This is a genomic window from Methylocystis sp. (genome assembly GCF_051061225.1).
Taxonomy (GTDB): domain Bacteria; phylum Pseudomonadota; class Alphaproteobacteria; order Rhizobiales; family Beijerinckiaceae; genus Methylocystis.
On sequence record NZ_JBPFEB010000067.1, the window covers coordinates 1 to 53,440 of the forward strand.

General features: G+C 67.3%; 60 protein-coding genes and 1 pseudogene. 36 read left to right on the plus strand and 25 right to left on the minus strand.

All coding sequences use genetic code 11. From position 1 onward, the window contains the following. From ACR652_RS11860 to ACR652_RS11870, 3 genes and pseudogenes are all read left to right on the plus strand, one after another. Positions 1-166, plus strand: a pseudogene (locus ACR652_RS11860) (c-type cytochrome, methanol metabolism-related); the annotation flags it as partial. 265 nt (positions 167-431) lie between these two features. Then, complete coding sequence (locus ACR652_RS11865) at positions 432-1,292, plus strand: substrate-binding domain-containing protein (RefSeq protein WP_434506810.1); 861 nt, start codon at positions 432-434, stop codon at positions 1,290-1,292. Continuing rightward, a complete protein-coding gene (locus tag ACR652_RS11870) occupies positions 1,289-1,849 on the plus strand; it encodes a PQQ-dependent catabolism-associated CXXCW motif protein (RefSeq protein WP_434506693.1) in 561 nt (186 codons plus the stop codon). Before ACR652_RS11865 ends, ACR652_RS11870 begins: the two co-directional genes overlap by 4 nt. Before the next feature lie 19 nt (positions 1,850-1,868). Here ACR652_RS11870 and ACR652_RS11875 read toward each other — a convergent pair whose 3' ends face one another. Both ACR652_RS11875 and ACR652_RS11880 read right to left on the minus strand, forming a co-directional pair. Beyond that, positions 1,869-3,020: a M48 family metallopeptidase gene (locus tag ACR652_RS11875; RefSeq protein WP_434506694.1), complete on the minus strand. Its 1,152-nt coding sequence runs from the start codon at positions 3,018-3,020 to the stop codon at positions 1,869-1,871. 51 nt (positions 3,021-3,071) lie between these two features. Continuing rightward, complete coding sequence (locus ACR652_RS11880) at positions 3,072-3,632, minus strand: LemA family protein (protein ID WP_434506695.1); 561 nt, start codon at positions 3,630-3,632, stop codon at positions 3,072-3,074. 253 nt (positions 3,633-3,885) lie between these two features. Between ACR652_RS11880 and def the strand changes: the two genes are divergently transcribed. From def to truA, 3 genes are read left to right on the plus strand one after another with little or no spacing between them, the layout of a single operon-like run. Then, positions 3,886-4,455, plus strand: coding sequence for a peptide deformylase (def, locus tag ACR652_RS11885; RefSeq protein ID WP_434506696.1), 570 nt, complete (start codon positions 3,886-3,888; stop codon positions 4,453-4,455). A 3-nt stretch (positions 4,456-4,458) separates the two neighbouring features. After that, the gene (gene fmt / locus ACR652_RS11890) at positions 4,459-5,385 is read left to right on the plus strand and encodes a methionyl-tRNA formyltransferase (RefSeq protein ID WP_434506697.1); all 927 of its coding nucleotides are present in this window, start codon (positions 4,459-4,461) and stop codon (positions 5,383-5,385) included. A gap of 35 nt (positions 5,386-5,420) precedes the next feature. After that, positions 5,421-6,158, plus strand: coding sequence for a tRNA pseudouridine(38-40) synthase TruA (gene truA / locus ACR652_RS11895; RefSeq protein WP_434506698.1), 738 nt, complete (start codon positions 5,421-5,423; stop codon positions 6,156-6,158). Here the strand turns inward: truA and ACR652_RS11900 are convergent. Then, on the minus strand, positions 6,152-6,364 hold the full coding sequence (locus tag ACR652_RS11900) for a hypothetical protein (RefSeq protein WP_434506699.1): 213 nt from the start codon (positions 6,362-6,364) through the stop codon (positions 6,152-6,154). The genes truA and ACR652_RS11900 overlap by 7 nt on opposite strands. 207 nt (positions 6,365-6,571) lie before the next feature. Beyond that, on the minus strand, positions 6,572-7,171 hold the full coding sequence (locus tag ACR652_RS11905) for a cytochrome b/b6 domain-containing protein (protein WP_434506700.1): 600 nt from the start codon (positions 7,169-7,171) through the stop codon (positions 6,572-6,574). A gap of 94 nt (positions 7,172-7,265) precedes the next feature. On the opposite strand from ACR652_RS11905, the gene ACR652_RS11910 reads away from it, so the two are divergent. Beyond that, complete coding sequence (locus ACR652_RS11910; RefSeq protein WP_434506701.1) at positions 7,266-8,276, plus strand: NAD-dependent epimerase/dehydratase family protein; 1,011 nt, start codon at positions 7,266-7,268, stop codon at positions 8,274-8,276. 16 nt (positions 8,277-8,292) lie between these two features. Here the strand turns inward: ACR652_RS11910 and lysA are convergent, their stop codons facing one another. Both lysA and lptM read right to left on the minus strand, forming a co-directional pair. Then, entirely contained in the window at positions 8,293-9,558 is a 1,266-nt protein-coding gene (lysA, locus tag ACR652_RS11915; RefSeq protein WP_434506702.1) for a diaminopimelate decarboxylase, read from the minus strand. Positions 9,559-9,564: 6 nt separating this feature from the next. Next, positions 9,565-9,858, minus strand: coding sequence for an LPS translocon maturation chaperone LptM (gene lptM, locus ACR652_RS11920; RefSeq protein ID WP_434506703.1), 294 nt, complete (start codon positions 9,856-9,858; stop codon positions 9,565-9,567). A gap of 246 nt (positions 9,859-10,104) precedes the next feature. On the opposite strand from lptM, the gene ACR652_RS11925 reads away from it, so the two are divergent. Together ACR652_RS11925 and ACR652_RS11930 are read left to right on the plus strand one after the other, a co-directional pair. Further along, on the plus strand, positions 10,105-10,584 hold the full coding sequence (locus tag ACR652_RS11925; protein ID WP_434506704.1) for a CesT family type III secretion system chaperone: 480 nt from the start codon (positions 10,105-10,107) through the stop codon (positions 10,582-10,584). A gap of 65 nt (positions 10,585-10,649) precedes the next feature. Next, positions 10,650-11,999, plus strand: a complete 1,350-nt coding sequence (locus tag ACR652_RS11930) for a hypothetical protein (protein ID WP_434506705.1) — start codon at positions 10,650-10,652, stop codon at positions 11,997-11,999. A 147-nt stretch (positions 12,000-12,146) separates the two neighbouring features. Here the strand turns inward: ACR652_RS11930 and ACR652_RS11935 are convergent, their stop codons facing one another. Next, positions 12,147-13,289, minus strand: a complete 1,143-nt coding sequence (locus ACR652_RS11935; protein ID WP_434506706.1) for a GNAT family N-acetyltransferase — start codon at positions 13,287-13,289, stop codon at positions 12,147-12,149. 278 nt (positions 13,290-13,567) lie between these two features. Here ACR652_RS11935 and ACR652_RS11940 point away from each other — a divergent pair, with 278 nt between their 5' ends. Continuing rightward, positions 13,568-14,071, plus strand: a complete 504-nt coding sequence (locus ACR652_RS11940; protein WP_434506707.1) for a L,D-transpeptidase — start codon at positions 13,568-13,570, stop codon at positions 14,069-14,071. Between the two features lie 143 nt (positions 14,072-14,214). Next, a complete protein-coding gene (gene dxs / locus ACR652_RS11945; protein WP_434506708.1) occupies positions 14,215-16,143 on the plus strand; it encodes a 1-deoxy-D-xylulose-5-phosphate synthase in 1,929 nt (642 codons plus the stop codon). Positions 16,144-16,253: 110 nt separating this feature from the next. Here dxs and ACR652_RS11950 read toward each other — a convergent pair whose 3' ends face one another. The 3 genes from ACR652_RS11950 to ACR652_RS11960 form a co-directional block, all read right to left on the minus strand. Then, positions 16,254-17,549, minus strand: coding sequence for a TIGR03808 family TAT-translocated repetitive protein (locus tag ACR652_RS11950; protein ID WP_434506709.1), 1,296 nt, complete (start codon positions 17,547-17,549; stop codon positions 16,254-16,256). A gap of 105 nt (positions 17,550-17,654) precedes the next feature. Continuing rightward, the gene (locus ACR652_RS11955) at positions 17,655-18,998 is read right to left on the minus strand and encodes a glycosyltransferase family 61 protein (RefSeq protein WP_434506710.1); all 1,344 of its coding nucleotides are present in this window, start codon (positions 18,996-18,998) and stop codon (positions 17,655-17,657) included. Further along, complete coding sequence (locus tag ACR652_RS11960; RefSeq protein WP_434506711.1) at positions 18,985-19,728, minus strand: class I SAM-dependent methyltransferase; 744 nt, start codon at positions 19,726-19,728, stop codon at positions 18,985-18,987. Before ACR652_RS11960 ends, ACR652_RS11955 begins: the two co-directional genes overlap by 14 nt. A gap of 202 nt (positions 19,729-19,930) precedes the next feature. On the opposite strand from ACR652_RS11960, the gene hisS reads away from it, so the two are divergent. After that, on the plus strand, positions 19,931-21,433 hold the full coding sequence (hisS, locus tag ACR652_RS11965; RefSeq protein ID WP_434506712.1) for a histidine--tRNA ligase: 1,503 nt from the start codon (positions 19,931-19,933) through the stop codon (positions 21,431-21,433). 144 nt (positions 21,434-21,577) lie between these two features. After that, positions 21,578-22,399: a universal stress protein gene (locus ACR652_RS11970; RefSeq protein ID WP_434506713.1), complete on the plus strand. Its 822-nt coding sequence runs from the start codon at positions 21,578-21,580 to the stop codon at positions 22,397-22,399. 111 nt (positions 22,400-22,510) lie between these two features. Here the strand turns inward: ACR652_RS11970 and ACR652_RS11975 are convergent, their stop codons facing one another. Continuing rightward, positions 22,511-24,013, minus strand: a complete 1,503-nt coding sequence (locus ACR652_RS11975; protein WP_434506714.1) for a pyridoxal phosphate-dependent decarboxylase family protein — start codon at positions 24,011-24,013, stop codon at positions 22,511-22,513. 125 nt (positions 24,014-24,138) lie between these two features. Further along, positions 24,139-24,834 (minus strand): fumarylacetoacetate hydrolase family protein, encoded by a 696-nt coding sequence (locus ACR652_RS11980; protein WP_434506715.1) that lies wholly within the window; start codon positions 24,832-24,834, stop codon positions 24,139-24,141. Between the two features lie 168 nt (positions 24,835-25,002). Here ACR652_RS11980 and ACR652_RS11985 point away from each other — a divergent pair, with 168 nt between their 5' ends. Both ACR652_RS11985 and ACR652_RS11990 read left to right on the plus strand, forming a co-directional pair. Beyond that, positions 25,003-25,338, plus strand: a complete 336-nt coding sequence (locus ACR652_RS11985) for a hypothetical protein (RefSeq protein WP_434506716.1) — start codon at positions 25,003-25,005, stop codon at positions 25,336-25,338. A gap of 186 nt (positions 25,339-25,524) precedes the next feature. After that, a complete protein-coding gene (locus tag ACR652_RS11990) occupies positions 25,525-25,719 on the plus strand; it encodes a DUF1289 domain-containing protein (RefSeq protein ID WP_434506717.1) in 195 nt (64 codons plus the stop codon). A gap of 57 nt (positions 25,720-25,776) precedes the next feature. Here the strand turns inward: ACR652_RS11990 and ACR652_RS11995 are convergent, their stop codons facing one another. The 3 genes from ACR652_RS11995 to ACR652_RS12005 all read right to left on the minus strand — a co-directional run bounded on the left by ACR652_RS11995 (position 25,777) and on the right by ACR652_RS12005 (position 27,810). Continuing rightward, positions 25,777-26,007: an FmdB family zinc ribbon protein gene (locus tag ACR652_RS11995; RefSeq protein ID WP_434506718.1), complete on the minus strand. Its 231-nt coding sequence runs from the start codon at positions 26,005-26,007 to the stop codon at positions 25,777-25,779. Positions 26,008-26,150: 143 nt separating this feature from the next. Further along, entirely contained in the window at positions 26,151-26,657 is a 507-nt protein-coding gene (locus ACR652_RS12000; protein ID WP_434506719.1) for an META domain-containing protein, read from the minus strand. A gap of 157 nt (positions 26,658-26,814) precedes the next feature. Further along, the gene (locus ACR652_RS12005) at positions 26,815-27,810 is read right to left on the minus strand and encodes a 2-hydroxyacid dehydrogenase (RefSeq protein WP_434506720.1); all 996 of its coding nucleotides are present in this window, start codon (positions 27,808-27,810) and stop codon (positions 26,815-26,817) included. A gap of 181 nt (positions 27,811-27,991) precedes the next feature. On the opposite strand from ACR652_RS12005, the gene ACR652_RS12010 reads away from it, so the two are divergent. Next, positions 27,992-28,558: an SH3 domain-containing protein gene (locus ACR652_RS12010; RefSeq protein ID WP_434506721.1), complete on the plus strand. Its 567-nt coding sequence runs from the start codon at positions 27,992-27,994 to the stop codon at positions 28,556-28,558. Between the two features lie 60 nt (positions 28,559-28,618). Here ACR652_RS12010 and irrA read toward each other — a convergent pair whose 3' ends face one another. Continuing rightward, positions 28,619-29,068, minus strand: a complete 450-nt coding sequence (gene irrA, locus ACR652_RS12015; RefSeq protein WP_434506722.1) for an iron response transcriptional regulator IrrA — start codon at positions 29,066-29,068, stop codon at positions 28,619-28,621. A gap of 281 nt (positions 29,069-29,349) precedes the next feature. Here irrA and fabA point away from each other — a divergent pair, with 281 nt between their 5' ends. The 4 genes from fabA to ACR652_RS12035 all read left to right on the plus strand — a co-directional run bounded on the left by fabA (position 29,350) and on the right by ACR652_RS12035 (position 32,536). Next, complete coding sequence (gene fabA, locus ACR652_RS12020) at positions 29,350-29,871, plus strand: 3-hydroxyacyl-[acyl-carrier-protein] dehydratase FabA (protein WP_434506723.1); 522 nt, start codon at positions 29,350-29,352, stop codon at positions 29,869-29,871. 159 nt (positions 29,872-30,030) lie between these two features. Further along, entirely contained in the window at positions 30,031-31,254 is a 1,224-nt protein-coding gene (fabB, locus tag ACR652_RS12025; protein WP_434506724.1) for a beta-ketoacyl-ACP synthase I, read from the plus strand. A gap of 121 nt (positions 31,255-31,375) precedes the next feature. After that, the gene (gene fabI, locus ACR652_RS12030; protein ID WP_434506725.1) at positions 31,376-32,185 is read left to right on the plus strand and encodes an enoyl-ACP reductase FabI; all 810 of its coding nucleotides are present in this window, start codon (positions 31,376-31,378) and stop codon (positions 32,183-32,185) included. 15 nt (positions 32,186-32,200) lie between these two features. Next, positions 32,201-32,536 (plus strand): c-type cytochrome, encoded by a 336-nt coding sequence (locus ACR652_RS12035; protein WP_434506726.1) that lies wholly within the window; start codon positions 32,201-32,203, stop codon positions 32,534-32,536. 73 nt (positions 32,537-32,609) lie between these two features. On the opposite strand, the gene ACR652_RS12040 is transcribed toward ACR652_RS12035, so the two are convergent. Both ACR652_RS12040 and ACR652_RS12045 read right to left on the minus strand, forming a co-directional pair. Beyond that, positions 32,610-33,965 carry an FAD-dependent oxidoreductase gene (locus ACR652_RS12040; RefSeq protein WP_434506727.1) on the minus strand — a complete coding sequence of 452 codons (1,356 nt, stop codon included), beginning with the start codon at positions 33,963-33,965 and terminating at the stop codon, positions 32,610-32,612. A gap of 123 nt (positions 33,966-34,088) precedes the next feature. After that, a complete protein-coding gene (locus ACR652_RS12045) occupies positions 34,089-34,421 on the minus strand; it encodes a c-type cytochrome (protein ID WP_434506728.1) in 333 nt (110 codons plus the stop codon). A 226-nt stretch (positions 34,422-34,647) separates the two neighbouring features. Between ACR652_RS12045 and ACR652_RS12050 the strand changes: the two genes are divergently transcribed. The 5 genes from ACR652_RS12050 (at position 34,648) to ACR652_RS12070 (ending at position 39,056) form a co-directional block, all read left to right on the plus strand. Further along, entirely contained in the window at positions 34,648-35,478 is an 831-nt protein-coding gene (locus tag ACR652_RS12050) for a hypothetical protein (protein ID WP_434506729.1), read from the plus strand. After that, the gene (locus ACR652_RS12055; protein ID WP_434506730.1) at positions 35,402-36,931 is read left to right on the plus strand and encodes a Y-family DNA polymerase; all 1,530 of its coding nucleotides are present in this window, start codon (positions 35,402-35,404) and stop codon (positions 36,929-36,931) included. The genes ACR652_RS12050 and ACR652_RS12055 overlap by 77 nt, the downstream gene beginning before the upstream one ends. Further along, the gene (locus tag ACR652_RS12060) at positions 36,928-37,419 is read left to right on the plus strand and encodes a hypothetical protein (RefSeq protein WP_434506731.1); all 492 of its coding nucleotides are present in this window, start codon (positions 36,928-36,930) and stop codon (positions 37,417-37,419) included. The genes ACR652_RS12055 and ACR652_RS12060 overlap by 4 nt, the downstream gene beginning before the upstream one ends. Positions 37,420-37,615: 196 nt before the next feature. Beyond that, a complete protein-coding gene (locus ACR652_RS12065) occupies positions 37,616-38,050 on the plus strand; it encodes a DUF2852 domain-containing protein (RefSeq protein ID WP_434506811.1) in 435 nt (144 codons plus the stop codon). A 136-nt stretch (positions 38,051-38,186) separates the two neighbouring features. Further along, complete coding sequence (locus ACR652_RS12070; RefSeq protein WP_434506732.1) at positions 38,187-39,056, plus strand: extensin-like domain-containing protein; 870 nt, start codon at positions 38,187-38,189, stop codon at positions 39,054-39,056. A 1-nt stretch (position 39,057) separates the two neighbouring features. On the opposite strand, the gene ACR652_RS12075 is transcribed toward ACR652_RS12070, so the two are convergent. From ACR652_RS12075 to ACR652_RS12085, 3 genes are read right to left on the minus strand one after another with little or no spacing between them, the layout of a single operon-like run. After that, complete coding sequence (locus ACR652_RS12075; RefSeq protein ID WP_434506733.1) at positions 39,058-39,342, minus strand: hypothetical protein; 285 nt, start codon at positions 39,340-39,342, stop codon at positions 39,058-39,060. Continuing rightward, positions 39,339-39,740: a DUF6460 domain-containing protein gene (locus ACR652_RS12080; RefSeq protein WP_434506734.1), complete on the minus strand. Its 402-nt coding sequence runs from the start codon at positions 39,738-39,740 to the stop codon at positions 39,339-39,341. Before ACR652_RS12080 ends, ACR652_RS12075 begins: the two co-directional genes overlap by 4 nt. A gap of 22 nt (positions 39,741-39,762) precedes the next feature. Next, entirely contained in the window at positions 39,763-40,173 is a 411-nt protein-coding gene (locus tag ACR652_RS12085; protein ID WP_434506735.1) for a hypothetical protein, read from the minus strand. A gap of 179 nt (positions 40,174-40,352) precedes the next feature. Here ACR652_RS12085 and ACR652_RS12090 point away from each other — a divergent pair, with 179 nt between their 5' ends. Together ACR652_RS12090 and ACR652_RS12095 are read left to right on the plus strand one after the other, a co-directional pair. Beyond that, complete coding sequence (locus ACR652_RS12090; protein ID WP_434506736.1) at positions 40,353-40,778, plus strand: Hsp20 family protein; 426 nt, start codon at positions 40,353-40,355, stop codon at positions 40,776-40,778. Positions 40,779-40,853: 75 nt separating this feature from the next. Then, a complete protein-coding gene (locus ACR652_RS12095; RefSeq protein ID WP_434506737.1) occupies positions 40,854-41,786 on the plus strand; it encodes a DUF1259 domain-containing protein in 933 nt (310 codons plus the stop codon). On the opposite strand, the gene ACR652_RS12100 is transcribed toward ACR652_RS12095, so the two are convergent. The 3 genes from ACR652_RS12100 to ACR652_RS12110 all read right to left on the minus strand — a co-directional run bounded on the left by ACR652_RS12100 (position 41,740) and on the right by ACR652_RS12110 (position 43,451). Further along, a complete protein-coding gene (locus tag ACR652_RS12100; protein ID WP_434506738.1) occupies positions 41,740-42,570 on the minus strand; it encodes an FTR1 family iron permease in 831 nt (276 codons plus the stop codon). The genes ACR652_RS12095 and ACR652_RS12100 overlap by 47 nt on opposite strands. Then, positions 42,570-42,893 carry a cupredoxin domain-containing protein gene (locus tag ACR652_RS12105; RefSeq protein ID WP_434506739.1) on the minus strand — a complete coding sequence of 108 codons (324 nt, stop codon included), beginning with the start codon at positions 42,891-42,893 and terminating at the stop codon, positions 42,570-42,572. Before ACR652_RS12105 ends, ACR652_RS12100 begins: the two co-directional genes overlap by 1 nt. A 210-nt stretch (positions 42,894-43,103) precedes the next feature. After that, a complete protein-coding gene (locus tag ACR652_RS12110) occupies positions 43,104-43,451 on the minus strand; it encodes a hypothetical protein (protein WP_434506740.1) in 348 nt (115 codons plus the stop codon). 219 nt (positions 43,452-43,670) lie between these two features. Between ACR652_RS12110 and secE the strand changes: the two genes are divergently transcribed. From secE to rplA, 5 genes are all read left to right on the plus strand, one after another. Continuing rightward, positions 43,671-43,862: a preprotein translocase subunit SecE gene (gene secE, locus ACR652_RS12115; RefSeq protein ID WP_434506741.1), complete on the plus strand. Its 192-nt coding sequence runs from the start codon at positions 43,671-43,673 to the stop codon at positions 43,860-43,862. Positions 43,863-43,890: 28 nt separating this feature from the next. Then, entirely contained in the window at positions 43,891-44,424 is a 534-nt protein-coding gene (gene nusG / locus ACR652_RS12120) for a transcription termination/antitermination protein NusG (RefSeq protein WP_434506742.1), read from the plus strand. A 97-nt stretch (positions 44,425-44,521) separates the two neighbouring features. Beyond that, entirely contained in the window at positions 44,522-44,848 is a 327-nt protein-coding gene (locus tag ACR652_RS12125; RefSeq protein WP_434506743.1) for a hypothetical protein, read from the plus strand. 225 nt (positions 44,849-45,073) lie between these two features. Next, entirely contained in the window at positions 45,074-45,520 is a 447-nt protein-coding gene (rplK, locus tag ACR652_RS12130) for a 50S ribosomal protein L11 (RefSeq protein ID WP_434506744.1), read from the plus strand. A 4-nt stretch (positions 45,521-45,524) separates the two neighbouring features. Then, positions 45,525-46,229 carry a 50S ribosomal protein L1 gene (gene rplA / locus ACR652_RS12135; protein ID WP_434506745.1) on the plus strand — a complete coding sequence of 235 codons (705 nt, stop codon included), beginning with the start codon at positions 45,525-45,527 and terminating at the stop codon, positions 46,227-46,229. Positions 46,230-46,357: 128 nt separating this feature from the next. On the opposite strand, the gene ACR652_RS12140 is transcribed toward rplA, so the two are convergent. Next, positions 46,358-47,143, minus strand: a complete 786-nt coding sequence (locus ACR652_RS12140) for a hypothetical protein (RefSeq protein WP_434506746.1) — start codon at positions 47,141-47,143, stop codon at positions 46,358-46,360. Between the two features lie 377 nt (positions 47,144-47,520). Between ACR652_RS12140 and sucD the strand changes: the two genes are divergently transcribed. The 4 genes from sucD (at position 47,521) to ACR652_RS12160 (ending at position 53,410) form a co-directional block, all read left to right on the plus strand. Beyond that, entirely contained in the window at positions 47,521-48,405 is an 885-nt protein-coding gene (sucD, locus tag ACR652_RS12145; RefSeq protein ID WP_434506747.1) for a succinate--CoA ligase subunit alpha, read from the plus strand. Between the two features lie 149 nt (positions 48,406-48,554). Next, positions 48,555-51,560, plus strand: coding sequence for a 2-oxoglutarate dehydrogenase E1 component (locus ACR652_RS12150; RefSeq protein WP_434506748.1), 3,006 nt, complete (start codon positions 48,555-48,557; stop codon positions 51,558-51,560). A gap of 174 nt (positions 51,561-51,734) precedes the next feature. Continuing rightward, complete coding sequence (gene odhB, locus ACR652_RS12155; RefSeq protein WP_434506749.1) at positions 51,735-52,979, plus strand: 2-oxoglutarate dehydrogenase complex dihydrolipoyllysine-residue succinyltransferase; 1,245 nt, start codon at positions 51,735-51,737, stop codon at positions 52,977-52,979. A gap of 161 nt (positions 52,980-53,140) precedes the next feature. Further along, positions 53,141-53,410 (plus strand): DUF1150 family protein, encoded by a 270-nt coding sequence (locus ACR652_RS12160; RefSeq protein WP_434506750.1) that lies wholly within the window; start codon positions 53,141-53,143, stop codon positions 53,408-53,410. The last annotated feature ends 30 nt before the right edge of the window (positions 53,411-53,440 follow it).

Consider the following 53,440-nt stretch of genomic DNA (forward strand, 5'->3'; position numbering starts at 1 on the left):
GCCGGCCTTCGCCGACAACAAGAACGCCGTCTGCTACATCGACGATCTCTACGTCTATCTGCGCGCGCTTTCGACCGGCGCCGTCCAGCCCGGCCGCCCCGAGAAGAAGGAGCCCGCGCCGGAGGCCTTCAAGAAGGCCGAAGCCGAGTGCATGGCCGCCAAGTAAGGCGCCGACCTTCGGGTCTGGATTTCATGGACCCGGAAGTCTTCGCTTCCGGGTCCAATTTTTTTGTCGCCTGTCCTGTTCCGTCTGATCTTCTCCCCTTGGCGCCATTTCCGCTTCCGCGTGGCGACTCCGTGCATTGCCATCCTCGCGGACTCGCGATTTATTTGCCGCAACGAAAGACGCTCGGCGCGCACGGCTTCTGCGGCCCTGCGCCAGACGACAGGAGTTGAAAGCGTTGAGTCAGCCCAACACGCGCCGCGCCCGGATGCCGGCGCTCGTCCTGGCCGCCACGATCGCGGCGGCGTGCGCTCCCGCGCAGACCCTCGGACCCGATTACGGCGCCAGGGGCGCCGACAATGCCGGCGGGATCGAGTTGATCGACCCGAAGGTTCTGCGCGTCTGCGCGGACCCCAACAATCTGCCGTTCTCGAATGAGAAGGGCGAGGGCTTCGAGAACAAGCTCGCCGAGCTGCTGGCGCGCAAGCTGCACAAGGAGCTCGCCTACGCCTATTACCCCGGCGCCACCGGCTTCGTGCGCAACACGCTGAACGCGCATCTGTGCGACGTGATCCTCGGCATGCCGCAGGGCAACGACCTCGTGCAGCCGACCAATCCCTATTACCGCACGACCTACGCCATCGTGACGCGCGACGGCTCGGCGCTCGACGGCATGACGTCGCTCGACGATCCGCGTCTGAAGGACAAGCCGCGCCGCATCGGCCTGATCGCCAATACGCCGCCCGGCAACATCCTCGCCAGAAACGGGTTGATGGGCTCGGTGAAGCCCTATGCGCTGATGGTCGACACGCGGGTCGAGTCTCCCACGGCCTCCATGATTCACGACCTCGAGGCCGGCGACATCGACGTCGCCCTGCTCTGGGGCCCGATCGCGGGCTATTACGCGAAGCATTCGAGCGCGAAACTGCATGTGTCGCCGCTTGCGGAAACGCCCGGAACGCGCATGGCCTTCCGCATCGCGCTGGGCGTGCGCCATTCGGACCAGAACTGGAAGCGCGAGCTCAATACGCTCCTGGCGCAGAGCAAGCCCGAGATCGACGCGATTCTCGCCGATTACGGCGTGCCCACGCTGGACGAGGCCGGTCAGCCGGCCGGAAAGACGCCGTGAGGAACAGGCGCGCGCTCGGCGCCGGTCTCGCGCTGGCCTTGACCGCCGCCGCGGCGGGCGCGGCCCCCGCTTCGGCGCCGCCCGAGCCCGACAGCTACCGGCTCGACGCCTATCGCGCCCCCGTTCCCGCGACGCTCCGGGGCGCGACCGTCATCGATACGGCGAAAGCCCATGATCTCTGGCGCCGCAAGGCGGCGGTGTTCGTGGACGCGCTGCCGCATGCGCCCAAGCCGGAGGGCCTGCCCAAGAACGTCGTCTGGCGCGAGCAGCCGCGCTTCGACATTCCGGGCAGCGTCTGGCTGCCGGACACGGGCTTTGGCGCGTTGTCCGAGGCTACGCAGCTCTATCTCGAAAAGGGGCTGACGAAGGCGAGCGGCGGCGACAAGACCAGGCCGCTCGTCTTCTACTGCCTGACCGACTGCTGGATGTCCTGGAACGCGGCCAGGCGCGCCCTGACGCTCGGCTACGCCAATGTGCTCTGGTATCCCGAAGGCACGGACGGCTGGGCCGCCGCCGCATATCCGCTGGAAGAGCGCAAGCCGGAGGCGCGGGAATAGGCAGGGCCCCCGGTCCGGGTCAATCCGGCCCGGACATCCTCTGGCCCCACGGGCCCGCCGGCGGCGGATCGAGCGGATGGCGACCGCCGCCGGGGAGGAAACCCGGCCCGGCGTCCGCCGCCTGCGGCGGGAATTCGCCGTCCGCCTGGCTCTCCTCGACCGGAAACGGCTCCGGCGCGGGGAGGGCGACATCCTGGCCGCCCGCGAAGGCGATCAGCGCCCGCACGCGCTCGTCGACGGTCGGATGGGTCGAAAACCAGCCCGACTCCTGCACGCGCGCCGGACTCTCGATGAAGAAGGCGTACATGCGCGAGGGCATGGCCGGCATCACCGCATGCGCCTCGATCTTGCGCAGCGCCGAGATCATCGCGTCGGGATTCTTGGTCAGCTCCACCGATCCGGCGTCGGCCAGATATTCGCGCGAACGCGACAGGGCGAAGCGGATCAGCACCGACGCGCCCCAGGAGAGCGCGATGATCGCCAGCGCGAGCACGATGGCGAGGCCCGCGCCGCTCTCGCGCCGATTGTCCTCGCGCGTCGAGGGGCGGTGCGGCGAGAAACCAAAGGGAAAGTCCCAGTTGCGGAAGAAGAGATCGGCGACGAATCCGAAGACCCCGGCGAAGATCGTCGCGACCACCATGAGCTGCACGTCGCGGTTGCGGATATGCGTCAGCTCATGGGCGAGCACCGCCTCGATCTCGGCGTCGGTGAGCGCCAGCATGAGCCCTCGCGTGACCGCGATCCTGTATTCCCCCTCCCTCAGCCCCGACGCATAGGCGTTGAGGGCGTCGCTTTCGAGGATTTGCAGCGCCGGGATCGGCACGCCGCGCGAGATGCACAGGTTCTCGAGGAGATTATAGAGGCGCGGCGAGTCCGCGCGGGCGACGTCCCGCGCCCCGGTCGCGTAATCGATCATCCGCTGGTGGAAGAGCCAGGCGATGACGAACCATCCGCCCGCCGCGGCGACCCCGGCGGGCCAGTCGTAGAGAAAGTCGTTTTCCGCGCGCGCGAGGATGACGTCGAACGGCTCCTCCCCCGAGGCGATGGCCTCATAGAGCAGCGAGAAGGAAAACATCAGCCCCAGCAACAGGGCGACGAAGCCCGCGAGCAGCAGGACCGACCGCAGCCGGTTGGCGCGGATGTGGGAATAGAGGCCGTAGGCTTTGAACATGAGGGTCCTTGCGGCGCGGGCGCCCGCCGGGGACGAGACGCGGCTCGATGCTTAGAACTGCACTTTGGGCGCGGCTTCGATCGCCTTCTGCTCGGCGGGCTCGAGGTTGAAATACGCCTCCGGCGCGAAGCCGAGGCGCTGCGCGATCAGAAAGCCGGGGAAGCCCTCGCGCGTGGCGTTATACTCCGCCACCGTGTTGTTGAGAAAGCGGCGGGCCGCGGAGATCTTGTTCTCGATGTCGGCGAGTTCGGACTGGAGCTGCTGGAAGTTCTGGTTGGCCTTGAGGTCGGGATAGGCCTCCGACAAGGCGATGAGGCGCGAGAGCGCGCCGGTCAGGGCGCCTTCGGCGGCGCCCTTGGCCTCGGGGCCGGCGGCGGCGACGGCCGCGTTGCGCGCCCTGATGACGTCCTCGAGCGTCGTCCGTTCATGCGTGGCGTAGCCCTTCACGGTTTCCACCAGATTGGGAACCAGATCGTGGCGCTGCTTGAGCTGAACGGAAATGTCTGAAAAGGCCTGCCGGCAGCGTTGCCGCAGGGTCACGAGCCCATTGTAGACGCCGACGAGCCACAGGCCGACGGCGGCGGCGAGCCCAAGAAACACCAGAAGCGCCATTGCTGCATTCCTCTTGCTGCGGCCGCGCGGCGCGCGCGGCAGGCCAGGATGTTATCCTCCCCCGCGCGCAGGGCAAGGCGGCGGTGATCAAAACAGCCCGCGACGCCGCGTCGGAATCGAGGGAGCCGGCGCGCGGCGGGCGGGCGCCGGCGCCGCAGGCCACGCCGCATTTGACGGAAGCGCCGCCCGCGCCTATCTCTTTGGCCAAAGACAAAACGGGTCGCGGACGCGCGATCGCCACGAAGAAACAGCCATGGCCATACTGCCCATCATCACCCTGCCAGACCCCAGGCTGCGCAAGATCTCCGAGCCCGTGGAGCGGGTCGACGCCGAGATCCGCCGCCTTCTCGACGACATGATCGAGACCATGTACGACGCGCCCGGCATCGGGCTCGCCGCCATTCAGGTGGCTGTCCCCAAGCGCATCGTCGTCGTCGACGTCGGCAAGTCCGAGGAGGAGCGCAATCCGCTCTTCCTCATCAATCCGCAGATCATCTGGGCCTCCGAGGAGCTGTCCACCTATAACGAGGGCTGCCTCTCGGTGCCGGATTACTTCGACGACGTGAAGCGCCCGGCGATTGTGAAGGTGCGCCACCTCGACCGCGAGGGCGCGAGCCGGGAATTCGACGCGGTCGGACTTCTGGCGACGGTCGTGCAGCATGAGCTGGAGCATCTGGAGGGCGGGCTGTTCATCGACAATCTCTCGCGGCTGAAGCGGGAGAGGGTGGTGAAGAAATTCGCCAAGGCGGCGCGGTTCGGCGAGCTTGCGGCGCAGCGCCGCGCCGAGGCCGCCGCCTGCGAGTCGGAAGAAGCCGGGGCCTGACGCTTGCGCGTGATTTTCATGGGCACGCCGGACTTCGCGACGGCGCTGCTAGAGGAGATTTGCGACCGCGGTCACGAGATCGCGGCCGTCTATTCGCAGCCTCCGCGCCCGGCGGGGCGGGGCATGTCCGACAAGAAATCCAGCGTTCACCAATTCGCCGAGAGCCGGGGGCTCGCCGTGCGCACGCCGAAAAGCCTGCGCAGCGAGCAGGAGGCGAGCGCCTTCGCGGCGTTGCGCGCCGATGTCGCGGTCGTGGCGGCCTATGGGCTGCTGCTGCCGCAGCCGATCCTCGACGCGACGACATATGGCTGTCTCAATCTCCATGGCTCGCTGCTGCCGCGCTGGCGCGGCGCGGCGCCGATCCAGCGCGCGATCATGGCGGGCGACGTCGAGAGCGGCGTCGAGGTGATGCGGATGGACGCGGGGCTCGATACCGGCCCCGTCGCTCTGTCCGCGAAGACGCCGATCGGCCCCGACATGACCGCGGGCGAATTGCACGACCGGCTCGCCGAACTCGGCGCGCCGCTGATGGCGGACGCGCTGGATCTTCTGGCGAAGGGGGAATTGATCTTCACGCCCCAGAGCGAGGCGGGGGCCTGCTACGCCGCCAAGATCGACAAGGCCGAGGCGCGCATCGACTGGCGGCGCCCGGCGCGGGAGCTTCATGATCACGTGCGCGGCCTCGCGCCTTTCCCGGGCGCCTTTTTCGAGGGCGATCTCGGCCATGGCGTCGAGCGCGTGAAAACGCTGCGCACGGCGGTGGAGCCGGGGCGAGGCGCCCCGGGAACGGTTCTCGACGACGCCGGCCTCATCGCCTGCGGCGAGGGCGCGCTGCGCCTGCTGCGCGTCCAGCGCGCCGGAAAGGGCGAGATGGGAATCGAGGAATTCCTGCGCGGCCGCCGGCTCGCCAGGGGCGCCGTGCTGGCATGACGCGTCTCTCCCGGCCGCGATCTTCGGCGCGCTGAATGCCCCGCTACGCCCTGACCATCGAATATGACGGCGGACCCTTCGTCGGCTGGCAACGGCAGGCGAACGGCATCTCCGTGCAGCAGCGGCTGGAGGAGGCCGTCGTCGCCATCAATGGCGAACGGGCGGTCATTCACGGCGCCGGCCGCACCGACGCGGGCGTTCACGCCCTGGGGCAGGTCGCCCATGTCGATCTGCGCCGCGACTGGCGCGTCGACCGACTGCGCGACGCGCTGAACGCGCATCTCAAGCCGGACCCCGTCGCCGTGGTGGACGCGCGCGCCGTGGATACGGCCTTCGAGGCGCGCTTCTCGGCCATCCGCCGGCATTACCGTTACGTGATCCACAATCGCCGCGCGCCGCTCACCGTGACGCTGGGGCGCGCCTGGCACGTCAAGCGCCCGCTCGACGCCGGGGCCATGCACGAGGCGGCGCAGCGGCTCGTCGGCCGTTACGACTTCACGACCTTCCGCGCCTCGGAATGTCAGGCGAATTCCCCGGTGCGCACGCTCGAACGGCTCGACGTGCGCCGCGACGGCGACCGGATCGAGATCGTCACCTGCGCCCGCTCCTTCCTGCACAATCAGGTGCGCTCCATGGCCGGCTCGTTGGAACATGTCGGGACGGGCAAATGGAGCGCCGACGATCTCGCCGACGCCCTCGCGGCGAAAGACCGTGCGCGCTGCGGACAGGTCGCGCCGCCGCACGGTCTCTATCTCGTCGCCGTCGATTACTGAGCCGACGGCGCGTTCGCCTGCGCCGGGAGCGGCGCGGCCGCGTTTGGCGCGTCGCCGATCCTTTCGATTTTCGGCGCGGAACGTTTTCCGATGACTTTTTGCAGCCTGGGCGATTTTTCCTTCGCAAGCGCCCCGTGCAGCGGGATGATGCTCGCGGACAGAACAGCGGCGACAATGCCGTTCACGCAGGCCCGGTTCTGGATCATTGAAATCCCCTCTCTCGAAACCCCCCGCGCGCCGGACGAATCAACCGACTTGGCCCGGAGCTGATTTGGCCGTGAAAGCAAGGAGATGTTTCGCCTGCCGCCTGACCCCGGCAGGGTGAAAATGAGGCGACTTTCCGGCCGGCGCCCTCAAAGGTTGTGGATGATCGCGCAGCGCGAAGCGCAGGTTGCGGACAAGGCGAGACTCGATCAGCTCTCCGGCCGCCCGGTGATCATCGGCGCCAGCGCGCCCTTCACGCCCAGGGCGAGGGCGACATGCGCCACGATGAAGACGACCAGCGCCGTCATGGCGGCGAAATGCAGCCGCCGCGCCCCCTCATAGCCGCCCATCAGGGCTGCGAGCTCATGGAGCTGCACGGGCTTCCAGAGGGCGAGGCCAGAGACAATGGCGACGAGGATCGCGAGCAGCGCGACGGCATAGGCCAGCCGTTGCGCGGCGTTGTAGCGGCCGGGCTCATGCGCCATGCGGCCGGCGGCGAGGTCGCGCAGGTCGCGCCAGGCCGCGACGGGCGCGATCGGCGTCAGGCGGCGCCGGAAATGGCCGGTGAGCGCGCCATACAGCAGCCAGGCCAGGAAGTTGGCCCCGAGCAGCCACATGGCGGCGAAATGCCAGGCGAGCGCGCCGGCCAGCCAGCCGCCGAGCGTGAATCCCGCCGGGAAGACGAAGTCCCAGATCGGCGCGGCGTTGTAGATCCGCCAGCCGCTGAGGATCATGATCAGGACCGCGAGGGCGTTGATCCAGTGCAGGAGCCGCAAGGCGAGAGGGTGGACAGGGGGCGTCTGGCTCATCTCCAGCTCAAGCTTCCGGCGGTCGTTGACAGGGCCCCGGGGATTGACCAAGACGAAACGCTTTCGTCCCGCCCCCGTCAACCCAAGGCGAGCCATGCGCGTTTTCATCACCGGCACGGCCGGCTTCATCGGCTTCCACCTCGCGCGGCGGCTTCTGGCTCAGGGCCACAGCGTCGAGGGCTTCGACGGCATGACGCGCTATTACGACCCGCGCCTGAAGGAGGCGCGGCGCGATCTCCTTCTGGCGCATGAGTCTTACCACGACAGCGTCGCCCTTCTGGAGGACATGCCGGCGCTGACCGAGGCCGCCGAGCGCGGCGCGCCCGATGTGATCGTGCATCTGGCCGCTCAGGCCGGCGTGCGCTACAGCCTCGAAAATCCGCGCGCCTATGTCCAGTCGAATCTCGTCGGAACCTTCAATGTCATGGAGATCGCCCGGATTCTGAAGCCGCGCCATCTCCTCATCGCCTCGACCAGTTCGGTCTATGGCGCCAACCCGACCGTGCCCTTTCACGAGGATGACCGCGCCGATCACCCGCTGACGCTGTACGCCGCGAGCAAGAAGGCCGGGGAGGCGATGTCGCATTCCTATGCGCATCTGTGGTCGATCCCGACCACGCTGTTCCGGTTTTTCACCGTCTACGGTCCCTGGGGCCGGCCCGACATGGCGCCGCTCAAATTCCTGGAGGCCATCGAAAGCGGCCGCCCGATCGACATCTACAACCATGGCCGCATGTCGCGCGACTTCACCTATATCGACGATCTCGTCGAGGCGGTCGTCCGGCTGATGGCGTGCGTTCCGCAACGTGACAGCGGCGATCCGTCGGTGTCGCCGGTCGCGCCCTGGCGCGTCGTCAACATTGGCCGCGGGGCGCCGGTTCCGCTGCTCGATTTCATCGACACGCTCGAACGGGCGCTCGGCAAGACAGCCGTGCGCAATTATCTCGACATGCAGAAGGGCGACGTCCCGCGCACCTTCGCCTCGGCCGACCTTCTCGAACGGCTGACGGGCTATCGGCCGCACACCTCGCTCGAAGACGGCGTGACGGCGCTCGTCGAATGGTATCGCGACTATCGCGCCAGCAACGGGCCTCTGCAGATGTGAGGGGCTGGAACCGGCCTCAAATCCAGTCCGGTACGCGGTCCATCGCGATCAGATCGGCGACGCTCGGACGCGGGCGGATGATGGCGAAACGGGCGCCATCGACCAGCGCTTCCGGGATCAGCGGGCGGGTGTTGTAGGTTCCCGCCTGCACCGCGCCATAGGCCCCCGAGGTCAGCACGGCGAGAAGTTCGCCCGCCTGCGCCTCCGGCATGCGGCGGTCGAGCGCCAGATAATCGCCCGTCTCGCACACCGGCCCGACGACGTCGGCGACGATCTCCCTGCGGTCGACCGGCTCGCGCGCGGGGATGATGTCGTGCCAAGCGTCGTAGAGCGTCGGGCGGACGAGGTCGTTCATACCCGTATCGACAATGATGAAGGTCTTGGCCTCGCCCCGTTTCACATAGATCACCTGCGTGACCAGCACGCCGGCGTTGCCGACAATCAGCCGCCCCGGCTCGAAGACGAGCGTGCAGCCGAGCCCGGCGAAATGGCGGCGCACGATCTCGGCGTAGCGGTCGGGATGATAGGACTGCGGATCGTCCCCCTCGTGATAGGGAATGCCGAGCCCGCCGCCGAGATCGACATGGGAGATCGCATGGCCGTCGGCGCGCAGGTCGCGGACCAGTTCGGCCAGCAGGGTGAAGGCTTCGTCGAAGGGCTCGAGATCGGTGAGCTGCGAGCCGATATGCATGTCGACGCCGCAGATCCTGAGGCCTGGGAGTGGCGCGGCGCCGGCGTAGACTTCGCGGGCGCGCGACAGCGGCACGCCGAACTTGTTTTCGGCCTTGCCCGTCGAAATCTTCTTGTGGGTGCGCGCGTCGACGTCCGGATTGACGCGTAGTGACACGGGCGCCTGCGTCCCCCGCGCCGCCGCGATGCGGGAGATGGCCTCGAGCTCCGGCTCGGATTCGACGTTGAAGCAGAAAATCCCGGCGTCGAGGGGGGCGGCGATCTCGGCGTCGGTCTTGCCGACCCCCGAGAAGGTGATCTTCTCCCCCGCGACGCCGGCGGCCAGGGCGCGGGCGAGCTCGCCGCCCGACACGACGTCCATGCCGGCGCCCTCCTTCGCGAGAAGGCGCAGCACGGCCTGATTGGAATTGGCCTTCATCGCATAGCAGACGAGCGCGTCCAGGCCCGCGAAGGCCTGCGCGAAGACCTGGAAATGCCGCCGGATCGTGGCCGCCGAATAGACATAGAAGGGCGTGCCCACGGCCTTGGCGAGTTCGGACACGGCGACGTCTTCGGCGAAGAGCGCGCCGTCACGATAGGTGAAATGATGCATGGGGCCCTAGAGCAGCGGGTCGAGCGGGAAGGGATATTGCGCGGGCGGGCGGTTGCCCGTCGTGCCGGGTATCGGCGGCGGCGGCGGCGCGGGCAGCGGCTCCGCGCCCGGCGCCGGCTTTCGGGGCGTTCTGGCGAGCTCCGCCTCCTGCTGCGCCTTCAGCGCCGCGCCCTGCGCCTGCACCTCCGGCGGCAGTTCGAGCGGCCCGCGCCGGCCGCAGGCGGCGAGCGCCAGGGCGGCGAGCCCGAGGGCGACGACTGTCAAAAGGTTGAAGCGCGGCATTCTGGCGGGGTCAATCACGAAACCGTTTCCATCGGTGCGTCGGGCGGCCGCACTATACCGTAACGCGACGCGAAAAAAAGCGGAGGTTGGCGCGGGTCGCCGCCGGCCGCTGATGGCGCCAGCGATTTTCGCCAATCGCGGCGCGGCCTTGCGCAATTCTTCGCGGATGAGTGGAAATTCGATCAAAATCAGTTGGTTGAGCCTGTTGTGGCGGCTTGCTAGCTTCGCCTTTATCGAACGGATCAACGTCGCGTGGAGAGCAATGTGACACGGGAAGAAGCCGGTCAATTGCTGGCCGCGACGGCGCATGTCGGAAACTGGCTCGAACTGACGGACTTCGAGAGCGGCGGTCTTTTTATCCTCGTCATGAGCGAGGATATGAGCGCCTCGCTGTCGTTCAACCCCGAAACGGAGCTGCTGCGCGCAACCTTCGACGTCGCAACGCTCCCCGACGACAGCGCCGACGCCAGGCGGGAGATCATGGAGACTCTCCTGAACGCCAACGCGTTCGCCCATGATGGCGACGGCGTTGCTTTCGGTCTTTCGCCCCATGACGAGACAGTGACCCTCAGCGCCAACCTTCCGGCCATTCGCGGAGGCGAACGCGATCTGGCAGGTTCCCTGTCGGGCCTCGCCGCGCTGGTGGAGGCATGGCGGCCGTTGATCCGCTCGATCGAGAGCCGCACGACTCCAGCAGATGCGCCGGAGCCCGATCCGCAAGCCCTTCTGACCTTTCGACCGTGAGCATGCGCTCCCTTTCAGCACGGCGGCGTCGTCATCCACTTTAGTTGCGTCAGGAGAAGAGGATCATGAAAGGCATCGTCGCGAGCACCGCCAATTGGGATGCGGTGGTCAAGCTTGCCGGCGATAAAGTCGGCCACATGGACATCGAGGGCGGTGGAGACGCCGTTACTAAAACACTTTATGTGAACAAGCGCTCGCTGGGCCAAAGCTCCAAGACTGTTTCCAAGGAGGTTTACGCAAGCCGCCTCGCCGCCGCGGATTCCGTCCGCGAGAAATTCAGGCAAGAATTCCAGGCGCAATACCCGATGGAGACGCAGAGGGTCCTGAACCAATTTGTACAAAAAAAATTTGAGAATGGATTCAGGGGAAGCGACGTGCAGCAAATGCATGATTCGATGCAAAAAGCGATCCAATGCGCCGAGGCTAACGAGCATTTCCAGACGTTGGATATCCCGGCAGCGCTGAAAACGAGTTCCATGAATTATTATGTCAATGACTTGCGTAAAACCCCACCGGGTGGGGACGAGATGAAGGGAGTCGAGCTGAACGAGCTGAAACTGTTATCCGGGGATAAGGCTGCAAAACTCAGGCAAAGTTCCTACGATCGCGCTCTTGCGCACTTGTCCGGCCTTGCGCTGCATTCGACGGAATTTTCACAAAATGAATTCAAAAATTATAATGATCTAGCGAAGGCGGTGAAGTCAGACGGCCTCATAGGCGCGGCCATGGCGGGGATGTCGGGGCGCGCGGTCTTCCTCGCGCCTGAAGTGCTCAATCATCGGGACCTGGAGCCAGTCAAAAAAATCATCACGCTCTCGGTCCTTGCAGAAACCCTAACCAATGATAACCTGTCGGAACCGACACACGACGCCACGCGAGACGCGCATCTCGCGCTGAAATTGCTCGGGCGGGATTTCGAGTTTTCAGAGGCGGCGATTCCGGGCGTCCTTCTACGTCAGGGCGTGCAGGAGCGGCTCCTTGACATCATCCTATCCGAGCTCCCGCCGATCGATGACATGCTTGCGGGCTTGCACCGCCCCGCCGCGACGCTTGAGGCTGCGCAGCGGAAGATGGACGACTTGAAGGAAGCAGCCAAATCCGAGCAGAAAAGGCTCGATGTGTCCGCGCCGGACGGCGAAAAAACCGCCGAAGTCAATAAACCTCCAAAATTCAAAAACACATCACCCCAGATGATATTCGGACAGGCGCTCGCCAAGAAGCGCGACGCGATATTTGGCGCCCTCCAGCGGAGTGTGGACGCGGAACTCCAGCAGACCGGCTCGCCTGGCGGGGTGATCAAGACCTTGCTTGACGACCTGGCCGGCGAAAAAGGGAAAAACTTTGCGAAGAAGGCGGCGCACATCAGGGAAGCTGGAATGGCCGAGAGGCAGAATGCAAGGACCGTTCTCAAGTGAGCGGCGTCCCCCGGCGAGAATTGAGGGAACTTCGACCCTGGGTCGCCCGCGTCGATCACATTCCAGACTTGCGTCCCCCGGCCTGAACCGCCTCGCGCCGCCGAAAGCGCCTTTCGGAGTCAGGAGGCATGCGCGGCGGCGACTTCGCTATCGGGGCGTTCGCCCCAGCAGGCGGTAGGCGGCGGCCTTGGCTGCGCCGCGCAGACCGCGGCGCAGCGTCTCCTGCCCGCAAGCTCGTCGAAATGCGCCGTCAGGAGAGCGCCGCGCGGATGCCGCCAGGTCGCAAACGCCGATCCGATCCGGCCAGAGACGGTCGATCATCGGATGATTGGCGATGGCGCAGGAATCCGTCAGTTCGATCTCTGGCCGCGCGAGCTGCAGGCCGGTCAGCGCCCCGATGAGCTGAATGCCCGGCGCCTGGGCGCGGTAGCCTTCGTCGTAGGCGATCTTCCAGCAATAGCTGCGGTTCTGGCTTTCGATCGCGATCATCATGGCGATCGCCCGCCCGTCCAGGCGCAGCGCGACGATGCGGCAGAGACCCTCCTCGGCCAGCATGCGGGTCGCGCTGCGCAGAAACGTGGCCAGCGCCGCGTCGAAAAGAAGGGCGCCGCGCCCCGCCTTCCAGCCCGAGGCTTCGAGCGCCAGAAACTCCTCGGCCGCCGCGCGCACAGCCATGGGGGCAGCCGCCACGTCGACGGCGAGCGCGCCCATCTCGCCGAGGCGGCGCCGCATCCTGCCCAGTTCATTGAGGCGCTTGCGCCCGCCCGCTTGCGCCATCTTCTCGACCGCCGAAGCGCCGGGCAGCAGGGCGGCGCGCGCATAGGTTTCGATGACGGCCAGTTGGCGACGCCCCTGCGTCGCCTCGCGCAGCGCGGCGTGAAAGGCGCCCGCCACGGGAAGACGCGGGAAGAGCACGCCAGCCGACGCGCGTCCCGCTTCGACCCAATCGAGAAAGGCGGCGATGGTCTCCGCCGGGCGCGCGCGGTCGACAAGCGGCGTGGCGAGCGCGCTCAGCTCGTGCCGCCACAGCCGCAGGAAGCCATCCGTGCCGGAGGGGCCCGGCGCGGCGAGCGGGAACAGCCCGACCAGCGCGCCGCCGGGATCGCGCACGCCAATGAAGCGCGGCCGCTCCGGCGGGGGAAAATGACGCGCGGCCGCCAGCAGGAAGCCCGGGCTGAAGAAAGCGTTGGGCTCCAGCGCGCCCGAGGCCAGCCGGGCCCAGTCGCCGCGCGCCGCCTCCATCTGCTCGAGCCCGAGCTCGCCTGTCTGAAAGGCGGGCGTTTCCGGCAAGGGGTCGGCTCCTGTTCGATGCTCCCGGCCGCCCGGCAGGCTTGAACCGGCCGCGGCCCGCGCATATCCATACCAGCGCCGGAACGGGGCGTTTGCGCGCCACGCAGACGGCGACGCGGGTCTGGCCTGTCCCATTATGATCACCAAGTGTTAAAAATGGCGCGCCGCCGGCCCGGAGGGCGCCAGCGCGGGCGAGGCGCGGCAAGAACCCTGCGAGCGTCAACCCTAACGGCGCGGAGCGGCTTTACCGGGCGCAAACCACGTGGTTAGGTCGGGCCATGAAAACTTACGCCTTCGCTCTCCTCTCCGGCCTGCTGGTCGCGGCGCCCTGCCAGGCGGCGGTGCGCATCTCGATCGACCTCGCCAAACAGCGCCTCACGGCGACGCGCGGCGGCGGCGAGTCGGTCGTGTGGAAAATTTCCAGCGGCCGGCCCGGCTTCGAGACGCCCACGGGCCGCTATTCGGTCATGCGCATGGAGGCCGATCATTATTCCGACGAATATGATCAGGCGCCGATGCCCTACGCCATCTTCTTCTCGCCGCGCGGCCTCGCCATCCATGGCAGCCATGAACGCGGCCTCGGCAGTCCGCGCTCGCATGGCTGCGTGCGCCTGTCCGTCGGCAACGCCGAAAAGCTCTTCGAATGGGTCGAGGCCCAGGGCGGCGCGACAATCGAGATTGTCGGCGATACGCCCGCCGGCCGCTCCCGCGAGCGCGCCCGCGCGCGCCGCGCCCCCCAGGCAGAGCCGGAAACGCCTCTGGAACAAGTCTATCGCTACTGATACACGCCGGCGGCGGCGGCGTTGCATGGGCGCCACAGTGCCGGGGGAATCCGCCCTCTCGCGCGGCTGGCTGTTTGCTGCATCGCCGTTGAGCGGATAAGCCTAGAATTTATGTAAATTGGCGGTCAGACGAGAGTAAGCCTTTGACGACATCGAAGACACCCCTTCTCGATCAGATTCCGACGCCCGAGCAGCTGCGCAAGCTTCAGCCGAGCCAGCTCAAGCAGGTTGCCGAGGAACTGCGCCGGGAGACCATCGACGCGGTTTCGGTGACGGGCGGACATCTCGGCGCGGGTCTCGGCGTGGTCGAGCTGACGGTGGCTCTTCACTACGTCTTCGACACGCCGCGCGACCGCATCATCTGGGACGTCGGGCACCAGACCTATCCGCACAAGATCCTGACCGGCCGCCGCGACCGCATCCGCACGCTGCGCATGGGCGGGGGCCTGTCCGGCTTCACCAAGCGCGCGGAAAGCGAGTATGACGCTTTCGGCGCCGGCCACTCCTCGACCTCCATCTCCGCCGGCCTCGGCATGGCCGTGGCGCGCGACCTCGCCCATGGCGACAATCACGTGGTGGCGGTGATCGGCGACAGCTCCATGTCCGCCGGCATGGCCTATGAGGCGATGAACAACGCGGGCGCGCTGGATTCGCGCATGATCGTCATTCTCAACGACAATGACATGTCCATCGCGCCGCCGACCGGCGCCATGTCGGCCTATCTCGCCCGCCTCGTCTCCGGCGGCGCCTATCGCTCCATCCGCGACGCGGCCAAGCAGCTCGCCTCGCATCTGCCGCGCTTCATCTACGACAAGGCGCGCAAGGCCGAGGAGTTTTCGAGAAGCTTCATCACCGGCGGCACCATGTTCGAGGAGCTCGGCTTCTATTATGTAGGGCCGATCGACGGGCATAATCTCGACCATCTTCTGCCGGTGCTGATGAATGTGCGCGACAAGGACGACGGCCCGGTGCTGGTCCATGTCGTGACGCAGAAGGGCAAGGGCTATGCGCCCGCCGAGGCCGCCGACGACAAATATCACGGCGTGGTGAAATTCGACGTCGAGACCGGCAAGCAGTTCAAGCCCAAGGCCAACGCTCCCTCCTATACGGGCGTCTTCGCCAAGGCGCTGGTGGCGGAGGCCGAGCACGACGACAAGATCGTCGCCATCACCGCGGCCATGCCGTCCGGCACCGGCCTCGACACGTTCGGCAAGCATTTTCCGGAACGCACCTTCGACGTCGCCATCGCCGAGCAGCATGCGGTGACCTTCGCCGCGGGCCTCGCCTGCGAGGGCTACAAGCCCTTCTGCGCGCTGTATTCCACGTTCCTCCAGCGCGGCTACGATCAGGTCGTGCACGACGTGGCGATCCAGAATCTGCCGGTGCGCTTCGCCATCGACCGGGCCGGCCTCGTCGGCGCGGACGGGCCGACCCACGCCGGCGCCTTCGACATCGCCTATCTCGGCTGCCTGCCGGGCATGGTGGTGATGGCCTGCGCCGACGAGGCCGAGCTCATGCACATGGTCGCGACCGCCGCCGCCTATGACAATGGACCCATCGCCTTCCGCTATCCGCGCGGCGAGGGCGTCGGCGTCGAATTGCCCGAGCGGGGCGAGGTTCTGGAGATCGGCAAGGGCCGCGTCCTCCGCGAGGGCTCGAAAGTGGCGCTGCTGTCGCTCGGCACGCGTCTGCCGGAGGCGCTGAAGGCGGCAGAGGAGCTGGAGACCTACGGCGTCTCGACGACCGTCGCCGACGCCCGCTTCGCCAAGCCGATCGACCGCGATCTGGTGCGCCGCCTCGCGGCCAATCACGAAGTGCTGATCACGGTCGAGGAAGGCTCGATCGGCGGCTTCGGCAGCCAGGTCTTCCAGGCGCTTTCCGACGACGGCCTGCTGGACGGAACGCGCGGCGCCTTCAAGTTCCGCAGCCTGACCCTGCCCGACGCCTATATCGATCATGACAAGCACGAGATCATGATCGCCCGCGCCATGCTCGACAGCAAGGCGATGGTGGCCAAGGCGCTGGAGCTGCTCGGCGACGAGAAGGGCGCGGCGCGGGTGATGATCGCCTGATCGCCGGCGCCGAAAGGGCGTGACCTGATCGCTCCCCTTCGCGGGGAGCGGCGCCCGGCGGTCGTGGCTCAACGCGCGATCATGCGGCCCGTCGGCGCCACTGCGAGGGCTCAGCCCGTCTCATTGCCCCGCAATGTGACGCCCGGCCAGGCTTTCGCTCCGGGCCTGGTCAAATCCTCGGGAAAGAAATGCATCCCCGCCGAGGCGATCACCGCCGCCTTGCCGGCGCGAATTCGGTTCGCCACGATCGCAGCCTCGCCGGCGCCCTCGCCGGTGGCGAAGACGACCCCGTAATCGACATTCGAGATGTCATTCGCCTCGGCGCGAAGATTCTCTCGCCAGCCGCCCAGCGCCACGCCGATCCAGCCCGGCCCCACGATCTGGTTGCCGGTGACGGCGACATTCTTTTCGGCGAGCACGCCGGTGAGCCAGAGCATAGCTGGGCCGAACTCGGGGTCCGGGCGATTTGGCGTCATGCGGAGGATCACATTCCCCGCGACCAGCGCGCCGTCGGTCCCGTGATCGGCGTTGGCCACCGCGACGCCCGCCCCGGCGCTCTCGATGCGATTGTCCCGGAAGGTCGAGTGCTTGGCCCCATATTCGGCGTACATCGCCTTTTCGCCGAGATCCCGGCAATCGTTGCCGATGACCGACAGCGAATGGCCGCCGCTGTTGCGCACGGCCGAATAGGCGCAGCGCAGGATGCGGTTGCGCTCCACCCGCACGACGCCCGCCCCCCAGACGAAGACGCCATTGCCATAAGGGCCGTTGCCGCCAGAGCGGTTGCGCACGTCCTCGATCAGATTGTTGCGCACGCGCGCGCCGTCGTAACGCCCCGCGGCCGTCGACCAGAGCACCACGCCATTGTCGCCGCACTGGCGGAAGCGGTTGCCGTCGAGGTCCATGCCGAGACCATCGAGCGCATGGTAACCGGCGTCCGCGACGCGGAGGACGTCGTTTTGCGCGAACACCCCGCCGCAGCGGGTCAGATTGATCCCGCGCGCCGTCGAATTGCGGATGACGCAGCCGCGCATGGAGAAGCCGGGCGTGTCGGTGACATCGACGAGTCCCTTCTCCTTTGGCACGCTTCCGCCGGCCCCATCGAGAATGAGGCCCTCGAGGGAGATCGCCCGCGCGCCGCGCGCCGTCAGGAGCGGCCCCATTCCCGAGAGCTTCAGCGCCGTGCGGCCGGGAACGCCCGTCAGGATCGTCCCGTCCGGCAGGTCGAGGCCCGCCAGGACGATGTCGCCGGCCGGCAGGGAGACCGCCGCGCCGGTTGCTGCGTCGGCGCGCAGCCGCGTCGCGAGATCGAGGCTGCGCGCCTGCGCGCGGGCGTCGGGCGCGAGAAAGGGCGCGGCTGCGGCGCCGCAAAAGCGCAGCATGTCCCGACGCGATATCAGCCCCATGGCGGAATTGCTGCGCAACATGAGCGCAGCATGGCGGGCGCCGACCGCGCCGTCCAGACTTGATCTTGAGCGTAGTTAAAGGGCGTTGGCGCCGCGCGTCCGCCTCTAGACGCGCCTCTGGAGCGCCTCGCGATAGGACTGCGTGGCCGAGGCGGGCAGCAGGCCGCTCGGCTCGAGAATCTGCTTGAATTTCCGCACAGCCAGGGCCGCCTGCGGCCCGTCGAAATCCGCGCGCATGAGGCGGTCCATGCGTTTGCTGAAAATGCCCAGCCGCTCGGACTCGGGCATGTTCGGCGAGAGCGAGATCAGGCGCATAATCTTGTGGTGGAAATAGTTTTCGAACCAGTTCTCGACGAAGGCCGACTGGCTGGCGGCGTCGACGACAAGCGCGTCCAGATGGCCCCGGTCCGCGCCGAGGATGTCGCAGCAGTCGCGGATGACGTCGAAATCGACGCAGAAGGGCGCGCGATTGCCGAATTCGAACAGCGGCGCGAAAGTGGTCGCCTTCACATAATGCCGCTCGCCCGCGAAGAGCGCGTCGAGCAGAAGGAAATTGGGGTTGGGCGTGTCGCCGCAGAAATAGACGACCTGCAGGGGATCGGGCCGCAGGCGGAAGAGCAGATTGTGGAACTGCGACCCGATGAATCCGGCGAAGCGGTCGGACTGGTCGAAAAGCTGCGCCTGCTCGGCGAGCGGCAGCAGCTCCGGGTGGATGATCCGGTGACCGTCCCCTTCCAGAGCCTGTTCGAGGCTCGTCTCGCCGAAGGGCCGGCGGTGATGGACCGTGAGCCGCGATCTCGACAGATAGATGGGCGGCCCGGCCGTGGCGGGCGCCTCGCGCCGCCGCGCCAGCCGCCCGGCGAGGGCGTCGAAATGACGGCGATTGATCGACATTTCGAGACGGACGCCCGGCTCCGGGACGATCAGGCGCCGGCAGACGGCGTCGCCCTCGAGAAACAGCAGCCGGCCCGGATCGATCCCGAGCAGATCGAGCGCCGCGGCCAGAATGTCCTCCGCGCCGGCGTTGCGGGTTTTTTGCAGGAAGACGATCGGCGCCGCCGGCTCCAGCCCGGCCGCCCAGATGCGCGCCAGGCTTTCGAGCAGAATATGCCCGTAGCCGGCGAAAGACATGCCGCCGAGGATGGCGACGTCCAGTTCGGTCCGCGGCCGGACATCGGCGCCGTCGCGCCTCGGACGCAGGCACTCGACCCCGGCGCGCTGGAGCCGCGCGAATTCGGGGGTCTCCCCGGCAGCGTCGACGACGCCTCCCTCCCACTCGGAGAGGCCGAGCGTGTCGACCCGTTGCAGTCGCGCATGGTCGAGGACGATGTGCCGAAGCGGGCGATCGACCACCTCGAGCCGCTGAAGCTGGTCGATGACCCGCGCCAGCGGCTTTCCTTCGAGCCCGCGAAAATGAACCGTCGCGCGCCCGATCTCAGCGCGCGCCATGCCGGGCCTCGAAGGCGTCCAGATAGGCGTCGGCGCTTTCGACCCCCAGCCCGTCGGCGACCCGGAAAAGCGTCTCGTCGGTCAGCGCTTCGTCGAGATACTCACTGACGATCCGGTCGTAGTCGCGCGCGAGGACCTCCGACGCCGGGTCCAGATTTTCCACGATCGTCAGGCCGGTCGGCTGGCTGTCGAGCACGGTGATCCTCAGGTCCGGCCGATGGCGTTTCAGGATGAAGACGACTTTCCAGACATCGCCCGTCCAGTGCGACCGGTAGGCGGCGTCGCGGCGCAGCGCCGGCCGGCGTTCGCGCTCGGCCATCTCGGCGTTGATCGGAAGACAGTCGTGCAGGAGGATGGTCCCGTCGGGGCGGGCGTGACGCTCGGTGTTGATGAAATCGCGCAGCAGAAATTCGAAGAGATGCATGCCGTCCAGAAAGGCCAGGTCGACCCCGTCGGGAAAGAGATGCGGGAGCTTGCCGGTCGCGAAGAAGTCGTCGCTCGTCATGCGGAACACGGAGGCGTGCGGCTTGCCGCCGACGATGTCGCCGCGCAGCTCCGGCGCGGGATCGACGCCGATGGCGGGGCAGTCCGCGAGCATGAAGCTCTTTCCGTGGCACACGCCGATCTCGAGACAGTTCCGGGGCCGCCGGGCTGCGAAATAGCGCCTCAGGAAGGCGTAATAGTTCAGGCCCTGAAGCTCCCGCCGGACGAAAGTCTGTTCATCGAGCATAGCTGAATCCTTGCCGTTGCAACCTGCACGTTAGCTGGTCTCATGGCAAAGGTCACGCTCCGTGACCGGCCCTCGGGGCCTTTCGCGGCGCGGCGGCTTCCCTCGGGCGGGGAAAATGCTAGGAAGACGGCGAAATTCACCCACAAGGGCCGCTGTTCATCCGCAAGGGGAGGGCGGCGGGCCGCGCGCGGCAAAGGCGAAAATGTCAACGGACGAAAAGAAGACGAAGGTCGAAGCGCGGGCGCCGCGCGGTTTCTCGGATCGCGAGGCGGGCGAGCTGGCCGCGACGGGCCGCATGCTCGACGTCATCCGCTCGGTCTATGAGCTCTATGGGTTCGAGGCGCTGGAGACGCCGGCCTTCGAATATACCGACGCGCTCGGCAAGTTCCTGCCGGATCAGGACCGGCCGAACGAAGGCGTCTTCTCGCTCCAGGACGACGACGAGCAATGGCTGTCGCTGCGCTATGATCTGACCGCGCCGCTCGCGCGTTTCGTGGCGCAGAATTACGACCGCCTGCCGAAGCCCTATCGCTCCTATCGCTGCGGCCATGTCTACCGCAACGAGAAGCCGGGTCCGGGGCGCTTCCGCCAGTTCATGCAGTTCGACGCCGATACGGTCGGCTCGGCCTCGCCCGCCGCCGACGCCGAAATCTGCATGATGGCCGCCGACGCGCTGGAGCGGCTGGGGATCGCGCGGGGGGACTATGTCATCAAGATCAACAGCCGCAAGGTGCTCGACGGCGTGATGCAGGCCGTGGGCCTCGCCGGCGAGGAGAACGCCGGGCGCCGGCTCGTGGTGCTGCGCGCCATCGACAAGCTCGACCGCCTCGGCCCCGACGGCGTGCGCCAGCTTCTCGGCGAGGGCCGCAAGGATGACAGCGGCGACTTCACCAGGGGCGCCGGCCTGTCGCTCGCCGCAATCGACACGATCATGTCCTTCAGCCTCGGCGGCCAGTACAGGGACGGCAAGCCCGCCTTCGACCTTTTCGGCCTGCTCGGCAAGAGCGAAATCGGCGCGCAGGGCGCCGAGGAGCTGCTCGAGATCGAGGACCTCGCCCGCGACGCCGGCTTCGGCCCGGACCGCATCCGCATCGACCCGTCGGTGGTGCGCGGGCTGGAATATTACACCGGCCCGGTCTTCGAGGCGGACCTCACCTTCGAGACCCGCGACGAGAAGGGCCATCCGGTGCGCTTCGGCTCGGTGGGCGGCGGCGGGCGCTATGACGGCCTCGTCGGCCGCTTCCGTCCCGAGAACACGCCCGCGACAGGCTTTTCCATCGGCGTCTCGCGCCTCTTCGCGGCGCTGAAACTCGTCGGCAGCCCGATCGTGACCGCGCGGCCGCATGTCGGCCCGGTGGTCGTGCTCGTCCTCGACCGCGACCGCCTCGCCGATTACCAGCGCATGGTCGCGCAGTTGCGCGGCGCGGGCGTCGCCGCCGAGCTCTATCTCGGCGCCGCCGGTATGAAGGCGCAGATGAAATACGCCGACCGGCGCCATTCGCCGCTCGTCGTCATTCAGGGTTCGGACGAAAAGGCGAAAGGCGAGGTGCAGATCAAGGATCTCGTCGCCGGGGCGAAGGCCGCCGCCGCCATTTCCACCAATGAGGAATGGAAGGCGGCGCGGCCGGCGCAGTTTTCCGCGCCCGAGAGCGAACTGGTCGAAGAGGTGAAGAAGGCGCTCGCGGCGCAGACGGAGCAGGGTTAGGCGGTCATAGCGGCCTCGCCCCTCACCCCGCTTCGCAGGGAGAGGGTTGGGGTGAGGGGCGAAGCGGGCGCGACAAAGGTCGGACTAGGCGCGGCTCGCCCGGCGACATAGGTTTGCGAAAGAGCACCCGAGAGGACAAGCGATATGATCGGCGAACCGCCCAAATCCATTCTCCACCCGACGGACCTGTCCTTCGCCAGCCAGGACGCCTTCGCCCATGCGCTGCGCATCGCGGTGGCGACGCAGGGGGATCTGCATCTCGTGCATATCGCCGAGCCCGCCGAGGACGATCCGGACGACTGGAACCGCTTCCCGCATGTGCGGGAGATGCTGGCGCGCTGGCGCATGATCGCGCCCGGAGCCTCGCGCCAGGACGCCGCCGAAACCCTCGGCGTGAAATTCATCAAGGCCTCGATCGAGTCGGCCTCGCCGGTGCAGGGCGTCGCCGCCTATGTGCAGCGGCATCTGTGCGATCTCATGGTGCTGATGACGCATAGCCGCACCGGGCTTGAACGCTGGCTCGACGACTCCATCGCCGAGGAGACCGTGCGCGAGACCCATATGCCGGCGCTGTTCCTGCGCGAGGACCACAAGGGCTTCGTCGATCGCGAGACGGGACAGATTTCGCTCAATACGGTGCTGATGCCGGTCGAGGCGAGCGTGCCGCCGCTCGACGCCTTCCGCCATGTGGCGGATTTCGCCCATGCGCTCAATCCCGCCGCGGATGTGATGCTCCTCCATGTCGGCGAGGAGAGGCCGATCTTCGACGGACTGCTGCCGCATATCGAATTGCGGCAGGGGCCGGTCATCGAGACGATTTTCTCTTACGCGGGCGAGATCGGCGCCGATCTCATCGCCATGCCGACGCAAGGCCGCCGGGGCCTGCTCGACGCGCTGCGCGGCTCGACGACCGAGCGCGTGCTGCATGAGTCGCCCTGCCCGGTTTACGCGGTTCCAGCGAAGTAGCGCTTGAAAGGCCCCCGCTGCGGCGGGGGCTTGCGCGCTCAGGCGACGAGGTCGGCGTAGCGGCCGAAATCGTCTGTCTTGCGCAGGAGGCGCGGTCGCGGCGCGCTTCGCTCAATCCGCCGAGAGGCGCGTCTTGCCCGGCCCATGCGGCTGGATCAGCGCGCCGAAGTCATGAGGCTCCTTGCGGGCGCGGCGCAGCGCGGCGTCGAGATAGACCGTCATGGCGTCGATGTCGGCCTCATGGGTGCGGTGATTGAGGATCGCCGCGCGGATCGCCGGGGCGCCGTCCAGGATCGTCAGAGAGGGCGCCGCCTCGCCGCGCTCATGCAGCTCCATCACGATCTCGCGGGCGAGCGAGCCGTCGGGATCGTCCTTCACCGCGAAACAGACGATGTTGAGCGCCACCGGCGCGCGCATCACGAAACTGTCGGACGCCTGGATCCAGGCTTCGAGCCGTTTCGCCATGCGGCAGCATTGCTCGATGCATTGGGCGAGCTTCGCGGCGCCGAAGGTCTCGATGGTGAACCAGGTCTTGAGCGCGCGAAAACCGCGCGAGAGATCGGGGCCGAGATCGCAGGGCCAGGCGTCCCCCGCGGCGAGCCCGCGCGGGGCGCGCGACAGATAGGCGGCGTTGGCGGCGAAGGCGCGCTTGTGGGCCGCCGGGTCGCGCACCAGGAAGAAACCCGCGTCGTACGGCGCATGCAGCCATTTGTGGAAGTCGAAGGCGACACTGTCGGCGCGCTCCAGCCCCTTGACCAGCGGCTTCAGCTCTTGCGACAGCGCCGCCAGCGCGCCGAAGGCGCCGTCGACATGGAACCACATGTCTTCCGTATGCGCGACGTCGGCGAGCCGGTCGAGCGGATCGATCGCCCCCACATCCACCGTTCCGGCCGTGCCCACGACCAGAAACGGCCGGAAGCCCGCCGCCCGGTCGGCGGCGATGGCGTGGCGCAGCGCGCTGATCTTGATGCGCCGGTTCTCGTCCGAGGGAATGAGCCGCAGATGGCGGGCGCCCAGTCCCGCGAGCTCCATCGCCTGCCGCACGCAATTGTGCGCCTCGCGCGAGGCGTAGGCGATGAGCTGGCCGCTCTGGGCGCAAAGTCCGTTGAGCCGGACGTCGCGGTCGCCATAGGCCTGATCGCGCGCGACGAGCAGCGACAGGAAATTGGCCATCGAGGCGCCGGTGACAAAAATGCCGGAGGCGTCCGGCGGGAAGCCGAAGGCTTGCGCCATCCATCTGGCGATCTGGCGCTCCACGTCGATGGCGATGTGATTGCGCCCGCCGCAGTTGGAGTTCATGCCGGCGGCGAGCATTTCGGCGATCATGCCGACGGGCGTGCCCGCTCCCTGCGCCCAGCCCATGAACATGGGGTGAATGTTGCCCGTCGCGAAAGGCTTGATATAGCGGTCGAAGTCGGCGAGCACCTCGGAAAGGTCGCGCCCCTCGGCCGGCAGGTCGCGGGTAAAGCGCGCCTTGGCCTCGGCGCTCGGCTCGGTCCAGACGGGACGCTTCCGCAGATCGCGCAGATAGTCGATCATCTCGTCGAGAGCGCGATGGCTCTCGGCGCGAAAGGCCTCCCAGTCGTCGGGGTCGAGGTCGACCGGTCCGGTCATACGGCGGCGCTCGCGCGCTTGGCCAGCGCCGCAAAGGCGGTGATATGGGGCATGCGCCGCGCGTCTCCCGGCGGGTTCAACGGCACTGCCAATAGCCGCCTTTGCCCTCTCCGCGCAACCGGGCTTTAACGCGCCAGCGTCACGCGGACGCTCCCCACGCCCGCAATCTCACCCTCGGCCACGTCGCCCGGCCGCAGCGCGCCGACGCCCGACGGCGTCCCGGTGAAGATCAGGTCGCCGGCCGCGAGCGCGACCTCCGCCGAAAGCGCGGCGATGATCTGCGGCACGCTCCAGATCAGATCGGAGAGATCGCCCTGCTGCCGCGCCGCGCCATTGACCGACAGCGCGATCCGCCCGGCGGCGGGATGGCCGATCTCGGACGCCTTGCGGAGGGCGCCGATCGGGGCGGAATTGTCGAAGCCCTTGGACATGTCCCACGGCCGCCCGGCCTGGCGCGCGGCGCTCTGAAGGTCGCGCCGGGTCAGGTCGATCCCGGCGGCGTAGCCATAGACGCAGTCGAGCGCGCGCTCGGGCGCGATCCGCTCGCCGCCGGCCTGAAGCGCGACGACCAGCTCGATCTCATGGTGGAGATCCTGCGTCAGGCTGGGGAAGGGAATGGTCGCGCCGTCGGCGACAACGGCGTCGGCGGGTTTGGTGAAGAAGAAGGGCGGCTCGGCGCCGGGGTCCTTCCCCATCTCGCGGGCGTGGGCGGCGTAGTTCAGCGCCACGCAGAAGATGCGGCGCACCGGGAAGCGGCGGTCGTCGCCGGCGACGGCGACGAAGGGACGCGGCGGCGGCGGGAAGACGAAGGCGTCGGTCATGCGGCGATGTCTAGCGCGGTTTCGCGGCGGGGGGAATCCAGCGCGGAGAGAATATCCGCTGCGCTTTCGCCCAGGCGGCCGGAGGCAAGCTGATGCTGCGCTGCACGATTACAAAAATCGTCACATTGTGCATTTAAGCCGCTGATGTTTCACCCCGGATCACTTTTCATGACGGACTTCACCTTTGAATATGCACAGTTTGGCGAGGCGCCGCTCGTTTCCGAGACGGTGGACATTGCGCATCGCTCGGCGGTCTGGTGCCATGTCGAGGCGCTGGCGCTGCGGCTGGGCGAGCGGCCCGGCGCCTTCATTCGGGTGCGCGACGACAAGGGACAGGCGGTGGTGCGCGCCGGAGTCGCCACCGCGCTCGCCTCCATCAGGACATGCCCCTGCAGGAACTGCCCGGTGAAGAGCGGCGCGCCCGCCGCCACTGGGCCGCTGGTTCCCGCGCCCGCCCCGTGCCGCAACGCCGGCGTCTGCGCCTGCGGCGCGATCGGCGACTAGAGCAATTCCCGCTCTGAGGGAATCAGAGCGGGGCTCTCGTTTTTTGTTTTGTCGCGCTTTCTTGCGCCCAACCGGTTTCCACTTCGGCGGAAAGCGCTCCAAGACCGCAACCGCGGCGCGGCTGTCGCAAGGATTGACTCGCCGCGCCGCCTCGGCCATCTGCGGGCCTCTCGGAGGAGGCCCCGGATGGTTGAAAGTCCCTGCAACAAGATCTGCACCCTCAACGCGGATCACGTCTGCGTCGGCTGCGGCCGCAGCCGCGCCGAAATCGGCGCCTGGTCGCAGATGTCCGACGCCGAGCGGCGGCGCGTGGTCGTCAAGGCGAAGGCGCGCCTCGCGGCGATGGGCGGCGCCAGGAAGGCGGACAGCCGCGTGTCCTAGAGACTTTCCCGGCCCGATGGAATCGGACCGGGGCTCCAGCCTCTTGTTTTGTCGAACCTAAAGCTTCCCGCGTTCGGCCTTGCTGAAATTGGACAGATCGCCCTCGGCGGCGGCCCGGCGGCGCCAGGATCGGGCGATCGCCGGATATTTGATCTCGCGGCTGATGCGCGACACCTGCTGCGCGAGCTTTTGCGAGCCGCAGGCCGGGCATTCGGGCGTGTCCGAGGAGCGCACCAGCAACTCGAACTCAGCCTCGCAGTCCTGGCAGGAATAAGCGTAAAGGGGCATTTTTTCCTCTCGCGACGGGTTCGCGCGAGGAGAAGCAAGGAGCGTTCCGAAGCGGTTTCCCGCGCAAAGCCTGGCGCCGGCGTCCGTCCGGATGACGCCAGCGTCGGTTTTGCGACACTGGCGATCCGGGCGGCTCGCGGGGCTCAGAGCGAGCGCTGGAACCTCAGCACGCCGCCCTTGGCGCCCTTGAGGGTCAAATCGTCGCCCTTCACGTCCCAATAGGGACCGGAGAGCAGCACGCCCCAGAGGTCGCGCTCCAGGCCGGCGAGATTGCCGTCGCACTGGCGCTCATTGACCGCCGGCATGGCTCTGGGGCCGAGGCGGTCGGGGCCGATGATGAACACGCCCGACCAGTTCTTGCAGCCCGAGAAGCCATTGGCGCGGCCGGTCGCGTCGATGTTGATCCAGATCTCGACCGGCGGCGTTTTGCCGTTGATTTCCTTGAGGACGAAATTGCGATTGTGCGGGAAGGGCACATAGCGCGGGATGCCGGCCGGTTCGGCGGGGGCGCCGCCTTCCTGCTGCGGCGTCGGCGGCTGTTCTTGCCCCTGCGTCGCCTCGGCGGGGGCTCCCCGCTTCTTGGCCTCGGCCGGCGCGGCGACCATCGCGACGCCCAGGACGGCGGCGAGGATCGGGAAAAGCTTTTTCATGACTGCGTCCTCCCTCGCGCGCGTTCACGGCCGTTCGTCGACCGGCCTCGCGCGCCTCTTTGAGTGGTTGGGGCCGGCGCCGCGCGCAAAGAGGCGCGCCACAGCGCCGAATCGTCCGCCCGCCGCATGAGGCGACGCTACGGCGAACGCCGGCTGATCACAACATGCTGGGCAGCACGCGGTCCGGCGGCCTGTGACCGTCCATGAAGGTCTTGATGTTGATGATGACCTTCTCGCCCATGTCGACGCGGCCTTCGATGGTCGCCGAGCCCATATGCGGCAACAGCGTGACCTTGCCGCTCTGCGCCAGCTTGAGAAGCTTGGGCGAGACGGCGGGCTCGTGCTCGAACACGTCGAGGCCCGCGCCGGCCATCTCATTGGCTTCCAGCATGCGCATCAGCGCGTTCTCGTCGACGATTTCGCCGCGCGCGGTGTTCACCAGAATGGCGTGCGGACGCAGATGCTTGAGGCGGCGGGCCGAGAGCAGGTGATAGGTCGCGGGCGTATGCGGGCAATGGATCGACACGATGTCGACACGGGCCAGCATCTGGTCGAGCGACTCCCAATAGGTCGCCTCGAGCTGCTCCTCGATCTCCACCGCCGCGCGGCGGCGGTTGTGGTAGTGGATCGACAGGCCGAAGGCCTTGGCGCGGCGGGCCAGCGCCTGGCCGATGCGGCCCATGCCGACGATGCCGAGCCGCTTGCCGGTGATCCGGTGGCCGAGCATCCATGTCGGCGACCAGCCCGACCACGAGCCTTCCGGAATCGCCCGCGCGCCCTCGACGAGCCGGCGCGCCACCGAGAGGATCAGCGCCATGGTCATGTCGGCCGTGTCCTCGGTCAGAACGCCCGGCGTGTTGGTGACGGTGATGGAGCGGCCGAGCGCCGAGGCGACGTCGATGTTGTCGACGCCGTTGCCGAAGTTGGCGATCAGCTTCATCTGCTCGCCGGCCTGGGCGATCAGGCTCGAATCGATGCGGTCGGTGATGGTCGGCACGAGGACCTCGGCCGTGCGCATGGCCTCCGCCAGCTCCTCATGCGTCATCGGCCGGTCGGTCTCGTTGAGCCGCGTGTCGAACAGCTCGCACATGCGGGTCTCGATCACCTCGGGCAGTCGGCGCGTCACGACAACGAGCGGCTTTTTCTTAGGCATGTGGCGCTACGTCCCTTCGGCTCGCTCTTTTTTGGCGAAAATCCATAAACTTCGCTACAAGCGTCAATCGCCGCCGGAAGCGGGCTGAGTCGGGGCGCGCCCGCCTCAACCCGGTCTTAACGACGATGGGCGACAAATCCAATACGCCGCCCCGCGCTCTGCGGTTTGGGTTTCCTAGCAGATGGCGGGCCAAAGACAAGACGAGCGACTTGCAAGCGCCATAAGGCGCCCGGAGAGCAGAATTTTGACAGGCCTGTACGCAATTCTCCAGATCATCGCGCTCATTTTGGCGGCGCCCGCGCTGGCGCAGGAGCCGCAGAAGGGACCGGTGAGCAATCTGCCTCTGCCCCGCTATGTCAGCCTCAAGTCGGACCGCGTGAATGTGCGCGAGGGGCCGAGCAAGGACCATCCGACCGTCTGGATCTACGAGCGCGCCGGCCTGCCGGTGGAGATCACCGCCGAATTCGAGACCTGGCGGAAAATCCGCGATTCGGAGGGGTCGGAAGGCTGGGTGCTGCATTCCCTCCTCTCCGGCCGGCGCACCGCGCTGGTCGCCCCCTGGAAGAAAGAGCCGCAACTGCTCGTCGCCGCCGATCACACGACACCGATCGCCAAGCTCGGCCCCGGCGTGATCGGCGCCCTGCGCGGCTGCGACGGCAAATGGTGCCGCCTCGCCGGCAAGGAGTTCGACGGATACATGCAGCAGGAGAATCTGTGGGGCGTGTATCCGGGCGAGAAGGTGGAGTAGCGCCACGCTGACCGTCACACCTCCCTCCTTGTTGTAAGGGGAGGAAGGGAGGCGCCGTCGCTAGCCCTCATCCCGCCGCAGCCGCACCACCACGTCGACCCGGTCGATGCGCAGCCCGTCGGGCGGGGTCGGCAGATTGGCCACCGTCACATTGGTGGGGATGTCGTAGAGCTCACCGTCTTCCTCGACGAGGAAGTGGTGATGGTCGTGCACATTGGTGTCGAAATAGACCCGGGCGCCGTCGACGGCGATCTCCCGCAGGAGCCCCGCGTCGGTGAACTGGTGCAGCGTGTTGTAAACGGTCGCCAGCGAGACCGAGAGGCTGGCGGCGACGGCCTCGTCGAAGAGGCGCTCGGCCGTCACATGGCGGTCATAGCCGCGAAACAGGAGTTCGCCCAGCGCCATGCGCTGCCGCGTCGGTCGCAAGCCGGCCTCGGCGAGCATCTCGTGAACGGATTTGCGGCGCTCCGGCAGGTCGGGTGAAGGCGGTCTGTTTACGAAAGCGTCCATCGGCGGCGGCTCACAAGAGCTTTGGATTTGTTTGACCTATACCAAAAAGGGACGCAAACCTCAACTTTCGCGCCGCGTTCCGGCGCCGCCGACGCTGCGGGAGACGCGGGCGCTTCCGGCGCGCCCCCGGCTATGTTACGGAACAATGGCCCGCATCGGGCGGTCAGCGGCCGGTTGGGCCGCCGGCCGCCAAAAACAAGCGGGCGGCGCGCACGCTCAAAAGAGGGGCGCGATCAATGGGAGAGAGCCTTCAAAAAGGCTCCAGCGGAGGCGGTGAGACCATGAGCGAACGGCGCTCGTCATTCGGCTATGAAGATTTGTTGGCCTGCGGGCGGGAGGAACTGTTCGGGCCGGGCAATGCGCAATTGCCGCTCCCGCCGATGCTGATGTTCGATCGCATCACCGAGATTTTCGAAGAGGGCGGCGAGCATGGCAAGGGCTACATGCGCGCCGAGCTCGACATCAAGCCGAGCCTCTGGTTCTTCGACTGCCACTTCAAGGGCAATCCGGTGATGCCGGGCTGCCTCGGCCTCGACGCGCTGTGGCAGATGGTCGGGTTCTATCTCGCCTGGCTCGGCAATCCGGGGCGCGGCATGGCGCTCGGCGTCGGCGAGGTGAAATTCTCCGGCCAGGTCCGCCCGCACACCAAGCTCGTTGCCTACGGGATTGATTTCAAGCGCGTGCGCACCGGCAAGCTCGTGCTCGGCCTCGCCGACGGCTGGGTGGCCGCGGACGGCGAACGCATCTATGAGGCCAAGGATCTCAAGGTCGGCCTCGCCAATGCGCCGGCGGCGGCGGAGTGATCTGAAACGCTGGGGATGACCCTCGCCCCGCCTGCGGGGAGAGGTCGAGCGAAGCGAGGGTGAGGGGCGCGCCGCAACAACGCCCCTGGCCTTTGTCTGCCCCTCGCCCCAGCCCTCTCCCCGTGAACGGGGAGAGGGAGAAAAACAGGGAGAGAAAAAATGAGACGGGTCGTCGTCACCGGCATGGGCATCGTATCGTCGATCGGCAATACGACGCAGGAGGTCGTGGCTTCTCTTCGCGAAGCGAAGCCGGGCATCGTCCGAGCCGAGAAATATGCGGAGCTGGGGTTCCGCTCCCAGGTGCACGGCATGCCGACGCTCGACCCCTCCACGGTCGTCGACCGCCGCGCCATGCGCTTCCACGCCACCGGCACCGCCTGGAACCATGTCGCCATGGATCAGGCGATCCGCGACGCCGGCCTCACCGAGGCTGACATCTCCAATGAGCGCACCGGCATCATCATGGGCTCGGGCGGCCCTTCGACAAAGACGATCGTCGAATCCGCCGACACCACCCGCACCAAGGGCCCCAAGCGCGTCGGCCCCTTCGCCGTGCCCAAATGCATGTCCTCGACGGCCTCCGCGACTCTCGCCGTCTGGTTCAAGATCAAGGGCGTGAATTATTCCATCTCCTCGGCCTGCGCGACGTCGAACCATTGCATCGGCAACGCCTATGAGATGATCCAGTACGGCAAGCAGGACATGATGTTCGCCGGCGGCTGCGAGGAGCTGGAGTGGGAGCTCTCGGTGCTCTTCGACGCCATGGGCGCCATGTCCTCGGCCTATAACGACCGCCCCGCGACGGCCTCGCGCGCCTATGACAAGAATCGCGACGGCTTTGTCATCGCGGGCGGCGCGGGCGTGCTGGTGCTCGAGGAATATGAGCACGCGAAGGCGCGTGGCGCGAAAATCTACGCGGAAGTCGCCGGCTATGGCGCGACCTCCGACGGCTATGACATGGTCGCGCCCTCGGGCGAAGGCGCGGTGCGCTGCATGCGCCAGGCGCTCGCCACGGTGAAATGCCCGATCGACTACATCAACCCGCACGCCACCGCGACGCCGGTCGGCGACGCCAAGGAAATCGAGGCGCTGCGTGAAGTCTTCGGCTCCGGCGACAAGTGTCCGCCGATCGCGGCGACCAAATCGCTCACCGGCCATTCGCTGGGCGCGACCGGCGTGCAGGAGGCGATCTATTCGCTGCTGATGATGCAGAACGGCTTCATCTGCGAGAGCGCCAACATCGAGGAGCTGGATCCCGATTTCGCCGACATGCCGATCATGCGCGCGCGCCGGGACAATGTGAAGCTCGGCGCCGTGCTGTCGAACTCCTTCGGCTTTGGCGGCACCAATGCCACGCTGATCTTCAAGCATCCGGACGCGTGACGACATCGGCGGCGCCGGTCGACGGCGCCGCCTTTTTTTTGACCGGGACGATTCGCCGATTTTCGATGGGGCTGGCCTTTCGATGGCGCAGACGAACCCGCCTTCGACAGAGAAAGTGGAAATGACGGTTGCGACTGGTTTGATGCAGGGGAAGCGCGGGCTCGTCATGGGCGTCGCCAACGACCATTCGATTGCTTACGGCATTGCCCGCGTGCTGGCGCGCCATGGCGCGTCGCTCGCCTTCACCTATCAGGGCGAGGCGCTCGGCAAGCGCGTGAAGCCTCTGGCCGAGGAGCTGGGCTCCAGCCTGGTGCTGCCCTGCGACGTCGAGGACATTTCGACCGTCGACGCGGTGTTTGCGCGCCTCGAACAGGAATGGGGCGAAATGGACTTTCTCGTCCATTCCATCGCCTATTCGGACAAGAGCGAGCTGAAGGGCCTTTACGCCGACACGTCGCGCGAGAATTTCGTGCGCACCATGGTCATCTCCTGCTTCTCCTTCACCGAGGCGGCGCGCCGCGCCGCGGCGATGATGACGTCGGGCGGCTCGATGGTGACGGTGAGCTTCGGCGGCGGCTCCCATGTCATGCCGAATTACAACGTCATGGGCGTCGCCAAGGCCGCGCTCGATTCCTCCGTGCGCTATCTCGCGGCGGATTACGGCGATCGCGGCATCCGCGTGAACGCCATTTCGCCGGGGCCGGTGCGCACCATGGCGGGCGCCGGCATTACCGGAGCGCGGGCGATGGGCGCATTCCAGAAGCAGCATTGCCCGCTGCGGCGGATGATCACGCTGGATGAAATCGGCGGCTCGGCGCTTTATTTCCTGTCGGAGCTTTCTGGCGGCGTCACCGGCGAGATTCATCTCGTCGACGCGGGCTACAACATCATGCTGCAGCCGCGCCCGGAGGATTTGAACGGGACGGACTGATCGAGGAGCAAACTCATGAGACTGGCGCTTCTGTCGACCCTCGCTTTCCTCTGCGGCGCGCTGGCGCCGGGTCTGTCGCCGGCCATGGCGCAGGGCGGCGATGCGGCCGCCGGCGCCCGTCTCGCCGAAGAACATTGCGCGAGCTGCCACGCCGTGGGCGCCAATCCGCATGTGCGCAGCCCCAATCCGGACGCGCCGTCCTTCGCTCTGGTCGCCTATATGCCGTCGACGACCGAGCTGTCGCTCAAGGTGTTCCTGCGCTCCTCGCACAAGAACATGCCAAACTTCATCCTCTCGCCGGAGGAGATCGATTCGGTCACGGCCTATATTCTGGGGCTGAAGAAGAAGTAGCGGCGCCGGCCGCGCGGGCCGGGACAGCCCCATCCGCCAGAGCGGATCAGGCCGTCCCGGACAGTCGTCGGGTTTAAGCGAATGTATCCGACATGAGGACGCCGTACCACTTCGTCATCTGACCGAAGTTTTTGGTCGAGGGCGCGTCCGCCTCGGTCGCGGGCTGGACGTCGCCGATGGCGCCGGTTCCGTTCCAGATCACCATCCGCTTGTTTGCGGGCAGGGCCGTCACGGCGCCGCTCGCATTCTGCGTCTCGCTGTATTGGTAGACCGCCGTGAGCCAGGACGCCTGCGTGCTGTCGATCGGCGAGAAGCAGGCCGAGTTGGCGGTCGGCGCCGGGCTCGGCGTGGCGCCGGCGAACTGGGCGATGATCGCCGCCGCGCAGATCTTGGCTTCCTGATTGGCGACATGGCCGGCCTTGGGCAAGCTGGTGTCCGAGGCGTCGCCGAGCACATGAATCTTGCTCTTCCCGGCGATGGTCGATTCATAGCTGCGCACGTCCACGGGCGCGAAGGCGCCGCCGGGCGGCACGAGCCCCGTATTCGACACGATGTCCGGCGCCCGGTGCGGGGGGATGATGTTGACCACGTCGCCAAAGAGCGGCGTCGCCGAATTGTTCGTGGTGACGAATTGCCGGTCGCCCGGTCCGGCGCCCGCCGAGACCGAGACGACGGATGTCGAAGAGACATATTGCAGCACGCCGGCGTCGATGTAGGTCTTGAACGCGTTCCCGAAATTCACCGGTTCGGCGACGATCCCCGGGTTGGCGTCGAGCACGACGATCTTCGCGCCGGGCTTGTTGCGGCGCAGATAGTCGGCGACGACGCAGGCGCGCTCATAGGGACCCGGCGGGCAGCGATAGGGTTTGGGCGGAATGGACATGACGTAGACGCCATTCGTCGGCATGTTCAGCAGCAGGCGTTGCAGATCGAGTGTTTGCTGGCCAGCCTGCCAGGCGTGCAGGACGGGGGCGGCCGTGGCGGGCGAACCCGTCAGCGGAATCGGGTCCATCTTGATCCCCGGCGCGAGCACGACGCGCTCGCAGGTCAGGGTCTTGCCGTTGCTGAGCTTGACGGTTCCGGTGGCGTTGGCGCCGAAACCGGCGATTTCCAGCGCGGTCGCCGTCTCGACGACGATTCCATAATTGGATTTCAGCTTGGCGTAGTCGAAGTTGAGCGTGCTGTAGGCGTTCTGGCCGGTCAGGACCAGATTGCTCATGATGTTGGACACATAAGTCGTCGCCGGCGCGACCAGCGTGACGAGGATCGTCTTGTTGCTCCACAGGCGCAGATATTTCGCGACAGCGGCGCCCGCCATGCCGCCGCCGATCACCACGACTCGGTTTGTGGCGGCCGAACCGGACGCCGGAATCATCGTGGCGGCCGCGCCGACGCCCAGACCGCCGATAAAATCTCTTCTCTTGATCATTGTTGTCTCCGACCCTTGAGGTCTTTCGAGAGGCGCGGCGTCTGGGGCCTTATCGCGGAAAAAGTCGCCGCTTCGGCAGGACCAGGCGCGCCGGATGGAGAGGGTGCGTTCGAGGCTCCGGACTCAGGGCTTCTTCAGCTTCGAGAAATAAAGGGTGATGCAGGAGAGCTGCGCGTCCGTATATCCCCAGGCGTGGGGGTACATGATGTTGGCGCCAACCTTCTTGGTTTTCATGTCCTTGAGCTTGTTGAACATGTCGGCCTGTCCGTCGCCGGCGAGAGCGTCAAAGGCGCCGTTGTTCCCGTCCGTGCCGTGGCACTGGAAACAGCCCGAGGCCAGTAGTTTCCCGCCATCCGGCGCAGTGCAGGCGACCTGGGCCAAGGCGGGCGGCGCGAGCGCCGCGGACAGGAGCAAGGCCGATATGGCGGAAAGGAGAGGAGGGAGAGATCTTCTCATGCGTGACCCGATTCTTGTTACAAAAAGTGCAAATACTGTTACATATTAGCCGCAGAAGATTGCGCGGGCCATGCGTCCCAGAGTCGCGGAAGCGTCGCCTCGCCGCGCTCCGTCCAGACAGCGGGTGAAACCGCGTCCCTCCTCCCGGCTTGACTCTTTCTGCGACCAGAACAAATATCGAACACGCGCCGTGAGCGCCTTCTCCAATTTCGGGACCTTACGACCGATGTCGCGAAGCGGCGTTTCGGAACGCATCCGTTTTTTGCGCGCCCGCGTCGCCGCCATCGAAGCGGGCGGGCAGGCGCCGCCGCGCGCCCCCGTCCCCGCGCCCGACGCCGACCGGTTCGACGCCCTCCTCGGCGCCGGACGCGCCGGCTTGAGCGAAATTTTCCCGGCCCGGGCGCCGGACGCCCCGGCGGCGGCGGCTTTCGCTGTCGCCATGGCGCTGCGGGCGCGGGCCGCCCGTCGCGACGGGGCGCTGGTCTTCATCATCGAGGATCTCGGGGCGCAGGAATTCGGCCTCCCCTATGGGCGCGGCCTCGCGCAGGCGGGGCTCGATCTGTCGCGTTTCGCCCTGATCCGCACGCGCCGTCCGCGCGAGACGCTCTGGGCGATGGAGGAGGCGCTGAAGAGCCCCGCCTGCGCGGCGGTCGTCGCCGAGACCTTTCTCGACGCGCGTCTCTACGATCTCTCCGCCTCGCGCCGGCTGCTGCTCGCCGCGCGGCGCGGCGGGGCGCTGGGCCTCGTGGCGTCGCTCGCCTCGCCTCAGGCGCGCCTCTCCAGCGCCGCCGAACTGCGCGTCGAGGTCGCCGCCGCCGCGCCGGGCGTTGCGGGCGCGCGCCGCAGTCCGCCGCTCTCTCCCGCCGCGCCCTTCCGCTGGCGCCTGCGCTTCGCCAAGGCGCGCGCCGGGCGCTGGGGGGAAATCGATCCGGCGGAGTGGCGTGAAATCGCCTTCGATCCCCAACAGGCCGTGTTTCGTCATGCGTTTCCTGAGCGTTTTCCTTCCCAGGCTTGCGACCGACCGGCTGCTGCGCCGCCGTCGCGGCGCCGCGCCTGAGGCCTTCGCCCTCTACGCCCGCGAGACAGGGGCCGAGCGGCTCACGGCCGTCGACGCCGGCGCGCAAAAGCGCGGGCTGATTCCCGGCATGGCGGTGGCCGACGCCCGCGCCCGCTGCCCCGCGCTCGAGCTCGCCGAGGCCGAGCCGAAAGCCGACGCCGCCGCGCTCGACGCCCTCGCCGACTGGAGCCGCCGCTTCACGCCGCTCGCCGCCGCCCGCCCGCCGGACGGGCTCATTCTCGACGTGACCGGCGCGGCGCATCTTTTCGGCGGCGAGACGGCGCTGCTCGACGAGGCGGAGGCCCGCCTCGCGGCGTTGGGCTTTTGCGCCCGCGCGGCGATCGCGCCCGGCCCGGCGCTGGCCCGCGCGCTGGCCCGCTTTTCAGGCGTGAGGCATGTCGCGGAGGCCGCCGGGCAGGGGGAGATCGACGCGCTGGCGGCGAGCCTGCCGGTCGAGGCGCTGGAGGCGGGGCCAGAGGCGCTCGCGGGCCTGCGCCGCGCCGGGCTGCGCCGCGTCGGCGATCTTCTCGACCGGCCGCGCGCGCCTCTCGCCGCGCGTTTCGGCCAGGCGGCGCTGACCCGCCTCGACGCGCTGACCTGCCGCATCCGCGACCCCATCTCTCCGCGCTTCGAGGCGCCCGCCTTCATCGCCGAGCGGCGCTTTCCCGACGGGCTGACGCAGCGCGCCGATCTGGAGGCGACGCTGGCGCGGCTCTGCGCCGATCTCTGCCCGATGCTGGAGCGGGCGGGGGCGGGCGCGCGGCGGCTCGAAGCCGTCTTCTATCGCGTCGACGGCGCGGTGAAGCGGCTGGAAGCCGGGACGAGCCGGCCGCTGCGCGATCCCGCCCGCCTCGCCGCCCTTCTCGCCGAGCGTCTGTCGGCGGTCGCCGAGGAGGGGCTCGACACCGGCTATGGATTCGACGTGCTGCGCCTCTGCGCCACCGAGACCGAGCGCGCCGCGCCGCCGCAGACGAGTCTCGCGCCGCCGGAGCGGGGCGCTGCGGACGACGCCGATCTCGGCGATCTCATCGACCGGCTCGGCGCGCGGCTCGGACTGCGGCGGGTGCTGCGGCTGCATCCGCAAGCCTCGCATCTGCCCGAATTCGCCGTCGCCGCCGTCCCGGCCGCCTCTGGCCCGCCGGCGCCCTTCCCGGCGCAGGCGGCGCCGCGTCCCTTGCGGCTGTTCGAGCGGCCCGAGCCCGTCGAGACGATCGCGCTTTTCCCCGACGGGCCGCCGCTGCGGTTTCGCTGGCGACGGGTGTTGCACGAGGTGGTGGCCTATGAGGGGCCGGAGCGTCTCGCGCCGCCCTGGTGGGGCCCGGCGCGAGACGGGCCGACGCGCGATTATTTCCAGGCCCAGGACAGGGACGGGCATGTGTTCTGGCTGTTTCGCGAGGGGCTCTACGGACGCGAAACCGAGGCGCCGCGCTGGTTCGTCCACGGCCTGTCGTGACGTCGCCCGTCTCGCTCATCGGCCCGCGACGCCTTATCTTCCTCTTCATGAGCGAGACCAGAAGCTACCGCATCGTCGCCGGCTCGCGGGGGCCGCGACGGGATTTTCGCATCGCCGTGGGCCTGCGCGAGGGCTGGGACCCGGAGGGGCGCGTCTATGACGTCTCCGAGGCCGTGCGCACCGCGCGGCGCTGGATGCGGCGGCGGGTCGAAGAGGGGAAACCCGCCCTCTCGGGCATGTTCGCCCGCGCCGAGGTCACCTACGCCTGGCCGAAGGAGGGCGGCGGCGTGGGCTCCGACCGCGAGCCCGTCGCCATTTTCACCGGGGAGGCCGTGCACGCCTATCTGGGCCATCTGCCGGACGCCGACATCGAAGACATGCTCAATGACCTCGCCATGGAGCTCGGCGCGGCGCTGGGCCAGGAGCGCCTCTATGTCGCCTTTTGCGACCGCACCTGGATTTTGAGCTGTGAGCCCGAGGCGTCTTGAAAGACGCCCGCGCGGCGCCGATATCCGGCGCGGCCGCCCGGGCGCTTCCGCCGCGGGAGGCCGGCAAAGCCCCGCTCCCAAGGCCCCGTTCCCTTGCCAAAATCGATGTGAATGTTTATAACATTTACATCGGCGACCGGAGACCGGGGCCGTGCACAAACTGGAGCCAAACATGAGCTGCGATCGTTTTTCCCGAATGTCCGCCTCACCCTGGGGGCGTCAGGGAGGGTGCGCGCATTGGAGGCCGTTCGAAGTCGCGGCCGTCGTTATGGGCTTCCTGATCTTCTGGCCGATCGGCCTCGCCCTGCTGTTCCTGAAACTCTGGGGCCGGAGCTTCGGCTATGAGGGCGATCTCTTCTCCTTCGCCGCCGAGCAGGGCGCGAAGGTCAAGACCGCCTTCGGCGACGTCTCGCGCGAGGCGGGCTGGGCCGGGCCGTCCTTCATGCGGTCGACCGGCAATGTGGCCTTTGACGAGTGGCGCGAGGGCGAGCTCGTCCGACTTGAGGAAGAGCGCCGCAAGCTCGCCGAAGCCGAGCGGGAGTTCGCCGAGCATATCTCCGAGCTGCGCCGCGCGCGCGACCGGGAGGAGTTCGACTCCTTCATGCGCGCCCGCAAGGGAGGCGCCCAATAAAGGCGTCACGTAAGGAGTCAGCGTAATCGCGTTTTCGACGGCCGGCGGCGACGCCGGCCGTTTCCTTTCCGCCACGATCAAGAGTTTTCAGGCAGTTAACTAAATTTTTCGACGCTCGGTTAAGAGCTCGTCGACCATGCTGCGCGGCATGGCCCTCCGGATCGCCTTCCTCCTCCTTCTCGCCGCCGCGACGCTCGCGGGCTGCGCGGGGCCGTTCAAGCCGCAGCGCCCCGCCTGGCGCGCGCAGGCGGAAAACGCCTGCATCGCACAGCGCAAGGTGCAGCCCTCGGAGTTCATCGCCCTCGCCAGCGAGGTCGACGGCCCCGGCATTTGCGGCCTCACCAGGCCGTTCAAGGTGACGGCGCTTCAGGGCGGCGCGGTCGCCTTCAATTCCACGGCGACGCTTGATTGCTCGATGGTCGCCGAGCTGGACCAGTGGCTCGCCGACACGGTGCAGCCCGCCGCGCAGGCGCGCTTCGGCCAGCAGGTCGCGCGCATCGACTCAATGGGCTCCTACGCCTGCCGGGGCATGAACAATCAGAGCGGCGCGCAGCTCTCGGAACATGCCTTCGGCAATGCGCTCGACATTGGCGGCTTCGTGCTCGAGGACGGCCGGCGGATCACGCTGGTGCAGGACTGGTGGCGCGGCGACGATCAGACCCGCGCCTTCCTGATGGATGTGCATCGCGGCTCCTGCGAGCATTTCACAACCGTCCTGTCGCCGGGGTCCAACGCCTTCCACTACAATCACATCCACGTCGATCTCGCCATGCACGGCCGTTCCGGCCATACGATCTGCAAGCCCGCGCCGCAGGAAACCCTCCCGCCGCCGCCGGAGTCGCCGCTCATCGCCATGCAGAAAGCGCGCCCGTCGATCGGCGACGAGACCGACGCCGACACGGCCGGGCGCCCGCCGTCGGCGGCCTATGAGGGCGGCGACGGCTTCGGGCCGATCGACCCCGCGGCGGGGGCGGAGGATCTGACGTCGACGATCCGGCGGCGGTGAATCAGGGGACGAATTCGCCGCTTGTCTCGACGGATTTCCTGCGCTTGTCGTAGACGCAGACGATGGCGCGCGGGGCCTTGGCGTCGGTCGACGTCCCGCGCGCGATGGCGACGCCATAGGAGTCGCTGCCGAAGGGATCGACCGCGATGGCCGGCGTCTCGAGCCGGCCCGCGACGGCTGTCTCGCAGGACTTCAGGACAGCCTCGCGAAACTTCCGCCAGGCGTCCTCGCTCGAGGCCAGGGCGGGCGTCGCGGCCAGAACAAGCGGAAGCAGCAGGCGCCTCACTTGCGCCCGCCCACGCTCATCAGCCGCAGAACCAGCCAGGCGGGCACCACGAAAACCGCGCCGGCGAGCACATAGCTCGCGAGCTCCTTCACCGCGCCGAAGCCGAGTTGATAGATGCGGTCGATGAAGGACTGCACGCCGCGCAGAATGTCGATCGGCCGCAGCTCCAGCCACATCAGCAGCGCGCCGACGACAAGCGACACGAAAAAAAGACGGATGGCGACAGCGAGCGGCGAGCCGCCGAGAAAATTTTCAAGCGCGTTCCTGGACGCCATGGTCTGTGATTCCGTTTCAGATGAGCCCGGAAGGATGACTAGGTCGCGCCGCTCCCGGGACGATCCGGGCGGAGCGGGCCTGTCGAGATGCGGCCAGTTGGCGAAGGGTCCGTCGTCCGTCATCGGCCTGTTCCGGGCGGAGGGCTCAAAGCCGCCCGTCGCCCGGGGTTTCCTCCCGGAAAAGCCGCATTATGCGTCGCAGGAAGCGCTCGGTAAAGGAGAGCGCCCGCTCGAAGTCCTCCTCGCGCGGCAGGGTGGAGGGCGGTTGGCCGGCGACCGCTTTCAGCCGCGCGTTCTCGCCGCGCAGCCGTTCGATCTCGTCTTGCAGCGCCGCCCGCTCGTCGGCCCCGACCCGGCAGACGGAAACGCCGTCCTTCGCCGTGCAGAAGGACACCGCGCCCGTCTGCCTGTCGAGGCGCAGAAAGCCGCCCTCCGTGGGTTGCAGGGAGAAGCGGTCGGCTTCCGGCGCGACGATGGTCGGCGTCTCGTCCGCGACAGCCGCCGGCCCGGTCAGGGTCAGCGCCAGAAACGCCAGTCGCAGCTTCAGTTGGCGCATGACAGCCGTCCCGGCGCGAGGAAAGATGAGCCGCAGATGGGAATGCGCGCCGCTTGCGTCAATGGCGCAAAGGCCGCGAGAGAGCGCGCTTGATCGCGCGCCCGCGCTCAGCCATAAATTGCCGGTCGGGACGCCAGACGGGTCCCGCCTGTCACGAGGCGCCAGAAGGGCTTCAGCAGATGTCGCGTCCCCCTCTCAACTCGCCGTTCCTGCTCGGCTTCGACGAAATCGAGCGCGCGCTGGACCGCGTCACGCGCAGCGGGTCGGACGGCTATCCGCCCTACAATATCGAGCGCCTGCCGCGCACGGAGAACGAGCCTGAGCGGCTGCGCATCACCCTCGCCGTCGCCGGCTTCACCCGCGACCAGCTCGACGTCTCGCTGGAGGAAAACCAGTTGGTGATCCGCGGCCGTCAGGCCGAGGACCGCGAGCGGCACTTTCTGCACCGCGGCATCGCCGCGCGCCAGTTTCAGCGCGCCTTTCTGCTCGCCGACGGCATGCAGGTGCTGGGCGCCGATCTGGTCAACGGGCTGTTGTCGGTCGACCTCGTCCGGCCGGAGCCGGAGCGGGTGATCAAGAAGATCAACATCATCGCGCGCGATTAGCCAAGCTGTCCCTCCGCCGCGCGGCGCGCCATTTCTTGGCGAGGCCGCTGTGGCCAGATGCAGAAAGGGACGCTCATGCGAAACGCGTTGCTGACCGTCGCCCTGACGGGCTCCCTCCTTCTCTCCGGCGCGGCGGCGCGCGCGGAAATCGACTGGTCGCGCGTCGACGCGGTGATGGACAAGGAAGCCGCGATCATCGGCACGGTTCACAAATACCCCCTGCCGCGCAGCGATCTCCATGTGACGCTGGACAGTGTCGAGGTGAAGCCGGCGCTGGCTTTGGGCGGCTGGGTCGCGTTCCAGCAGATCGGCGCGGACGCCATGATGATGGGCGATCTGGTGCTGAGCGAGTCGGAGGTCCGGCCGGTGATGCGGTCGCTGCTGGCCGACGGCGTCAGCGTCACCGCCATCCATAATCATCTTTTGCGAGCTTCGCCCGCCACGCTCTACATGCATGTCTCGGGCTTCGGCGACCCGGTCGTGCTGGCCCGCGCCGTGCGCGAGGCGCTGGCCGAGACGAAGACGCCGTTCGCGCCGGCTGCGCAGGCCGCTCCGGGGACGGTCAGCCCCGGCTTCGACGTCGCGAAGCTCGACACGATTCTGGGCGCGAAGGGAAAGAACAGCGGCGGCGTCTGGCAGTTCAGCTTTCCGCGACCCGACGACATCCGCGTGGCGGGCATGGCCATGCCCCCCGCCATGGGCGTCGCGACAGCGCTGAATTTCGAGCCGACCGGCGACGGCAAGGCCGCGATCAGCGGCGACTTCGTGCTTCTCGGCAAGGAGGTGCCGGCGCTGCTGAAGACGCTCGACTCGAATGGCGTCGAGGTCACGGCCCTGCACAACCATATGCTGAACGACGAGCCCAGGCTCTTCTTCGCGCATGTGTGGGCGCATGACGACGCCGTGAAGCTGGCGATGGCGCTTCGCGCCGGGCTCGACGTGATCGGCTCGAACCAGACGTCTATTCCGCCGGCGCCTGCGCCGGGCCATGCGTCGTCATCGCCGTGAGCCGTGTCGCCGCCACGATCGCGGCGATGGTCGCGACATAGGCGACGACCTGCATCTGCGACGGCTGGTCGGCGTAGCCGATCAGCGTGTGCAGCACGCGGCCCGGGATGCTCTTGTCGGAGAGAAGCCAGGACGTGTCCCACAGCGTGTCGGCGAGGGCGGTGATCGTTCCCGCCTGCTGGAGAAAGGCCACCGCCTGCGCGGTCAGCCCCGCCGCGAGGAGGGTGATCAGCCATGTCGTCACGGCGAAGAGGCGCCGGGGTGGAATGGAGATGAGGCCGTAGAAGGTCGCGAGGCTCGTCGCGGCGCCGAGCCCCAGGCCCGCCAGGCCGCCAGTGAGCACACTGCCCGCCGGCTCGCCCGAAGCGAGCACGCCATAGAGGAACAGCGCGACCTCCGAACCTTCCCGCAGCACCGCAAGCGCCACGACGGCCGCCAGCGCAAACAGGGTGCGGTCGCCGCGCGCGACGGCGCGGCCGACGTCCGACAGCTCCTGCGCCAGCTCGCGCCCGTGTCGCGCCATCCAGATGTTGTGCCACGCCAGCATGACCACGGCGATCATCAGCACCGCCGCGTTGAACAGTTCCTGCCCGCTGCCGGCGAAGGCCTTCGAGAGCTGCTCGGCGAAAGCCGCCACGATCAGCGCCCCGAGCACCCCCGCTCCGACGCCGCCCGCGATATGGGCGCGTGAACCGGAGACGCCGCGCGTCACCGCGGCGACGATGCCGATGATGAGGCCCGCCTCGATGGCCTCGCGAAAGACGATGATGAGCGCGCCGAGCATTATTCGACGACGACCTCGCCCTTGGCGCTGTCCTCGTGGAACTCGCCGAAGAACTTGTAGCGGCCGGGCTTCAGCGCCCGGATCTGGAAGGTCGCCTCGCTGTTGGCGGGCACGACCTTCTCGATGCGCAGGGGCTTGGACTCGAATTCCTCGGGCGTGCCGTCGAGGTTCTTCACGACCAGCGTGGCCGGCTTGTCGGCCGCGATCTTCAGCTCGGCGGGGTCGAATTTGTGGTCCTTGATCGTGAGCGTGTAGCTCTCGGCGGCCGCCGCGCCGCAGGCCCCCGCGATGAGGAGAAGAACCGCCGCCGCAAACCTGTTCATGCACGCCTCTTTCTGGTCGGATAACCGATGCATGCAACGTAGGGACCAGCAGCGCGGCCGTCAAAGGAGCTAATCTGGATTGTTTCCAGAATCAGCCGCGACAAAACGCGCCGGAGGGTCGCCGACATGGGCGGCGACCGGGGGCGCGGACAAGCGCGGCGACCATTCGCGTGGGCGGGTTCCTGACGCGCCTTGTCGCCTTTGCGACGCTCAGCCGCCAGGGTAGCCGTGACGGGTCTTGGAGGCGCGCACCAGCGAGACGGCCCTTGCGTCCTGCCCGGCGGAGCAGGCGGCGGCGGCTTCGGAGATTTCGCCCTGGATCTGGCTGTAGACGCTCTGATTGACATGGCCCATCGAGAGGTCGTTCTCCATCACCGACCGGTAGCGGGCGATGGCGCCGGAGCAGCCAGCGCCCTCCGGAAGCGTCTGCTGCGCCGCCGGCGCGGGACGCGGCGGGCCGGGCGGGTCGATCACGGGGCCGGTCTGGCGCGCCGCGTTGCAGCCGGCGAGGGCGGCGGCGAGGGCCAGGGTCACGGCGGGAAGTGCCGAATGGCGCATCTTTTCCTCCAAATCAGGGATGCGCGACCTTTGTAAAGTCGGGACCCGCCGCCGGGCAATGGCCGGGTCTCCGCATTTCCGCGAGACCCCCCTTGGCGAGCGCGGCGCGGGGGGCTATAAAGCAGGCGAGCGTGGCGCGTGACCGGAAGGTCCCGCGCCGCGACTGTTTTACGGCGAGCGTCCTTCGGGCCTCGCTTTTGATCAGAATCGGGCAAGCGCATGGTCAACCCGTTTACGTTCCTGCAGGAAGTTCGCGCCGAGGCGAACAAGGTAACCTGGCCCACGCGCCGGGAGACGATGATCACGACCGGCCTCGTCATCCTGATGGTGCTGTTCGCGAGCCTGTTCTTCGTTCTCGTCGACTCGGCCCTGCGCTTCCTCGTCGGCCTGCTGCTGCGGGTCGGCCAGTAATTTCTAATCCGGAGCAGGGCGCGCCCTCATGAGCATGCGCTGGTATATCGTCCACGCCTATTCGAACTTCGAAAAGAAGGTCGCGGAGGCGATCCGCGAGGGCGCCGCCCAGCGCGGCCTTGTCGAGAATTTCGAGGAAATTCTCGTGCCGACCGAGCAGGTCGTCGAGGTCCGCCGCGGCCGCAAGGTCTCCACCGAGCGCAAGTTCTTTCCCGGCTATGTGCTGGTGAAGTGCAATCTCACGGACCCTGTGTTCTCGCTGATCAAGAACACGCCGAAGGTCACGGGATTCCTCGGCGCCGACAACAAGCCCATGCCCATCTCCGAAGACGAGGCGATGCGCATCAAGGGCCAGGTGGCCGAGGGCGTCGAGCGTCCCAAGCCGACGGTCAGCTTCGAGGTGGGCGAGACGGTGCGCGTCGCCGACGGGCCCTTCGCCTCTTTCAACGGTCTCGTCGAGGAAGTCGACGAAGCGCGCTCGCGCCTCAAGGTCGCCGTCTCGATCTTTGGCCGCCCGACGCCGGTCGAGCTGGAGTTCGGCCAGGTCGAGAAGGTCGGGTGAATCCTTCCCCTCATTTTTGAGGGGAGGCGCGCCTCTGCGATTGTGAAAAACCTGTGCTATAAAGCTTGACTACATTTTGTGGTCCGAGGGAGCCGCGATGAGCGACGAGCCCGAGAATTTCACATTGGCGTTGCTGCGCAAGATCGACGCGAAGGTGGACACGCTTCGCGTCGAGGTGTCGGCCATGCGCGAGGTCATGGTCACCAAAGATGAATTGCGCTCCGAGATCAATTCACTGCGCGCCGACGTGGCCTCCGACATGTTGGTTCAGGAGAAGCGGCTCGGCGACCAGATCGCCGGCCTGCGTCGCTCCGTGATGGAATATCACTCGTCGGCGATTGGCCACGGCGTGCTGCTGACCGAACTCGAGGAGCGCGTGCGCCGTCTCGAACAGCAAGCGCGCTTCTTGCCAGAGGGACATTGAGGCGCGCTCGGCGCAGCACGTCGACTCCCCCGCTTTCCCTGCTTGCTCTTTCCGCCGCCTTCCCCTAAAAGCGGCGCGTCCCCCGGATGGCCTCGCTGTCCGGGGCATCATACGTGGCGGGCCCGCCCCGAACGCCATCGGGGACCACGGACCGGACCACGAACTGCAACCGGCGGAAGCGGGCGCTGTTCGGCGTCGCGCGCCGTCATTCGTTGGAGAAGGTCAATGGCGAAGAAAATTGCCGGCTACATAAAGCTGCAGGTGCCGGCCGGCGCGGCGAACCCCTCGCCGCCGATTGGTCCCGCGCTCGGTCAGCGCGGCCTTAACATCATGGAATTCTGCAAGGCGTTCAACGCCAAGACGGCGCAGGTGGAGAAGGGGACGCCGATCCCCGTCATCATCACCGCCTATCAGGACCGCTCCTTCACCTTCGAGATGAAGCAGCCGCCGGTCTCCTTCTTCCTGAAGAAGGCCGTTGGCCTCAAGATCGGCAAGAAGCCGGCTTCGGGCTCGAAGACCCCCGGCCGTAACGTCGTCGGCAAGATCACCAAGGCGCAGATTCGCGACATCGCTGAAAAGAAGATGGTCGATCTGAACTGCGCGTCGGTCGAGTCGGCAATGTCGATGATTCAAGGCTCCGCCCGCGCGATGGGCCTCGAGGTGGTGGAGTAAGACCATGGCGCATGTCGGAAAACGTATCCAGAAGGCCCGCGAGGGCATCGAGCGCACCAAGCTCTACCCGATCGACGAGGCCGTGAAGCTCGTGCGCAGCCGCGCGACGGCCAAGTTCGACGAATCGGTCGAGATCGCCATGAACCTCGGCGTCGACCCCAAGCACGCCGACCAGATGGTCCGCGGCGTCGTCAATCTGCCGAACGGCACCGGCCGCGTCCTGCGCGTCGGCGTCTTCGCGCGCGGCGCCAAGGCCGATGAGGCCAAGGCCGCGGGCGCCGACGTCGTCGGCGCGGAGGATCTGGTCAGCATCGTCCAGGGCGGCACGATCGACTTCGATCGCTGCATCGCCACGCCGGACATGATGCCGCTGGTCGGCCGCCTCGGCAAGGTGCTCGGCCCGCGCGGCATGATGCCCAACCCGAAGGTCGGCACGGTGACGATGGACGTCGCCGGCGCGGTGAAGGCCTCCAAGGGCGGCGCGGTCGAGTTCCGCGTCGAAAAGGCCGGCATCATTCAGGGCACGGTCGGCAAGGCCTCGTTCAACGACGACAAGCTCGTCGAGAACATCAAGGCCTTCGTCGACGCGGTTGCCAAGGCCAAGCCGCAGGGCGCCAAGGGCACCTATATCCAGCGCGTCGCCATCAGCTCGACCCAGGGCCCGGGCGTGAAGGTCGAAGTCGGCTCGCTGGGCGCGACCACGGCGTAAGGACTGGAACAGTTTCGAGATTTGGGAGCCGGCGGGAAACCGCCGGCTTTTTCGTTTTCAGCAATCAGCGATGCGAGCTTGTCGGAGTCGACGCGCATGTCGCGCGCTCCCGAGGAAGATTCGCGCTCCTATCCCTTTGACGAAGGCTTCGGCGGGCTCAGCGGACAGGCGGTCTGCAGGGCCGACACAGCCTTGCCCGCATTGTCGAGCGCCTTGAGCGCGGTCGTCACGTCGGAGTCGACTTTCACGCCGGCCGCGGACGTCGTCTTCGCCGTGGCGTCGGCTTCGGCTTTGGCCGCCAGTTTTTCGAGTGAGGTCATCGCATATTCGAGCGTTCCCGCCTGACGGTAGGTGTCCAGATCGGACATCGCCATGAACAGAGGATACTCGTCGATCGAGCAACTCATGCGAGAGCGGAGAAGCTTGGCGACATTCGCGCGGTCCGTGCGCATCTGTGTTTCGACAACCTGAATGGTTCGCGTCATCAGCACGTCCCGGTCGAAAGCCGCCTTCGATCCCGTGATCCCGGTCGCCACCGCCGCGAGAACCTTCGTTGTCTGGCCGACCGGAATGGTCGCGCCCGCAGTGGAAACCCCGAGTGAGGCGATCGAGGTTGCGAGATTGGCGAATTCGTTCTCCTTGCCGAGCTTCGACTCGTAAACATTGTAGTTGTGGTCAATCACGAACATCTTGGCCGTGATGACTTGGTTCCGGCTCTGAGCCGACGTCAAAGCCTCGTCCAGGACGCCCGCTCTGTTGAGGTCGTCGGCCGCTACGACTCTCTTCAGTTCCTCGTCGCTCATGTACTGGTTGGGGCCGACCAGATACGGGCTTGGGCCATCCAGGAAGGGGATCGGATCGTGGGCGCATCCAGAAAGCGAAATAATTCCCAAAGCGAGGAGAAATCTGTTCATTGGCCGAATCTCCCGGCAAGCTGAAACTTAACAAATGGTAAACAACGACGCCCGGCGTCGAAATTGGCAAATCTTGAGCGTGGCGTTTATTTGGCCGCCTGTGGCCGCGCCGCAACAACGCGGCCTGACGCGCGGCAAGGGCGCCTCGATTTCGGACAAGCCGGCTTCCGGCCGGCGGCGGCCGACACGGATCGCCGCCATCCCCTCGCGTCCCCTTGCCGCACGTGCCTGTTCCTGACGCTTTCCGCCTTGTGCGCGGGCGCTCTTGCCAATAGTTTGGCGGCCGCGATATTCGCCGCGCGAGGGCCGGGCCGCCGTTTACGGGGCGCCGGGCGCTTGCGCTTCACCGCGCGCCCGTTCTCTTTAGGAATCGCTGCATGTCCGTGCTGATCGACAAGAACACCAAAGTCATCACTCAAGGGTTCACCGGCAAGACCGCCACCTTCCATTCGGAGCAGGCGATCGCCTACGGAACCAAGATGGTCGGCGGCGTGTCCCCGGGCAAAGGCGGCTCCACCCATCTCGGCCTGCCGGTCTTCGACACGGTGGCTGAAGCCCGCGCCAGGACCGGCGCCGAAGCGTCGGTCGTTTACGTTCCGCCGCCGGGCGCGGCCGACGCCATCTGCGAGGCCATCGACGCCGAGATCCCGCTGATCGTCTGCATCACCGAGGGCGTGCCGGTCCAGGACATGATCCGCGTCAAGCGCTCCCTCTCGGGCTCCAAATCGCGCCTCATCGGGCCGAACTGCCCGGGCGTCGTCACGGCTGGCGAAAGCAAGATCGGTATCATGCCGGGGAACATCTTCTCCCGCGGCTCGGTGGGCGTCGTGTCGCGCTCCGGCACGCTGACCTATGAGGCGGTCTTCCAGACGACCCGCGAGGGTCTCGGCCAGACCACGGCCGTCGGCATCGGCGGCGATCCGGTCAAGGGCACGGACTTCATCGAGGTGCTGGAGCTGTTCCTCGCCGACGAGGCGACCAAGTCGATCATCATGATCGGCGAGATCGGCGGCTCGGCCGAGGAGGAAGCGGCCCAGTTCTTGAAAGACGAGGCCAAGCGCGGCCGCAAGAAGCCCATGGTGGGCTTCATCGCCGGCCGCACCGCCCCTCCCGGTCGCCGCATGGGCCATGCCGGCGCCATCATTTCGGGCGGCAAGGGTGACGCCGAGAGCAAGATCGCGGCGATGGAGGCGGCCGGAATCAGGGTTTCCCCCTCTCCGGCGCGTCTGGGCAAGACTTTGGTCGAGGTGCTGAAAGGTTAGGCGCAGCCGCGCCCTTCTTTACCGCCTCGGAGAACTTAAATGAGGGGCGACGCCGCTTAAAAAGGCGGCGCCCTGAAACAAGCCTTCGGCGGCGGCTCGGCAGAGACCCTGTGGACGCGCCGTCTCGGGCTTCACGAGAAGCGAGATAAATGGCGCGTCTTGAAACTGATGGCGTTGGCGGACCGGCGGCTCCCGGCGGTCCCCGCACCGCGCAAAACCAGGGCTTTGCAATTACGTCTTTTCTCCAGGGCGCCAATGCGGCCTGGCTCGAGGGCCTGCTCGACGCCTATGAGGCCGATCCCGCCTCGGTCTCCCCGGAGTGGGCAAAATTCTTTTCCGAAATGGGCGTCGTTCCCGGGGCCGCGCCCAGCGGCCCGAGCTGGGCGCGTCCGGACTGGCCGCCCGTCGCCGACGGCGAATGGGTGAGCGCGCTGACCGGCGAGGACGCCGCGACCGCGGCGCCCGCCAGGACCGCTCCGAAGGCCGCTCCGAAGGGCGCCCCCGTTCCCGCGCCCACCGCCGTCACGGCGGATGAAATCCGCCGCGCCACCCGCGACTCCGTGCGCGCGCTGATGATGATCCGCGCCTATCGCATGCGCGGCCATCTGCACGCCAATCTCGATCCGCTCGGCCTCGAACAGCGCCATGACCATGGCGAGCTGCATCCCGAGACCTATGGGTTCAAGGACGAGGATTACGACCGCAAGATCTTCATCGACGGCGTGCTCGGCATGAAATACGCCAGCGTCTTCGAGATGGTCACGATCCTGCGCCGCACCTATTGCGGCTCGATCGGCTTCGAATTCATGCATATCTCCAGCCCCGAGGAGAAGGCCTGGCTGCAGGCGCGCATCGAAGGCCCGCAGAAGGAGATCGTCTTCACCGCCGAGGGCAAGCGCGCGATCTACAACAAGCTGGTCGAGGCCGAGGGCTTCGAGAAATTCCTCGACGTCAAATATACCGGCACCAAGCGCTTCGGTCTCGACGGCGGCGAGTCCATCGTTCCGGCGCTGGAGCAGATCATCAAGCGCGGCGGCGCGCTGGGCGTGCAGGAAATCGTGCTCGGCATGGCCCATCGCGGCCGTCTCAACGTGCTCTCCCAGGTGATGGCGAAGCCGCACCGGGCGCTGTTTCACGAGTTCAAGGGCGGCTCCTTCCTGCCGGACGAGGTGGAAGGGTCGGGCGACGTCAAATATCATCTCGGCGCCTCTTCCGATCGCGAATTCGACGGCAACAAGGTGCATCTCTCGCTCACCGCCAATCCGTCGCATCTCGAAATCGTCGACCCCGTGGTGCTCGGCAAGGTGCGCGCCAAGCAGGACCAGCATGGCGGCGACCGCCGCGCCGTGCTGCCGCTGCTCATCCATGGCGACGCGGCGTTTGCCGGGCAGGGCGTGGTGGCCGAATGTTTCGGCCTCTCCGGGCTCAAGGGCCATCGCACGGGCGGCTCGCTGCATTTCATCATCAACAATCAGATCGGCTTCACCACCTATCCGCGTTTCTCGCGCTCCTCGCCCTATCCCTCCGACGTCGCGAAAATGGTCGAGGCGCCGATCTTCCATGTGAATGGCGACGATCCGGAAGCCGTGGTGTTCGCGGCGCGCGTCGCAATCGAATTCCGTCAGCAGTTCCAGAAGCCCGTCGTCATCGACATGTGGTGCTACCGGCGCTTCGGCCACAATGAAGGCGACGAGCCGGGCTTCACCCAGCCGCTCATGTACAAGAAGATCCGCGCGCATCGCACGACGCTGGATCTCTATGGCGAGCGGCTCATCGCCGAAGGGCAAATGACCCAGGCCGACGCCGACCGGATAAAGGAGGGTTGGCGCGCGCATCTCGAAGCGGAGTTCGAGGCGGGCCAGAGCTACAAGCCCAACAAGGCGGACTGGCTCGACGGGCGCTGGGCCGGATTGAAGCCGGGCTATCAGGCCTCCGAGGACGAGCGACGCGGCAAGACCGGCGCGCCGCTGGAATCGCTGAAGGAGCTCGGCGCCAAGCTCACCACCGTCCCGTCCGATTTCCGTGTGCATCGCACGATCCAGCGCTTCCTCGACAATCGCCGCAATGCGATCGAGGAGGGCGCGGCGATCGACTGGGCCACGGCCGAGGCGCTCGCCTTCGGGACGCTGCTCGCCGAAGGCCACAATGTGCGCCTCTCCGGACAGGATGTGGAGCGCGGCACCTTCTCGCAGCGTCACGCCGTGCTCATCGATCAGGAGACGGAGGCGCGCTACATCCCCTTCGATCATGTCGGACCGAAACAGGGGCGCTTCGAGGTCATCAATTCGATGCTCTCGGAAGAGGCGGTGCTCGGTTTCGAATATGGCTATTCGCTCGCCGAGCCCGACGCGCTGGTGCTGTGGGAGGCGCAGTTCGGCGACTTCGCCAATGGCGCGCAGGTGGTCTTCGACCAGTTTCTCTCCGCCGGCGAACGCAAATGGCTGCGCATGTCGGGCCTCGTCTGCCTGCTGCCGCACGGCTATGAAGGGCAGGGGCCGGAACATTCCTCGGCGCGGCTCGAACGCTATCTGCAATTGTGCGCGGAAGACAACATGCAGGTCGCCAATTGCTCGACGCCGGCGAATTACTACCACATCCTGCGCCGGCAATTGCATCGCAACATGCGCAAGCCGCTGGTGCTGATGACGCCGAAGTCGCTCCTGCGCAACAAGCGCTGCGTTTCGCGGCTGGGCGAAATGGGCATGGCCTCGAGCTTCCAGCGCATCCTGCTCGACGACGCCGAGACGGCGACGCCGGAGCAGCCGACGCTGAAGGGCGACGACGCCATCCGCCGCGTGGTTCTGTGCTCCGGCAAGGTTTATTACGACCTGCTCGAAGACCGCGAAAAGCGCGGAATCGACGACGTCTATCTGCTGCGCGTCGAGCAACTCTATCCCTTCCCGCTGAAGGGTCTCGTCACGGCCATGGCGCGGTTCAGGAACGCCGACGTCGTCTGGTGCCAGGAGGAGCCCAAGAACATGGGCGCCTGGTTCTTCGTCGAGCCCTATCTCGAATGGGTGCTGGGCCAGGTCGGCGGCAAGTCGAAGCGCGCCCGCTATGTCGGACGTCCGGCCTCGGCGTCAACGGCCGCGGGCACCATGTCCAAGCATCTCGCGCAGCTCAAGGCGTTTCTGGACGACGCCTTCGCGGCATAGGATTTCCCCTCTCCCCGCCTGGCGGGGTGAGGATCAGGGCGAGGGGCAAGGCCGCTTCGCCGACGTTTGAATACCGCGTCTCATAGAAATGTTCTCGAACTTGCCTGCCCATCACCCCAGCCCTCTCCCCGCGCGCGGGGAGAGGGGGCAGACGCCGCCAAGGACGATCCGATAATGACTGAAATTCGCGTTCCGACTCTCGGCGAATCCGTTACCGAGGCGACCATCGGCCGCTGGTTCAAGAAGGCGGGCGACGTCGTGCGCGCCGACGAGCCGCTCGCTGAGCTTGAGACCGACAAGGTGACGCTCGAAGTCAACGCGCCGGCCGCCGGCGTGCTGGCCGAGATCGTCGCCAAGGAGGGGGAGACGGTGCAGCCCGGCGCGTTGCTGGGGCAGATCACGCCGGGCGCCGCCGGAGCCGCCGCGCCATCCGCCCCTTCGCCCGCCCCCGCCGCGAAACCGGCGCCCGTCGCCCCGGCCGCGCCCGCGCCCGCGACTCCCGCGCCCGCCGCTGCGGCGAGCGCCATGCCGCCGTCTCCGGCAGCCGCCAAGATCGCGGCCGACAAGGGGATCGACCTGTCCCAGATCGCCGGGTCCGGCAAGCGCGGTCAGGCGCTGAAATCCGATGTCATCGAGCTCGCCGCCCGCGCTCCCGCCGCGCCCGCGCCGGTCGAAGCGCCCGCGCCGGTCCCCGCCCCGCGCGCCCCGCAGGAGGACGCCGCGCGCGAGGAGCGCGTGAAGATGACGCGGCTGCGCCAGACCATCGCGCGCCGCCTCAAGGAGGCGCAGAACGTCGCCGCCATGCTGACGACCTTCAACGAGGTCGACATGTCGGCGCTGATCGCGCAGCGCGCGAGATACAAGGAGCTGTTCGAGAAGAAGCACGGCGTGAAGCTCGGCTTCATGGGCTATTTCGTGAAGGCCTGCTGTCAGGCGCTCGAGGAAATCCCGGCGGTGAACGCGGAGATCGACGGGACCGACATCGTCTACAAGCGCTACTGCCACATCGGCGTGGCGGTGGGCACGGACAAGGGCCTCGTCGTGCCGGTGCTCAGAGACGCCGACCGGATGAGCGTCGCCGAGATCGAGAAGGGCATCGCGGCGCTCGGCAAAAAGGCGCGCGAGGGGACGCTCGACATCGCCGATCTTCAGGGCGGCACCTTCACCATCTCCAATGGCGGCGTCTATGGCTCGCTGATGTCGACGCCGATCCTCAACGCGCCGCAATCGGGCATCCTCGGCATGCACAAGATTCAGGAGCGGCCGGTCGCGGTCGACGGCAAGGTGGAAATCCGTCCGATGATGTATCTGGCGCTCAGCTACGATCACCGCATCGTCGACGGCAAGGAGGCCGTCACCTTCCTCGTCCGCGTCAAGGAGACGCTGGAGGATCCCGGCCGGCTGGCGCTGGGGCTGTAAGGGACAGGGCCGGCGCTCTCCGGCGCATCTCGGCCCTGGCCGCAGAATCCCGTCTCCAGCCTCTTTAAAACTCCTCCAAGGCGCACAAATTTATTCCCCAAGACGTGCTGCAGAGCAGGCGCCGACGGGCGGGTCTTCAACGGACGCCGAGGAGGAGCGAGATGCAAAAACAAGACATTGAAACACGCAGGGCGCCTCTGCTGACGCCGGAGCAATTCGCCAATCTTGGCGAGGGCATGATCGCCTATGTCCGGGAGATGCGCTCGGAGGACGTCAACCGTCTCTATCCGCAGGCGCCGCAGATCGAGCCCGGTCTCACCATCTTCGTGCTGATCGGGGCCGACGGCAGCCCGATCGTGCTGGCGGACTCCGAAGAAGGCGCGATCGGCAATGCGCGCGAAAATGATCTGACGATGGTCAGCCTCCACTGAGCGTCGCGGTGGGCGTGGGGTCACGGGGGA

Bases quoted from the DNA above. Each gene is read 5' to 3' on its own strand.
- ACR652_RS11865 (WP_434506810.1), top strand. From the start codon at position 432: ATGCCGGCGCTCGTCCTGGCCGCCACGATCGCGGCGGCGTGCGCTCCC.
- ACR652_RS11875 (WP_434506694.1), bottom strand. From the start codon at position 3,020: ATGTTCAAAGCCTACGGCCTCTATTCCCACATCCGCGCCAACCGGCTG.
- ACR652_RS11880 (WP_434506695.1), bottom strand. From the start codon at position 3,632: ATGGCGCTTCTGGTGTTTCTTGGGCTCGCCGCCGCCGTCGGCCTGTGG.
- def (WP_434506696.1), top strand. From the start codon at position 3,886: ATGGCCATACTGCCCATCATCACCCTGCCAGACCCCAGGCTGCGCAAG.
- truA (WP_434506698.1), top strand. From the start codon at position 5,421: ATGCCCCGCTACGCCCTGACCATCGAATATGACGGCGGACCCTTCGTC.
- ACR652_RS11900 (WP_434506699.1), bottom strand. From the start codon at position 6,364: ATGATCCAGAACCGGGCCTGCGTGAACGGCATTGTCGCCGCTGTTCTG.
- ACR652_RS11905 (WP_434506700.1), bottom strand. From the start codon at position 7,171: ATGAGCCAGACGCCCCCTGTCCACCCTCTCGCCTTGCGGCTCCTGCAC.
- ACR652_RS11910 (WP_434506701.1), top strand. From the start codon at position 7,266: ATGCGCGTTTTCATCACCGGCACGGCCGGCTTCATCGGCTTCCACCTC.
- lysA (WP_434506702.1), bottom strand. From the start codon at position 9,558: ATGCATCATTTCACCTATCGTGACGGCGCGCTCTTCGCCGAAGACGTC.
- ACR652_RS11930 (WP_434506705.1), top strand. From the start codon at position 10,650: ATGAAAGGCATCGTCGCGAGCACCGCCAATTGGGATGCGGTGGTCAAG.
- ACR652_RS11940 (WP_434506707.1), top strand. From the start codon at position 13,568: ATGAAAACTTACGCCTTCGCTCTCCTCTCCGGCCTGCTGGTCGCGGCG.
- ACR652_RS11950 (WP_434506709.1), bottom strand. From the start codon at position 17,549: ATGGGGCTGATATCGCGTCGGGACATGCTGCGCTTTTGCGGCGCCGCA.
- ACR652_RS11955 (WP_434506710.1), bottom strand. From the start codon at position 18,998: ATGGCGCGCGCTGAGATCGGGCGCGCGACGGTTCATTTTCGCGGGCTC.
- ACR652_RS11960 (WP_434506711.1), bottom strand. From the start codon at position 19,728: ATGCTCGATGAACAGACTTTCGTCCGGCGGGAGCTTCAGGGCCTGAAC.
- hisS (WP_434506712.1), top strand. From the start codon at position 19,931: ATGTCAACGGACGAAAAGAAGACGAAGGTCGAAGCGCGGGCGCCGCGC.
- ACR652_RS11970 (WP_434506713.1), top strand. From the start codon at position 21,578: ATGATCGGCGAACCGCCCAAATCCATTCTCCACCCGACGGACCTGTCC.
- ACR652_RS11975 (WP_434506714.1), bottom strand. From the start codon at position 24,013: ATGACCGGACCGGTCGACCTCGACCCCGACGACTGGGAGGCCTTTCGC.
- ACR652_RS11980 (WP_434506715.1), bottom strand. From the start codon at position 24,834: ATGACCGACGCCTTCGTCTTCCCGCCGCCGCCGCGTCCCTTCGTCGCC.
- ACR652_RS11985 (WP_434506716.1), top strand. From the start codon at position 25,003: ATGACGGACTTCACCTTTGAATATGCACAGTTTGGCGAGGCGCCGCTC.
- ACR652_RS11990 (WP_434506717.1), top strand. From the start codon at position 25,525: ATGGTTGAAAGTCCCTGCAACAAGATCTGCACCCTCAACGCGGATCAC.
- ACR652_RS11995 (WP_434506718.1), bottom strand. From the start codon at position 26,007: ATGCCCCTTTACGCTTATTCCTGCCAGGACTGCGAGGCTGAGTTCGAG.
- ACR652_RS12000 (WP_434506719.1), bottom strand. From the start codon at position 26,657: ATGAAAAAGCTTTTCCCGATCCTCGCCGCCGTCCTGGGCGTCGCGATG.
- ACR652_RS12005 (WP_434506720.1), bottom strand. From the start codon at position 27,810: ATGCCTAAGAAAAAGCCGCTCGTTGTCGTGACGCGCCGACTGCCCGAG.
- ACR652_RS12010 (WP_434506721.1), top strand. From the start codon at position 27,992: ATGGCGGGCCAAAGACAAGACGAGCGACTTGCAAGCGCCATAAGGCGC.
- irrA (WP_434506722.1), bottom strand. From the start codon at position 29,068: ATGGACGCTTTCGTAAACAGACCGCCTTCACCCGACCTGCCGGAGCGC.
- fabA (WP_434506723.1), top strand. From the start codon at position 29,350: ATGAGCGAACGGCGCTCGTCATTCGGCTATGAAGATTTGTTGGCCTGC.
- fabB (WP_434506724.1), top strand. From the start codon at position 30,031: ATGAGACGGGTCGTCGTCACCGGCATGGGCATCGTATCGTCGATCGGC.
- fabI (WP_434506725.1), top strand. From the start codon at position 31,376: ATGACGGTTGCGACTGGTTTGATGCAGGGGAAGCGCGGGCTCGTCATG.
- ACR652_RS12035 (WP_434506726.1), top strand. From the start codon at position 32,201: ATGAGACTGGCGCTTCTGTCGACCCTCGCTTTCCTCTGCGGCGCGCTG.
- ACR652_RS12040 (WP_434506727.1), bottom strand. From the start codon at position 33,965: ATGATCAAGAGAAGAGATTTTATCGGCGGTCTGGGCGTCGGCGCGGCC.
- ACR652_RS12045 (WP_434506728.1), bottom strand. From the start codon at position 34,421: ATGAGAAGATCTCTCCCTCCTCTCCTTTCCGCCATATCGGCCTTGCTC.
- ACR652_RS12050 (WP_434506729.1), top strand. From the start codon at position 34,648: ATGTCGCGAAGCGGCGTTTCGGAACGCATCCGTTTTTTGCGCGCCCGC.
- ACR652_RS12055 (WP_434506730.1), top strand. From the start codon at position 35,402: ATGCGTTTCCTGAGCGTTTTCCTTCCCAGGCTTGCGACCGACCGGCTG.
- ACR652_RS12065 (WP_434506811.1), top strand. From the start codon at position 37,616: ATGTCCGCCTCACCCTGGGGGCGTCAGGGAGGGTGCGCGCATTGGAGG.
- ACR652_RS12070 (WP_434506732.1), top strand. From the start codon at position 38,187: ATGCTGCGCGGCATGGCCCTCCGGATCGCCTTCCTCCTCCTTCTCGCC.
- ACR652_RS12080 (WP_434506734.1), bottom strand. From the start codon at position 39,740: ATGACGGACGACGGACCCTTCGCCAACTGGCCGCATCTCGACAGGCCC.
- ACR652_RS12085 (WP_434506735.1), bottom strand. From the start codon at position 40,173: ATGCGCCAACTGAAGCTGCGACTGGCGTTTCTGGCGCTGACCCTGACC.
- ACR652_RS12090 (WP_434506736.1), top strand. From the start codon at position 40,353: ATGTCGCGTCCCCCTCTCAACTCGCCGTTCCTGCTCGGCTTCGACGAA.
- ACR652_RS12095 (WP_434506737.1), top strand. From the start codon at position 40,854: ATGCGAAACGCGTTGCTGACCGTCGCCCTGACGGGCTCCCTCCTTCTC.
- ACR652_RS12100 (WP_434506738.1), bottom strand. From the start codon at position 42,570: ATGCTCGGCGCGCTCATCATCGTCTTTCGCGAGGCCATCGAGGCGGGC.
- ACR652_RS12105 (WP_434506739.1), bottom strand. From the start codon at position 42,893: ATGAACAGGTTTGCGGCGGCGGTTCTTCTCCTCATCGCGGGGGCCTGC.
- ACR652_RS12110 (WP_434506740.1), bottom strand. From the start codon at position 43,451: ATGCGCCATTCGGCACTTCCCGCCGTGACCCTGGCCCTCGCCGCCGCC.
- secE (WP_434506741.1), top strand. From the start codon at position 43,671: ATGGTCAACCCGTTTACGTTCCTGCAGGAAGTTCGCGCCGAGGCGAAC.
- nusG (WP_434506742.1), top strand. From the start codon at position 43,891: ATGAGCATGCGCTGGTATATCGTCCACGCCTATTCGAACTTCGAAAAG.
- ACR652_RS12125 (WP_434506743.1), top strand. From the start codon at position 44,522: ATGAGCGACGAGCCCGAGAATTTCACATTGGCGTTGCTGCGCAAGATC.
- rplK (WP_434506744.1), top strand. From the start codon at position 45,074: ATGGCGAAGAAAATTGCCGGCTACATAAAGCTGCAGGTGCCGGCCGGC.
- rplA (WP_434506745.1), top strand. From the start codon at position 45,525: ATGGCGCATGTCGGAAAACGTATCCAGAAGGCCCGCGAGGGCATCGAG.
- ACR652_RS12140 (WP_434506746.1), bottom strand. From the start codon at position 47,143: ATGAACAGATTTCTCCTCGCTTTGGGAATTATTTCGCTTTCTGGATGC.
- sucD (WP_434506747.1), top strand. From the start codon at position 47,521: ATGTCCGTGCTGATCGACAAGAACACCAAAGTCATCACTCAAGGGTTC.
- ACR652_RS12150 (WP_434506748.1), top strand. From the start codon at position 48,555: ATGGCGCGTCTTGAAACTGATGGCGTTGGCGGACCGGCGGCTCCCGGC.
- odhB (WP_434506749.1), top strand. From the start codon at position 51,735: ATGACTGAAATTCGCGTTCCGACTCTCGGCGAATCCGTTACCGAGGCG.
- ACR652_RS12160 (WP_434506750.1), top strand. From the start codon at position 53,141: ATGCAAAAACAAGACATTGAAACACGCAGGGCGCCTCTGCTGACGCCG.